Below are 55590 nucleotides of genomic sequence, written 5' to 3'. Positions count from 1 at the left end.
GGAGGGGTGGCGGTGATCGTTGACCAGCCGCCTCGATCGGCGACGTGCCGCTGACGGTGCCCGCGACGCGGGCTGTGAAGTGGCCTACCTGCCCGGCCTGGCGATGCGAAGAATCGCCGATCTCTACAGTGCGTTTCCCGGCGAGGATCGCGGCGGGATCATGGTGGGAATCGTCGAGGCGGAGCGGGAGGCATGGCTGGGCGAGGTCGACGGTCTGCATGTCTGCCTCGCCGGCGCCCACGACAACCTGGTTCAGCTCGACAGCGAAGCGGCGCGTCGATTTACTGCCGTCAGCCTCGGCATGCCGACGTTCGGCCGGATCGCCGTCCGCACCGCGGACGCCAAGACACCCCCGTCGGCAACGGATTAGGCTGCCTCCCATAGTTCAGCGACGGCCGACAGGATGCCAGGAGAGTGGGGATGGGCTCCGTCGTAGTAGGTGTCATTGGGACCCTGATGGGCGTCTTGATCGGCGGTGCTCTCCAGCAGGCGCAGGCATCGCGCAACCGCAAGTGGCAACGAGCGGATTCGCTCGGCGATGCGAAGCGACATGTATACGCCGAGTACCTGAGGTCGATCAGCGCAAGTTACGCCCAGGCGCTGTCCGGTCAAAGGAGCCGTTCGGAGGACGCCAACCTCCTTGCAGCGACAGCCGAGATCGAGATCCTCTCCGGAAGGGAAGTGTCCGGACCGGCTCGGGATCTTGTGAACGCCGTTATCGACACACACACCAGGATTGCCGCCGGCGCCGGCGTGACGGACGCGATGGTTGCCGACGTCGATCGCCGGCGATACGAAGTAATAGACCTGTTCAAATCCGATCTTGGACTATAAAGAGCTGTGTCGGGCCGCCGTACATCACGACATTCCACCCGAAGCGAACGCGTTCGAGACGCTACATGGACGGCGCCCTCACCCGGCTCCGTGCCGAGGGCTTCGCCGTGGCGGACCAGGACGTCGCCCGGCTTTCCCCGTTCGTACGCCACCACGTCGAATTGCTCGCACGGTACTCGTTCCTCCTGTCCGAGATGCCCGGCGGGCTTCGGCTTCTGCGGGACCCGGACCGGGTTGAGCAGGGCTGAGAACCGGCTCGGCCGGCGCGCACTCGAACCACGCCGATCCGACCGGCTGACGGGCTGCTGCGGCGAGAGCCCACGATGATGGCCCCTGCGTCGGTCTGCTCGTCGAGGGAGAAGAGGCAGACCGGCTCGGCTGTGCGCGCCATCCCGCCATTGGCCACGTTTCGCGCTTGAATGATCACTTCTGGTAGTCGTTCGGAGGAGATCCGCATGCGTTCCACCGTCCGTGCAGCCATGTGCGCCGGATTGTCAGCCCTGTTCCTGTGCTCGGGCGCACCCGGTGCATCCGCCGTGACCCACACGTTCGTCGCCCCGGCGACGGTCGCCGCCGACTGTGCGGTGCTCGGTCCCCAGGGGCCCGGCTGGGCCACCATCGAGAACGCGTGCGATTTCGGCATCAGCGCGTCGGTGACGCTGACCTACGGCCCCTCGCCCGCGTGCATCGACATCGAGGGGGGCGGCAGCCGCCTGATCTTCTGGGGCACCGAGGCAGAGGCGAGCAACGCCTCGCAGTGCTGAGCGGCCCATCCCGGCGGAATGCGTGCGGTGGTGGCCCCGAAACCGGTCGGGTAACGGGGCCGTCGCCGTCTCAGCGCCGGTCACTTCGGCCACGAGGCGGTGTCGTCGTGGGGATACGCCGTCGGCCGGTGGCGATGTCCTCCAGGACGTCGGCGGGCGTGACGTGGGGGTCGGCCGTTTTGCGGGTGGTGGTGGCGGGTGTGGTGCAGGTCCAGGCCCAGCGGATGGCCGCGCCGAGGGTGTAGGTCTCGGTGGCGTCGGTCAGGGTGAGGGGGATGTCGGGCGGGGTGTCCGGGAGTTGTCGGGCGATCTCGGGTGCGGTGGCCTGATCGCCGCCGCCCCGAAACGGGGCTTGCAGGGGCAACAGCCTTGAATGGTGGGCGAGGTCGCGGTCGATGAGGTCGATCGTGTTCGTGGTCCGCGGACTCCGGGCGATTGAGACCGCCCGGAGTCCGCGGATCCCGACGGCGGGCGTGCACGTGGAAGCCGTGACTCCGATACCGGGCGGAGTGACCCGGGTCACATATCGGGAGCGTGTCGGGTGACCGCGGACAGTTCAGGGGCGTGGAGATGAACTTGCGAGCGCGGGTCAGAGACGGTGACCCGTACGCCTTCGAAGAGTTGTTCGCCGAACACGCCAAATCCGTCTACAACCATGCCTTCCGGACCACCGGCGACTGGTCCGCGGCCGAGGACGTCGTCGCCCTCACCTTCCTGGAGGCATGGCGGCTGCGCGGCCGGGTCGACGCCGAAGGCGGTTCCCTGCGCCCGTGGCTGCTGGGCATCGCGGTGAACGTCGTGCGCAACGTTCGCCGCACCGGCCGCCGGCACGAGGCGGCGCTGGCCCGGATGCCGCACGACCGGTCGGTGCCGGACTTCGCCGATGACCTGGTGGGGCGGATCGACGACACCGAGACCATCGCGAAGGTCCGGCGGTCGCTGGCGACACTGCGCCGTTCGGAACGCGAGGTGTTCGCGCTGTGCGTGTGGGCGCGCCTGGACTCGGCGTCCGCCGCCGAGGCGCTCGGCATACCGGAGGGCACGGTGCGTTCCCGGCTCTCCCGGGGCCGCGCCAAGCTCAAGCGCATGCTCGGCCCGCAGGCGCAGGACGCCCCGCTCTCGCCCCGCGAAGCCGCACCGCACCCCGTCCCCGCATCGCGGCCCCCGGGCCGCCCGACCCCCGCGGCCGCCCGGCCCGGAAAGGACCTCCGATGACGAACAACCCGACCGACACCGACGCGCCGGTACGCGCAGAGCTCGGCGCCATGTTCCCGGCGCCCGCCGAGCGCAGCCTGCCGCACGACCGGGCGCGGGCGATGTCCGCGGCCCTCCTGCGCGAGTTCGAGGGCGCGGCCGTCGGCGGCCCGGCCACGGCGGCGAAGTCTCGGCGCAAGCGCCTGGCGTGGCGCGTCGGTGCGCCCGTCGCGGTGTTCGCGGTCGCGGGGGCGACCGCCGCCGCGGTGCTGATCGACGACTCGCCGGTGCGCCCCAAATTTCCGACGCAGGCCTCGTGTTCCTACGAGTACACGGCCAAGCCGAAGTTCGCTTACGCGGCACACATCGAGGCCGGCCAGACCCCGGAGGAGGCGTGCGCGCGGTACTGGCCGGACATGACCGAGACCGCGCGCCGGATGTCCCTGCCGGGCAGCGACGCGCCCGACGCGGCCACCGTGCCGGCCCTGGTCGCGTGCACCGCCAAGGGAAGCCGCGACCTGATGGTCGTGCCGCAGCCCACGGATCGCAGCCCGCAGGACGCGTGCATCGCATTGGAGATGGGTGTGCCCGACAACGACGCGACCTACCACGGCGCGACGATCGAGCAGGTGCGGCGCCTGGCCAGGCTGGTCGGCGATCACGAGGGAAGCCGCCTGTGCATGACCGTCGCCGACGCCCGCGCGCTCGCCGAGCGGTCCCTGGCCGAAGTCGGCATCGTCGGCTGGGACGTCGAGTACACCCGGGAACCGGGCGTGACGACCGGCCTGGCCTTCGCGGTGGCGGACCCGGACGCGGGCGCGGTCCTGATCCGCGACCTTGTTGCGCCGGGCTCGGCCTGCACGGGGACGCAGAACGCCAAGTAGCCCCGCCTGCGGACACCAACGTGTTCATCGATGCCCCGTGCGGCGCCCGAATCGGGTCGTCGACAACCTGCTGGACCCGGGAAAGGCGGGTTGGATCAGTCCCCGGCGCACGGACACGCCCGACACCGAGCGCATTGGCTCGGTCGCGGTCGTGGTCGCTTACCCCGGCGCCGGCGCCGGCGCCGTCGCCGTCGCCGACGACGAGGCGGTCGAGGTCGCGAACGCGACCGGCTGCGGCCTCGGCGGCTCGGTCTTGTGCGCCGACCTCGAATCGCGCAGATATCTCCTCCGGGTGAGTTTCACGGATCCGAACCGGGCCTGGCTCCCGACCGGTTGACGGCGATCGTCGCCTCACCGAGCCGGGACGCCTCCTGAGCCCGACGGACCCGGGTGGGCTCGTGATCACCACCTCCGGACCGGCCACGCGAGGGGCTTCCCTTCGCGTGGCCGGCCACCCGAACCTCCCGGCCACCCGAACCTCCCGGCCCCCCGAACCTCCCGGCCGGCCCGCGCTCCGCCGGAGCCCCGATTCCCTTATGTGAGCGCCCTGTTGCCCCCGCGCGTGTCGGCCAGGGCTCACTTCGTGCTGCCCGAAAACACCCGCCGGCCACGACACCGCATCGCGCGGCCTTGCGCAACACCGCCTCGCCTCGGGCGCTGCCTTGCGTCGTTGCGCACTCACCCGCCTTGCAGGCGCACCGGACGACCTGGTGCGGTGGTGGTTCCGGCGAACCCGGGACAACACAAGCCACACGGCGATGCATCCACGGCTGTGCTCGGCGCCCTGCCGAGCGACGTCGGGATCAGCCGCTTCGCCGAACGCGATCACAACGTCGTGCGCTGGACCGAGGTCGTGCGCGGCGGCAACTTCCTGTCGATGGAACACCCGACCGCGCTGGTCAGGACGTCCGCGCGTTCTTGCCGATGTGCGCGCCGGCCCGGCGGGTGGAAGGCTTTCGGCGGCTCGGCGGCTCGGCGGCTCGGCGGCTCGGCGGCTCGGCGGCTCGGCGTGGTCCGCCGGGTCAGCGGGGCAGGAGCCGAACAAAAGTCACTCCCGGGGGCAACGGCAGCTGCGGGTCGGACAGTAACAGGGGGACGGGCAATGGCTGCCCGGTGACTGGAGAAAACGATGCGTGTCCTGTCCCGCAGTGCACCTCTTGTTGTGCTGATCCTGAGCCTGAGCACGGTGACGGCCCCGGCGGCCCCGGCGGGGCCGCCGCTGACGCCGTGGCGGACGACCGAGATCAAGCCCGGTGACGTGATGGTGCACGGCCTGGCGTTCGACGATGCCGGCGGCGGCGTAGGGGCCGGCCGCGCCTACATCCGCGAGAATGGTCGTGTCGTCGACAGTGTTCCCGCGGTCCTGTCCCGCGACCGCGACACCGGCATGTGGCGGCAGTCGACGGTGAAGACGCCCGGGGCGGGGGTTTCGCTGCGGGACGTCGACCTGGCCTCCCCGGATTCCGCCCTGGCCGTCGGGACGTTCGACCCCGTCGCCGGCGGATTCCCGACCGCCGTCTCCCGCAAGGACTCCTGGGACGCGGTCACCGCACCGGCTCCGCCCGGGATCCGAAGCGGCCTGCTCGCGGACGTGGACGTGGTAAGCGCCACCGATGCGTGGGCGGTGGGGACCGTGGACTACGCGGAGGAGGGTCCGGGAGGGTCCCCGCCCCAGCAGCCGATCGTCGAGCACTGGAACGGCGAGGCATGGACGCGGACACCGCTTCCGGAGCCGAAGGTGGAGGGCTGGAGCGGCTTCGGCGCGGTGGCCGCCGTCGCACCGGACGATGTGTGGGTGGCCGGCCACGCATACGAGGGGCAGGCCCCGCCGCTGGCGCACTTCGACGGCGGAACGTGGCAGTACGTGCCGCTGCCGTTCGAGGGGAACAGTCTGTGGGCCGGGGTGACCTCGCTGCTTGCGCGGAGCCCCCAGGACATCTGGGCGCTCGGTTTCATGCAGGACCCAACCGCCGGCGAAGAGCGCCCCCTGCTTTGGCACTTCGACGGGCGGAAGTGGACGCAGGCCGCCGCACCTGTGGAAGACATGCGCGTCATCAAGGCAGTGGCGACCCCGACGGGCATAGCCGCGCTGACGATGCACCGCAGCGAGGGGTACGAGGTCTACACCATCACCGGAGACCGGTGGACCCGGCTGGCACTGCCGAAGGCCCCCAAGGGCGAGGCGCAGTGGCCCACCGCCATCGCGTACGACAACGGCCGGCTCACGGTCGCCGCAGCGGGCCTCGCGGAGTCCCCGGACGGTTCGGCGCCGATCCGGGCCCTGTTGTTCAGCACGCGCGTCCAGCCGGTCGCGGCGCCGTCGTCCCCCCTCGCATCGCCCGTTGGTGCGTGAGCACGTCGAACGAGTCGGCACCCGGGGCGGGTTGCCCCGGGTCGGCCGTGAACCAGCCCCGACACCGGCAGGCGAGTCCGGCCCTTCGGCTGTGTCGGCGTATTCATGCTGAACGCAGGATCTCGCACAACGCCCGCCGATCCGGAACACGAGGCCGCCCCGGCACCGACTCGGGCAGCAACGACTCGATCAGGAATCGGGATCGATCAGGCTGTGAACGAGGTTCCACCTTGCTGCCGCGGCGCGGTGGTCTGATGGCACTTGGCTGACGCGCCGGTTGAGACGGACCGGGACATGACCGTCGACTACACGCCGGTTGTGGGCATGGGGGTGGGCCGGGCCCACCCCCAAGCCCACAACCGGTATGCACCGCCGAGGGGTCAGCCGGCGATCTCGTCGAGCAGCGCCGCGAGTTCCGCGGGTCGCGAGAACATCGGCCAGTGGCCGGTGGGCAGCGCGCGCGTGTCGATGGACTCGGCCTTGACGAGTTCGGCGAAGAAGGGGTGCTCGGCCGCGATCATGGCCTGAACCTGGTCGAGGGGGAACGTGCACGTGATCAGGTGCGCCGGCACCTTCAGGCGAGCCTCGTTCGAGACGCGCACCGGGCTCGCGGCCACCGCGTACGGCTGCGGCACCGCGCGTGCCCGCAGCGCGGCGAGATCGGCGTCGGAGAGGCCGTCGAGCACCTCCGGGTCGGCCGTCGGGTCGAACGCGTTCGTGTATCGCCCGTCGCCGCGCTCGGCGGCCTCCGCCTCGGCGCGCGTGCGCTCGGCCGGATCGATCACATCGAGCAGGGCGGTGCCGTCCCCGACCGGGCCGGCGTCGACGTAGACGATCCGGGCGATCCGCTCCGGGATGGCGTCCAGCGTCTCGTACGCGGGGAACGAGCCGCCCGAGTGGGCGACCAGGACCACGTCGGTGAGATCCCGCGAGGTGATCTCCTCGATCAACGCGCGGGTCTGGGTGGCGAGATCGACGCCCGTGACGTCGGTGCGGTCCGCCTCCAGACCCGGCAGCGTCACCGCCGTGACGTCGTGCCCGGCTGCGCGCAGCAGACCGGCCACGTCGTCCCACGCCCACGCGCCGAGCCAGTAACCGGGGACAAGAACGATGTTCGCCATGGTGGTTCTCCTTCGATCGTCGTGCCGACAAGAACAATCTTGGAGCCCATACCTGACAAGTAATGTCATGTACGGGGACGGAGTCGTCAGATGGCGGGGTCGCCCTCCCCGAAATGTTTCGTGGAAGGTCCGGACAAGTTCGTCCGCAACGCGATCGCGGCCCGCCCGGACATTCCTCCGGGACTGCGGGAGCGGATCGTGGCCACCCCGCAGACCGACAATCCCGTCGCGGAGTGGGTCCTGGCGTACCGCCGCGACTCCAACGTGGGAGGCACACCGCCACCGGTCCCGCCGATACTCACCCGGGAACAGGCGGAAGCACTCCTGGCCCGAACCGACCTGTAGACCCTCGACACACGATTGCCGGTCGGTCACTCGACGGCGGACACGGCCGGGGTCGGGCAGGCGTGCGTGCTCGCTCCGAAGATTTTCGCGGGGCGAGGAGGCGCACTTCGACAATCGGGACGCATTGGCCGATTCCCGTCCGCCGTCGCCGTGGAACGGTCTGCCGGGCCCTTCCGGGAGGGGTCACCGGCACACCGGCGCGCTCCCGCGGGCCGGCGCAGCCCGCCGCGGATTGCCCCGGTCGCCACTCCTCCGCGCCGACGCCGTCTGCCGCCTCGACACCGGCCCGGGAAAAAATTTCGGCGGACCTTGAGAGATTCTGCTGCGCCTGGCCACGTCCTCTCCGAACGGGCCGCTTTCGGCGGCCCCTCGCCGAAGGGACGGCCGATGAACGAGCAACTACGGCGGAGGCGTCGCGTACCGCGCTCCGCTTGCCTGTGGGCGGCAGTGATGGCCATGCTCCTCGCCCTGATGACGACAGCGGGCGCACCCCCCGCCTCCGCGGCCGACCAGCCGCTCTGGCCCACCGCCGGCTATCTCGGTAGGCCAGGCTCCAGCGCGGTCGCGGAAGTGGAGAACTCGTCGGTGGCATCCGGCACCGGGGTGCGGCTCTGGCCCTTCCACGGCGGGCAGAACCAGCGCTGGCAGTTCCTCCCACGCCCCTCGAACCGCTACACGTGGCAGATCATGGCCTCGCACAGCCGCATGTGCATGGACGTCGAGGGCGGCAGCCGCGCCCCCGGCGCGCGCGTCCGGCAGACCCCGTGTCACAACGGCTCCAGCCAGGCATGGGAGCCGTTCGTCGTCCGCTACGACGGCTGGGGTCAGCCGCTTTACCGCCTCGTCAACGACAACAGCCACCTGTGCCTCGAAGCCGCCGCCCCGCTCCCGGAAGGCGCGTCCCTGCACCAGGCGCCGTGCGCCGCCGAGAACGCCCAGGAGTGGTCGATGACCCGCCCGGTGAGCAATCCGGTGAGCGGCAGGGTCATGGACGTGTGGTACGCATCCACCACCTCCGGAGTGCCGGTCTGGCTGTGGGACTTCGTGGCCGGCCCCCACCAGGAGTGGTATGCCCACACCCTGCCCGACGGCCACGCCTCCCAGTTGGTGGCCACCCACTCCCGCAAGTGCCTGGACCTCGAAGGCGGTTCGACGGCAGCTGGTGCCACGCTCGTCCAGCAGCCGTGCGACACCCGTCGCGCCGGCCAGCGCTGGGTCGTCGAGGTCACCTCCTGGGACATCCACCGCTACGCGATCTATCGCATCCGCAACACCACCGCAAACCGTTGTCTGACGGCACCCACCATCGGCAACGGGACACGCCTGGTCATCCTCGACTGCAACGGCACGTCGAGCCAGGAGTGGCGGATGTAGCCCCCACCGGGCCCGGCGTCGCGCACCCGGCGCGGGGGGCTCTCACAGGCCCTGACCGCCCATTCCGCGCCTCGCATGGTCGGCGGGTGGGGTCCTCCCCACCCGTCGACCGTGATTTCTCCGGCTGCCTCACGGCTCGGTCGGAGCGGCCGTCTCGCGGCGGTGTGCTTTCCTCGGCGCCGGCCCGGCAGGCCCGCGACTTGCGGTGAGGGCCGTGGAGGCCGCGCCTTCAGGGCCCGGCGCCGGCGCCGATGGTGGTCGGGGCTCGTGATCCTGTACCGCGCCACCTTCCCCTCGGTGGCCCACCGCTGGAAGCCAATTTCTCCCCGGCCCGGGCAAAGCCCCCCGTCTGCACCGGATTTGGCACCGGATTGGCATCGGACCCCGGATGGCGGGGCGGCCACCCGCGTGCCGAGGGGGCGACTTCATGGTGTTGCCGCGTCGAGTCGGCGCTCCGACCGGGAAGTCTCGGATCCATGGCTGTTCGGCCGTCGATGTCCGGCCGCTCGGGAGATGCGGCCACGGTCTTATGGGTCCGAACAAATACTGGGTCTGATGTGAGTATCGGCTTGTTCCGTCGTTGGGCATGGTGTGCGCAGAAGTGAGTCGCGTTCGTGCGTAGCTTCGGACGAACTATGTTTCCTGATCGGGCCGTTGCTGCCCGAGCCGGCGCCGAAGGCAGTGCCCGGAGGTCCACCGCCCAGTGCCCTCTACCTGTTTGCGAAAACCCCGGCAACGCCCCGCTCGGATCGCGCGGGACCAATACGCCTCGTCGACCGGCACCACATTCGGTGTCGACCGGCACCACATTCGATGGGCTCTGAGCCGGTCGATTGTTCGGGGCATTCGTAGCCGGACCGTGACCCGGGAGAATGCGGGCGTGTCACCGGCCCGGCCGGCACCAGGCGAGCCTGGTGCGCACCGGGGTCGTACCATTCCCGAGCGGAGAGTCCGGGTCGGCTTCGGGCGTGGCAACGGGGGTTGCGTGTGCGGGTGTTGGCGGGTCGGTACGAGCTGGTCCGGTTCGTCGGGCGGGGCGGCATGGGGGAGGTCCGGGAGGGGCGGGACCGGCTGATCGAGCGGCGGGTCGCGGTCAAGCTGCTCCCGCACGCGAAGGCCGACGCCTCCGGTGCCGCGTTGTTCTTCCGGGAGGCGCGTACGGCGGGGGCGCTGCACCACCTCGGTGTGGTCACCGTCTATGACCTCGGCCAGGACGAGGGGGACGGTTCGCTGTTCCTGGTGATGGAGTTCGTCGAGGGCCGCGACCTGGCCGCGGTGCTCGACAAGGAGGGGCCTCCTTCAGTGGGCACCGCCGTGGGGTGGGTGGCGCAGACCGCCGCGGCGCCGGCCCGGGCGCACACCGCAGGGATCGTCCACCGGGACCTGAAGCCGGCGAACCTGATGCCCACCGTCGAGGACCAGGTCAAGATCCTGGACTTCGGGATAGCCCGGTTCGTGGAGTCCACGAACCGGTCCAGCGCGGTGATGGGCACCCTCGCCTACATGCCGCCCGAGCGCTTCGACGAGCAGTCCGGGGATGCCCGATCGGACCTGTACTCGCTGGGCTGTGTCCTGCACGAACTCCTCACCGGCAGCGTGCCGTTCCACGCCACCGGCCCGGTCTCGATGATGAACGCCCACCTGCGGAGGACGCCCACGAGACCCGGCGAACACCGCCACGGCGTACCCACCGAACTCGACAACCTCGTCTTCGCGTTGCTCGCCAAGGACCCCCGGGACCGACCCGACACCGCCGACGAGGTACACCGACTCCTGCGGAATGGCAGACGGCCTTTGAGGCGGCCCGTCATGACGAGTACGACAACAGGCTCGGGATCACCGCGGAGTTGCCCGCTTCGGAGTGGGGGTTGCGATCCGGAGCAGCTGACGTCAGGCGAGTTCGAGGAGGTCTGGGACATCGCGCCTCGGCGGATAGCGACCCGGTCGTCACGGCCGCTGGAGCCGGTCTGAAGAATTGCCACCCGTGCTGGGACAAACGCGTCTGGCCACGGCGCGAGACAGCCAGAGAACCAGCTGGTCGGCGCGACGAGTGGCAGTCTCGTCCTACCTGGACCACCCGACCCACTCCACCCGTCCCTGTCGCGGATTCTCACTGCGTCACGCACTGAGCGACTGTCCTTTGACAGCGAACCCAGTCGCTGCTTTCCCGTCGCGGTCCGGTTGGCAGATTCGCAATGCTTCGCGTTCAGGGTGGCCGATTCGTACTGGCTGGATCTGCTTCGATCGGGGGGCGACCCCTGCTCGTGAGGTGCTCTGTGCCGGCTTGTGGGTGTGATCAGTCGTCGGCCGTGCGTTCCTGGCTGCGCTGGTTTGCGCGGTCGACCTCGGCCATGTGTTCCTCGGCCCACTCACGAAGCCTGGCCAGCGGTTCTTCCAGTGTGGTGCCGAGTGGGGTGAGCCCGTAGTACACGCGTGGTGGCACTGACGCTTCCACCCGACGGCTGACCAGGCCGTCACGGGCCAGCCCTTGAAGGGTGACCGACAACATCTTCTGCGAGACGCCGGCCATCCTGCGCTGTAGTTCCGCGAAGCGCACCTCCTGCGGAGACGCCTCGGCCAGCACTTTGATGGTCATGGACGTCCACTTCGTGCCGATCCGGTCAAGCAGACGGCGGGTCGGACACTGCGGATCGAACAGATCCCCACGATTCCCATGAGGGGGGCGCCGCGTCGAGGAGGTCACCTGGAACTCACCACCTGTGGCAGAAGTGCGGTCTTGGCCCCTTCACCATAGTTACCTATCGTTTTGTTGTCACCATTCGTAACCACACAGGGGGATCGCCGTGCCGGCTGCACCGCGCCACATACCCAATCGGCCGTCAGGCATCGAACTACGGCGGGTCACGGCCAACGGCGTCGACCTCAACGTGGCTCTCGCCGGCGAGGGACCGGCCGTGCTGCTGTTGCACGGCTTCCCGCACACCTGGCAACTGTGGACCCATGTCCTGGACGGCCTCGCCGGGCAATACCGAGTGATCGCACCGGACCTGCGAGGAACAGGCGCGAGCACGCACGCAAGGGACGGCTACGACGCCGGAACGCTTGCAACCGACGCCGAAGCGCTACTCGACGCTCTCGGGGAGAGTTCGGCGTCCGTGGTCGGCATCGACGCCGGAACCCCACCGGCCTTTCTTCTTGCCATGCGCCGCCCCGACCTCGTCCGACAACTCGTGGTCATGGAGTCACTTCTGGGCACACTTCTGCCGGGCGCCGAGGAATTCCTCGCCCACGGAGCACCGTGGTGGTTCGGCTTCCACGCGGTACCCGGCCTCGCGGAAACCGTACTCACCGGACACGAAGCCCAGTACATCGACTGGTTCCTGCGCACGGGCTCCAACGGAGAGGGCGTGGATCCCGCCGTCCGAAACGCCTTCGTCCACGCGTACACCGGGGCCGAGGCCCTGCGCTGCGCCTTCTCGTACTACCGCGCACTGCCCACGAGCAACGAACAGATCCGGGAAGCCGCCGATACCGGCCGGTTGACCGTACCCACCATGGCCATCGGGGCCCGCCCTGTGGGCAGAGCCCTCGAACAACAACTGCGGCCGCTCGCCGATCAACTCGTCGGCCACATCATCGACGACTGCGGCCACATCATCCCACTGCACCGCCCCGAGAGGCTGCTCAGCCTTCTGGAACCGTTCCTGGCCTCGCCGTTGCCAACCCTCGAGCCTCGCACGGACTCAGGAGCCGCTCTGCCCGCGCCTATGCCGCCATCGGGCACGTGACTTCCGTGGAAGCCAGGCCGTATGGGAAATCCGAAGGGCATCTTCTCAAAGGACCTGGAACCCGGCAGGTCAGCGGCCCATCATCCGCCGAATGCAATGCGACAGGGCACGAGGCGAGGCCATTGAGCCTTTGAAGTCACCACTGCAAGGACGCCGGAACCGAAGGACAAGTCGGATACTGGAGGCGCGAATTGGGGGGCACGGTCCTGGCTGAGCTCTCGGCGGCTGCGGTGAACGGGGACGACGTGCGGGGGTGGTCAGCGGCGGAGGGCTTCGACGGGTTCGACGCGGGCCGCGCGCCAGGAGGGATACAGGCCCGCGATCAGGCCGGTGACTCCAAGCCTGTCCACCCGTCGATTCCGGGACGGGTACAACCCGAACACGCGGACACCGCCCCACGAATCCCGGCGGGCCGGGGCATGCTCGCCGACGGCACCGGCGTCGAAGTCACCGACGACCTGTTCGACCGGCCCGACCCCCGGAGCGTCATGCCGGCCGTGCGGAGTGCGTTCGTCGCCGACGACCACGGCGCCGGCCGATGCCTCGCGGGCCGACAACAGGTCCCTCGGTGGCAGCGTCCTCCCACAGTCCGCCCGCGCGCACGTACTGCTGGAATACGGCGCTGTTCGCTGTGTCCAAGACGGCTCGCGCGGTTTGTCGGCGCGTCTACCTGATTTGGGACGGCCTCGGCGGCCCGGATCAGGCGAAAAGGGAGACACCGGACGCGGTGGGCGGCATCGGCCATGCGCCGGGTTCTCGGCGATCCTGGCCGTGGCCTTCGTGATCGACCGACCGTGGACGATGTCCTGGTGGTCGAATCGCCACGAGGTCGCGAACCTCGCACCCGCGTGCGAACCGATCCGGGGACCGGCGGCCCGCCTCGGGCTCTACCACGAATTGGTCTGGCGCCCCGGGGGGCCCAGAAGCTCGACCGGATGTGACGCGGAATCGGAGGACGGCCGCCGCCTCACGCTCGCTGTGCTTCACTTCGAGCCGACCTACGGCTGGGGCCCGTCCGCGACGGGATCCGCGCGCGAATGGTTCGACCGCGAGTCCGAAGCCGAAGCCCGGAAGAACGCCTCGCCGGTGCCCGGGCTGGGCGACGAGGCGTACTTGAAGCGCTCCAGCGACATGGTCACGGTGACCGTGCGTCGCGCGAACGTGATCCTGACAGTCACCTACCTCACCCCCGGGTACCGCCCGAACAGGCCGACCGAGTAGCCGCCGACGCCGAACGGCCGGCCCGGGAGGTCACCGCCGGTGTCCGAGTCGGCTGAAACCGGGACCGCACGGGCGGCTCTTCGGCGACCAAGCGACCACGAATCCGCAGCGGCTTGCCTCCGACCTGGTCGCGGCCGAACGCGGGGTGGGCGCCGACCATTCCCGTGGTCTGCGCCGGCAGCCCGCCCGGGTCGTCGGGCACCGCACTGCCTCTTCGTGGCACGGGGCGAATGCGGATCGACGCCGTGGTGACCTCGTCGTGGATGCGGCCGGGTTCGCGCGCGGCGGAAGGGCGTGCGTTGCCTGGGGATGTCGGGTGTTCGCCGGTCCCCTCGAGGTGCGCTCCGCGTCGGCACGGGAACCCGGAACGTGAGACCCCAGGATTGTGCGGTGGAGCACAGCAAGCCGGACCGGCCGTTGGACAAGGGCGACCGGCCGCCCGGGAACGGCGACGGCGGCGTACCGAAACCCGAGGCCCGCATTCGGGCGGGATCAGCACGTGGCGGAGCGCGGGGCGGTGGCCGCCGGGGCGTGCGGGTGGATGGTGAACACCCGGTCCAGACCGACCATGCGCAGGATGCGGGCGGTGTTGTCGGGGACCGCGGCCAGGGCTATGCCGCCGTCGTGTTCGATGGCCAGGTTCCGGGCGGCCAGCAGGGCGGTGATGCCGCTGGAGTCGCAGAATTCCAGACCGGCGAGATCCAGGACCAGAAGGTGCCCGGCGGCCAGGGTGAGGCCGTCCACGGCCAGGCGGAGTCGGGGTGCCGTGGCATGGTCGAGGTCACCGGTGATCTCCAGAACGGGACCGGTGGCGGCGTCGCGGGCGGTGATCGTCAGCGGGCTCATCTCGGGTCTTCACTTGCGGGGGGCGGGCACGCCGAGGGCGAGCAGGGCGGTGTCGTCGTCGAGTCCGTTACCGAAGCCGGCCAGGAGGGCGGTCAGGGCGCCGATCAGGGCGCGCGGGCCTGCGGGCGGCTGGGCGGCGGCGAAGGCGCGCAGGGCGTCCTCGCCGTAGAGTTCGCGCTCGGGTCCGATGCGGGCCTCGGTCAGGCCGTCGGTGTAGAGGAGCAGGGTGTCGCCGGGGAACAGCCGGGTGTGGGCGCTGGTGAACTGGACCTGGGGCAGGACGCCGATGAGCATCCCGCCGGGGGTGGGGAGATAGTCCGCGGTGCCGTCCGCGCGTTGGATCAGCGCCGGGGGGTGGCCGCCGGAGGCCAGGTGCACGCCGACGTGGTCGCTGCCGGGGTCCAGGACGCCGAAGATGGTGGTGCAGTAGCGGGTGTCCCCGCTGGTGTAGCGCTCGTGCAGCACCGTGTTCAAGGTGGTCAGCACGGTGACGGGATCGGGGTCGTGCAGGGCTGCGGCGCGCAGGGTGTAGCGGGTGAGCGAGGTGACCGCGGCGGCCTGGGGGCCTTTGCCGCACACATCGCCGAGGAAGAACGCCCACCGGTCGGCGCCCAGGGGAAACAGGTCGTAGAAGTCTCCGCCCAGCAGGTCCGGGGACGCCGTGTGGTAATGGGAGCCTGCCTCCAGGCCCGGAATCGCGGGCAGCGCGGCGGGCAGCAGGTTCTGTTGGAGGACGGCGAGGGCTTCCTGGAGCCGTATGCGGTCGGCCTCCGCCTGCCGACGGGCTTCTTCGGCCGCCTTGCGTCCGCGCAGCAGCTCGGCCTCGTAGGCGCGGCGGTCACGGGCGTCGAAGACGGTGGTGCGGATCAGCAGCGGCTCGCCGTCCTCGCTCACCTTCACCTTCGAGGTGACGAGCACGGGCATGCGCTGTTTGCCGGCGCCCCTGATGTCCAGGGCGATTCCGCTGACCTCGCCCTGCATCTGCAACATCGGCGCGAAGTGCGTCTCGTGATAGAGCCTGCCGCCCACGGTGAGCAGGTCGGCGAACCGCATGCGGCCCACGACCTGGGAGCGTTCCAGGTCCAGCCACTGCAGCAGCGTGGTGTTGATCTTCGCGATGGTGCCGTCCATCAGCGTCGACAGATATCCGCACGGCGCCTGCTCGTACAGCTCCTCGGCACTGTCCTCCAGCAGCGAGGTGAATACCGCGTCCGTGGCGTGCGCGTCCTGCTCCTCGCCTGGCTCGGATGCTTGGTCGGTGCGGCACATCACCGGCTCGCTCCGACGAAGTCGATGATCGACCCCGCGGTGGCCTGTGGTGCGCTCAGCTGCGGGCAGTGCCCGGTCGCCTCCAGCGTCACCAGACGGCTGCCGGGGATCGCGGCGTGGACGTAGGCGCCGACCTCCCGGGGAGCGATCACGTCCTGCTTGCATTCCAGCACCAGTGTCGGCAGGGAAACCGACTCGAGATCGGCGCGGCTGTCGGACAGGAAGGTCGTGCGGGCGAAGACCCGGGCCATGTCCGGATCGGTCGCGCAGAACGACGCCGTCAGCTCCTCGCCGAGTTCAGGGCGGTCCGCGTTCCCCATGATCACCGGGGCCATCGCCGCCGACCAGCCCAGGTAGTTCGACTCCAGCGACTCCAGCAGCTCATCGATGTCGTCGGCGCTGAAGCCGCCCCGGTACCCGTCCTCGTCGATGTAACGGGGCGAGGGGGCGACCATCACCAGACGGGAAAACCGCTGTGGTGCCTTTGCCGCCGCGAGAACCCCGACCATCGCGCTGACCGAATGCCCCACGAAGGTCACATCGTGGAGGTCCAACTCGTCACAGACCTCCAGCACATCCAGCGCATAGCCCTCCAGCGAGCTGTAGCGCCGCTCGTCCCAGGCCGACGGGTCCGCTCGCCCCGAGCCCACGTAGTCGAAGAGGACCACCCGGAAGTCCTCGGCCAGAGCGGGGAGCACCAGACGCCACATGTTCTGGTCACAGCCGAACCCGTGTGCCAGCAACAGCACCGGCCCGTCCGCACGGCCGGTGACGGTGATGTTGTTCCTGTGGCGGATATCCATACCCGCCAGTCTCGCATCACTCTCCCCACTCGACGCAGGGGCTCGGGCGTCTCGCCTCGCTGTGTGACGGTCGTGCCGACCGAGGTGGCAACGGGCGGCCCCGCCGGACGCAGGTGGTCCTGCGCAGTGTGGGCTTCGTAGCCGGGGATGTCCCGTGCGACAAGGGTCACGGTTCCCGAAAGATCCGCCCGTACCTGCGACGGCGAAGCATCCCGCTCGATTCCCGAGCGGCGTGACGGGAAGACGACCGTCTTTGCAAAGGAGAACGCGACGGATGCCCACCCCTGCTCGATCCCGGGGCTTACACACTCTCCGGCGTTGCCGTGCACCCTTGGCGCGCTTTCGACGCACGGTGGCGCCCGCCGCGCCCGCCGCGCCCGCCGCGCCCGCTCCCCGGGACGCGGGGTCGGTCGCGTCCGCCTGGCGGTGCCGGGGTCCTTGGGGTCGACGCCCGTACGGGGTTTCGCTGTGGTCGGACGTTCACCGTCGAAAGATGCCCGGCCGGCCGCGCGAAACTCGGCCGGGGGACTCGAACGCCTCGATACCCGTGTCCCGTTGGCCGGTTGGCGTTGGGCCGGGCGGTGCATGGTGGTGGTTGGTGAGGGGCGCGTGCCGAGTCTTTCTTCCCCGAGGACCCGGCCCGCGCCCGAGGGTTTCATACCCGGGCGTCGAGGGGTTCATGGGTCGCCCGTTCCGGTGAACTCCGGACGCGCCGCGTTCTCGCCGAACGGGAAGGGCGATCGGTGGACGTCACGATGGCGGCCCGAGCCCTGTGAGTTCGGGTGGACCGCTCGACCCGGTGGCTGTTGTTCGGGGGCGTCCGGTGCGGGGGCCGGGTACGGGGGTGGGTCCGCCCGCGCCGGGTGGGCGGGCGCGCGATCCGGGCCCGCTGCTCGCCTGCGCTTCGGTCGAGCGTGGTGCGTGGTGGGTTCGGCGCCGTCTCGCCCCCGGGCCGGGGAGAACGAAAGGACCGGAGGCTCACGTCGGACAAGGCCCCCCGGCCTGTTTCTCTTCCCGGGCCGGGGCAGCCCCGATCCGCAGTTTGGTGCGGAAGTCGGGGTCGTTCCTGTCTCGTGGGAAGTGGTGGGCCGGGGTGCAGGGAACGGCGTGCGGCGGCGCTTTTCCAAACGACTCAGCGGAGGCGGCGGCGACGCTGTTCTCGTCCTCGCGTTCGGTCAGGACCTGAAACAGCAACTCGTCCCCGCGCCAGTGCAGTTCCATGTAGTCGAGTTCGTCTTCGAGGGCACGGGATTGGCCTGCGTGGCCCGGACCGACGCGGCCGAGGCGATCCGCCGCCTTGAGGCGACACCCGCATCGGCCGACATCATCGACGCGGCGCCGGAGGATCCGCACGCCGTCGAACGGGACGAGATCCTGCGGATCGTCGGTGTGACGTCCGTGCCGGGCGGCTGCGCCGTGACCCAGCCGTGGGGTTACGCGCCGAAGATGCCGGGCGTGCCGACCCGGTTGTCGGTGGGAACCGTCTGTTACGGCCTCTACGCCAACCCCAAGAGCGGCAACCAGGGCGCGATCGCGCGCGACGGGGCCATCGAGGGCTGGGACCTGCATCCGGGCGGCGGACCGTACGAGGACGACACCCCCGAGGAGGTCTTGGCCTCCTACCTCCACCAGTACCACGCGGTGGCCTTCACCTGCGCCTTCGCGCGACTGCGCCCGACGGGACCGCGGGCGGTCGTCGGACCCCCCGACCGGTGGGTTCGATTGCCGGAACGCGACTTCTGGAAACATTGACACCGGTGAGGCCGAACAACCTCACCATCTGCGCGGATCGGCGTCACCGGTGGGGTCGACGCCGAAGTCTCGGGCGTCCGCGGTCCGTTGGACCCGGTCGCGCGTCGGCAGAGCCGCGATGTCGTCGCGTTGGCAGGCGTCGATCACGGCCAGAGCCTGAACCCTGGTCCAAGCCGCACACGCCTCGGCGAGTTCGGCGAACTCCGCGCCCCGGTCCAGTGAGGCTCGGCGGACCGCGTCGGCGAGCAGGCTACCGGGCCGTTCGGACCATGACCGGTCGATCCGAATGGTGCGTACGAGCACGCCCAACCACTCCCACCGGGCCCCGGGCAGCGGCGACACGCTCCGCAACTCGGCCGCCAGAAACGCTTGCAGAATGTCGCCCGGGACTATTCGGCCGGCCCTGCCGACTCGGAAGAGCAGCACCGCCGGCATCGAAACGCTGTCCTCATATCGCAGAAAGAGTCGACTGATGCCGGGCCCGCCGAACTCGGCCGGGCCGCTCGTGGGGCCGGGATCGGGCGCCATCGGACGTCTCCTCGAAGTGAAGGCCCCCGCGCCGAGGGCGTGTTCGGCCGGCTCACCCGGCCGGCTGCGCCGCACGGGTTCCGCGACCGTCTGCACGATGATCCCGCGTCCGTCGGACACATCGAGCCCCTGAACCGATCACGGTTCGGCCCGGCGCATCCCGGCGGCCGTCCGCGAGGCCGCTCACGGATGCGGGATATGGTCGAGGACGCGCAGCATGCCCTCGCGTCCTGTGTGTGGCTGTGGCCGGCTCCCGGCCGCGCCTGCCGGTTCCCGCCTCGGGCGCCCCCGTCCCTCGCCCGCAGGCGCACCGGTACCGGTGGGTTGTCTGTGGCCTGGCCGCGCGGAGAGGCGCATTCCGGCATCGTGATGTCTTCGCACGCAGTCGCCCTTCGCTTAGCCTGTGGCAGTTCGCCCATGCGGTGGCACCTGATGCGGCCGCGGCGCCGGTCCGTCGTTCGCGCCGTCGCTGATCGAGCAGGCACGGGACCGGAACCCGGGTTTCCTGGCGGTGCTGTGGGTGACGGGTGTGCTCAAGGTGACCGGCGGATTTCTGGGTTTGGCGCTGGTGCGCCGTCGCGCCTGGGGCGGCGGCATGGAGCGCCTCGTGCATTTCGCGGCGTGAGGCGCGGGCGCGGGAGTGCTCCTGGTCTGGCACGGCGCGGAGTTCGTGGTGCACGGGCTGCTCGATCGGGCCGACCTCGTCGACATCGATCCCGAACTGCGGTCGGTCAGCCGCTGCTACACGTTTTTGTGGGGGCCGTGGTTCGTGGCCGGCGGGGCCACCTTCGTCATCGCCGCACGCGCCCACCTGGACAACGTCACCGACCGCCGCGCTGCCCGTACCGCGGGCACGGTCGGCGGCGTAGGTGCGCTGGTTCTGTCCGCGCCTTTACCGTGGGAATCGGCTGAGCGTCGGAGCCGCCCGCAGGGTTGAGCCCCGCCGCGTCACCCTCGCCCAGGCGAGGAACGCGGGCTGGTCGCGCGCCACGGCCGCCCCGACGTGTGACACCCGACCCGCGCCCGCGCCGGACGGAACGCCGTCGCGGACCGGGTTGCCGGTGCCCGCGGGCCGAGCGGGGCGGGGCCCGTCAGTCTCGTTGTGCACGGTACGGGCGCGGTGGTCCGCAGTGCCCCACCTGGCGCGTCCCGCTCCGCCTTGGTCGGCCGCCGGACGGCAGGTGCGTGCTGCCGGATCCGGTTGAGGCCACAGGTCGCCCCGCGGGGCTTCAGTCGTGTGGTGGGCGAGCATGTCCGTGGGGCGCATTTCGAGTTCGTGCCGGCGCGGATGGCGTGCTTCACCGTTCGAACATGCCGAGCACGAACCGGAGTCACCCACCGTGGGCCCCGGCTGCCCGGCGAGTTCAACTGTGCCAACCCGCCGCGCTCCGACGGGGAGGCGACGACGTGCCATCCCGCCCTGGGATACGCGCTCCGGCCGTGATCTGCCCGAACGTCCCCAGGATGGGACATCGGCGGTGTGAGTGGCCATCAGCGACCGGAGTCGCGTATCGCCTGGCAGGCCCTGCCGTGAACGACGGGCGGGAGGCGGGACGGCGGAGCGGGCGGCGATGTCGGTCGTACCCGCTCAGCCGGCCTATGTGTGCTGTGTCGCCTCGCGTGCCTCGGTGAGGGCTCGCTGCCTGAGGTCGCCGCCGAACAGCTGAATCGTGGTGGCGGCAAGGATGTCATCCCTGCCGATGGTCCGCCCGTCCCCCCTGCGGGCGGAGTAGGCGTGGGGGGAGTCCTTGAGAAACGGGGGCGAGGCCGGTTCACCTGAAATCGCCAGGGTGACCGCGCCGAAGCGTTTGACCCCGCCCTCCCGGACGACCATGGCCGCGTCCCGGGCGAGGTCCGTCAGGAACACGCTTGCGATTCCGTCCAGGTCGCGGACCATCGCGGGGACGGCCGTCGCCCCTTGGCTCCGCAGCAGCTTCTTCACCCCGGCCTCGAACCTGTGGGCGCCGACCACAGCACTCGGTTTGCGCGACCTGCTGCGCTTACGAGAAGGCACGATGACACCCTCGGCGTCATATAGGACACCGGTCAGCCCTCGAAACGTCGGGCTGTGGTGGTACCACGTGTCGCCCACCTCGAGTTCGATGTTCCGGCCGATTGCCGAGACAAGGTCCCCGGGAACCAGCTTCTTCCGAGCTTCCTCCGCCGCTGCTCTCCTCGCGCCGTCGATGATCTCGCTCAGTACTGTCCACGTCACCGACGCGGCGGCCCACGCGGCCGACCGGGAGACGTGCATCGGCGTCACGTCCCTGAACACCGCTTTGACGAGAGAAGGCTTGAAGGGCGAGATACGCATGACCGAGGCGGTCTCGGGACCTCTGTGCTCGGGGCGTGCGGGCTGTGCGGTCATCGGAAGAAGTGCTCCCTGCCGTCGTAGTTGTCACAGGGCCACACTTCACCACGCAGACCCGACACCAGGACCACCGGTGCCGACCGGCCCGACCCGACCAGCCCGAACCCGGGAACAATCGCCATCAATTCCCATGGCCCGCCATGGGAGCAGACGGAACCCGCGGGATGGAACGCTCATGGAGAGCAGTTCTTCCACCATGAGCATGAAGAGTGGCACCGGGAACACTGTGTATCGGCGATCGGAACCGCTCCTCCGGCACAACACCGTTCGCATCCTTATCGATCACCTCGCCCCTCGACGGATCATCGGACCTGTCGAGGCGGGAGGCCTGGGAGTGCCGGTACTTCGCGGCATGCAGGGCACCACGGCCGTCGTCATTCGAGGGAATCGGGCCTATGTGACCAACGGACCAAACCTGGCCGGGAACGACCCGACATTGATGCTCGTGGAACTGCGCCGGCGCTGACACGTCTCTGCGGGATGGGCCACCCCGAGCGGTGCCCGGTCGACCAGGTTCGCGAAGGCCCGGGCGCGGTGCGGGACGTGGGGCGCGGAGACCGGTCCCGGGGTCGCGGCGGAGCGGGTGCCGCAGGTGCCGGCCCCCGACGACGGTGACCAGGTCTGTCCGCGGCTTCGGGCAGGTGCAGTCGGGCGGTGGTTGCCCCGCTCCATCGGTACACGACGAGCCATCCCCGCAGGCTCCAGAACGGGTCCGGGTACTCCACTCCACGAACTGCCGAAGTCCTGTGCGTGGGGCGGGATTCGCCCTAGGGTTTACCAGAGCACTGCCTGCCACCTCTCCGCCGGGCGCGCCCCGCACCTCGGGTGCCTCGGTCCATTCGAACGGTCGCGCCCCGAGCGGGACGCCGGCCTCGCCGAATCGTGCTTTGCCGCGCCCGGTGCCCGAGCCCTCGGCCGGACGGGTGCGTCACGGGAAAGGGGACGCCTACGCCATGAGCAACTCCGATAGCTCCGCCGTCCGGGTAGGCGCCTCCGTCGCAGCCTCCCTCTGGGGCGCGGCCGTCGTGGGTGAACTCGTCTACGCTCTGATCCGGGCCGAGGACACCTTGGTATGGGGCCTGTTGAACGTGTACTTCGGCGACGGCAGGACCGATATCGCGATATCCCTCGATGTGTCTGCGGTCCTGTTGTGGCTCGGTGGGACCCTCTTGTTCACCGTCGTCACGGCCATTGCCCGCAGCGGGGGTTCCGCCGGTGGACACGGGGAGTTCTGAGACACCGCCCGCGCATCGTCCCCGGTGCTCGCCTCCCTCGGCCGATCCCGGGTGGGGATCCGCTCGGCTCGTGTGCCACTGCGCCCGAGGCCGCCCGGACTGCCGGCACCGACTGCCGGACACCGAATGCCCCTTGCCCACGCACGGCCCCGCGTTCGCCCCCGACCAACCCGTCGCCCGATTCGATCCGGATCCGCCCGAAGCGGTCGACGTGCCCGTCGGCGGCGAACCGGTGCGGCGGGCACGTTCGAGCCTCTTGCATGGCTTCGCGCCGTTCGGTGCGGTTTGGGAGCCGGGTGTCCGGTCCGCAGTGTGGCGGGGAAGCGGGGCCGTTGCCTCTACGCCTTCCGCCAGGCGTCGTTGACGCAGCCCTCTTCGACGTGCCACCAGCCTTCCGCCCGACCTCGAACAAGCAGGGCTTGATGCCGCCCATTCCGCGTCGGCCCGCACATCGAACGCGACCAAGGGGAAGTCGTCGCCGAACGCCGCACCGCCCGGACCGAACGGCGCGAAGCGCTCATGGACGGCCTTCGCGCCGGGCCCGAGCGGGCCGCTCGGCACCGGCAGGATGCGCATGGTGCAGCCGCCGGACGCCTCGACCCGGCCGACGGCCCAGTGCAGACCTTCGTGATCGCTCACGAGCCGCACGACGTCGCCCTGGGCAACGCCGCCCTGAAGGAACGGCACGTTCTCGATACGCGCGGTGTCGTCGCCGACCCGGACGGCCCACAACACTTCCCGGTCATGAGGCAGCCACCCCTCCCGCGGCACGAACCGAAACCAGACCTTCATCCGCCCTTCCGCCGCGTCGACGTCGCCTTCGTTCACCTGTGCGACCCCGGCGTCGTTGCGCCCCTCGACGTCGCCCTCACGACTCTCGCCCCGGGGCCGGGCGCTCCCGGGGCCGGGTCCGATCTGCTGGAGGAGACCGCCGGGCCCTGCCCGACGACGCGAGCGACCGGCTCGTCGACGTCGCCCTGGAGGTGTGGCGCACTGCCCTCGACACCGACCTGCCCGCGGAAAGGCTCGCCGGCGCCGGGGCGTTCGCGCACGCCCGCGCGCTCGACCCGGCCACGTGGGTCGGCCTCGCCGCCCGCACCGCCGCCACAACGCTCCCCGACGCCTCGCCGGTCAACGCCGCCCGGGCCGCCGAAAACCCGGACAGTTCCGCCGCGTTCGCCCTGCTCACCGCGCTCCTCAAGGGCGTGCACGCCACCCACTGGCACACCGAACGCGTCCGCGACCATGCCCGCGCCCTCCTCGCCGCGGACACCCCCACGTGTCGGAACCGACCGGGCGCTGTTGCGGAACACGCTCATCGACAGCCGGCTTCGTTGATCTCCAGGAACAGCGTTTGTCGATTGGTTCCGGAGTCGGTTGGTGATCATGCGATTCATGAATGTCGAGCAGAAATGATGGCGTTGCCGTGGGGGCGGCGACAAAAGGGAAGGCGGAAGCCGCCGGGATGCCGGCAGGATGTCCGCGCTCAGCACCCAAGGGAAAGGCCCCACGACCGTGGCTCGTGCCATTACTTTGATCCGCTCCGCCTCCCTGTCCGACGTCGCCGAGTACGCCTACGCTGCCACGGCGCCCGCCGAGTCACGCCTGATCTTCCTGGCCGGGTCATGTCCGCTGAACGATGACGGTTCCACGGCAGCGATCGGGGACTACGCGGGCCAGGCAGCGAAAGCGATCGAGAACATGCAGGCCGCGCTTGCTGCCGCGGGTGCGTCGCTCCAGGACGTCATCAGCACAAGGGTTCTCGTCGCATCGGCCCGGCGGCAGGACCTGGTGGCCGCCTGGCAGGTGGTCCGGGACTCGTTCGCCGACCATGACGTCCCCAGCACCTTGATGGGCGTCACCGTGCTCGGTTATCAGGACCAACTCGTCGAGATCGAGGCCATCGCCGCCGTGCTCGATTCTTGAGACCCGTTCAAAGGACACCGCAAACGCGGGATGGCCGGCCGTCCGGCACGCCGTGCTTGCGCTCAAGCTCCCGCATCGACATACCCCCGCGATGGTCACGCCGGATCGCGCGCGTGCAGCTCGGCCTTCGACATCTGCGGCATGACCAGCACCTTTCGCCAAGAGCATCTCGATGCTGCGCCGGCAAGACATGCCATGTCTCCCAAACTCATCAACATCACCCGACCGTGGTTCCGGGCGCCTCCCAAACCCATCGACAAGTGACGTCACTACTGCTCGATAAAGCCACGAGGGCGTACTCTCGCCGCCGGCGAGCGTGATGGAGGCGCGGCCCTTCGTTGCCTCCCGCCCCTGTGGACGTTTGTTTGTGGCAGTCGTCGGATGTCGGGCCGTGGCCCGTTTCGCGCCCGGGGGAGGCGTTGATCGGCCACCAGCCCTCCGTTCGAACCCGGGGGTCCCGATGACCGGTTCCGGATCAAGTCCCGACGGCCGGCATGATGCGCAAATGGATGCTCCTACCCCGATCGACCTGGACATTTGGCCGCGCCGCCAGCACTTCGAGCATTACCGTCGGGTCGTTCCGTGCACGTATTCGATGACGGTGGAGCTCGACGTGACCGCGTTCGCGGCGGCGCTGCGTCAATCGCCGCGCAAGTCCTACGTCGCGCAGGTCTGGGCGCTCGCCACGGTCGTGAACCGGCACGACGAGTTCAAGATGTGCCTCACCGGGGCGGGCGAGCCGGCCGTCTGGCCTGTCGTGCACCCGGCCTTCACGGTCTTCAATGCGGAACGCGAGACGTTCGCTTGCGTGTGGGCCCCCTACGATTGCGACTTCGGTGCGTTCCACGACGTCGCCGCTCCCCTTCTCTCGGAGCACAGTCTCGCCACCGAGTTATTTCCGCAGGGGGCGCCGCCGACCAACACATTCGATGTGTCGAGCCTGCCGTGGGCATCCTTCACGGGGTTCAACCTCAACATCGGCAACGGCTGGGACCACCTCGCGCCGATTTTCACGCTCGGCCGCTACACCGAGCGAGCAGGTCGGGTTCTTCTCCCTCTGGCAGTGCAGGTGCACCACGCCGCCGCAGACGGGTTCCACTCGACACGCCTCGTCAACGAGCTACAGGCCCTGGTCACAGATCCCACCTGGCTGGAGAGCCCGAAGCCCTGAATCCGAACGACACAGCCCCGAGACGGGGCCCGATGGCAACCACGCGTGACCGGGGGCATGAGAGGTTGCCGCCCGGAGTACGGCGCGGGCCGACTACCGGGTACGCGAGGGCGTTCCACCGATCTCGTCGAGCCGGACCGTGCGCTACGCGACGGCACCGCCGCGCCGGAACCCCGGCCGAAGCAGAGGCCACCGACTTCAATCCGGCGTGAGCTCGGGTCACCGTACGCCCGCGCTCCACCGCCGCGTGGAGCGCCCGGTGGTGGACGCGTGGTACGTACACCGGCAGCACCGGCAGCACCGGCAGCACCGGCAGCACCGACAGCACCGACAGCACCGGCAGCACCGGCAATCCGGCCCGTGCGTGTTCGGGGGCGTCGACCGCGTGACGTACCTGCAGGGCGAACGGCTCCGTGAACTCCCGGACCGGCAGACCCACGAACCCCGTGTCGACGGCCAGGGGTTTGCCGACGCGGGGTGTGTGGGGTCGTCCGGCGAGGCGGCGTTCGCGCGTGGCCTCGTCCCGCAGGCGCTCCCACGCCGTGGCCGGTTTCGCCACGTACGTGTAGCCGAGGCGGGCGGCCTCGTGCTCCAACCACGTCACCAGAAACGCGAACCGCAGCGGGTCGGCCGGTACACCGCGTCCGTTGAACCAGTCGCTGAGCACGGTGGCCCTCAACGCCACCGGCGGCTGCTGCCCGGCTCCCCGTCGGACCGATCTCGCGTACGTGGGTGATCCGGCCCGTACGTACAACTCCCTCAGCAAACAGGCCGGTTCCGCCTTCGCTCTGCCGCCCGCATCGCCCGCCACGAACGCCCACCTTCGACTCGTCCGGTCCGGATCCGGTCCTGACAACCGCCGGAAAACGCGCACTCCGCAACCCAGCAGCCCGGAGACGGTTACCCGGTCTGGGGGCGGTTGCCGGAAAAACCTCCGTGGGAGCCCGAGGGGAGGACACGAACGCGCCCGGGGGTTCGCACCCACTCGGGGAGACCACCATGAGCGCAGACCAGCCCACCACCGGCCCTGCCATCGCGACCCGACGCCGCCTGATGCGACCCGCCGCTTCCTCGCCGCAAGCGCGATCCGCGGCCTCGCCACCGATGCCGGCAGCGCCGCCGGCGGCAGAATCGTCATCGCCGAGGTTCGTGTCGAGAGCGGGAGGAACCTCGGTGATGAGGCCGCCGGGTAAACCTGGACCGACGTCAGCTCGTGGAACCCTAGGTGCCGCAGCTTGTGCCCTGGAGGGGCGGGGACCGGGTTGGGTAGGTCAGCGCGGTCGATCACCAGGACCGTTTGCACCCTGACCGCGTTCGGAGGTCGACGGCTGGGACCGGCCGGCGTCACCCTGCGGTCCGATACCCGGACGCCGCGCCACGAACGGCGCTGCGTCCGGGGGAACTCGAGGGACGACGCGATGTCGCGATCCCGGGGCGCGAACCCCTCCGGCATGTTCGCCCCCTTCGACCCGGTGCCGATGCATGCCGGCCCCGCGCCCTCAGATCCCCACAGCCGGTGTCAACGCATGCTCCATGGTCACCACGGTGCCTTCTCGGCGGGCTTGTTCGGCGGCCCACACGACGAGGTGGGACATCAACGTCTCGTACGGCCCCGAGCTGATCAGTGTCCGGTCGCCGGTCGCCACCGCGCCGAGGAAGGCGCGCATCAGCTCCGTGTCCGCGCCCCCGTGCCCGTCCGCGGCCGAGGCGCCGCCGTCGGGTTCGGTCGCGAACTTCTCGACCTCGTCGGTCAGGAAGTCGTGGAGGGTGATGGCGCGGCCGTCGCCGTCGAGTGAGCCGCGGGTGCCGAAGACGCGGGTCTTACGGAAGTCGAGCGCGGTGAACGCGGTCATGGTGAACGAGGCGGTGGCGCCGCCGGCGTACTCCAGGTTCACCACCTGGTGGTCGACGACGTCGTTGCGGCCGGCGTAGACACAGGCGCCGTACGGTCCTTCGGCGAGAGCCTTGCGCAGCCCCGCGGTGCTGACGTCGTCGGTCAACACGCGGAGCGGCCACTGCTCGTGGACCGGGTCGCCGAGGAAGCGCTCGTAGATGCGTGGTGCGGAGTAGGCGCAGGTGCGTTCGACCGGGCACGTCACGCAGCGATCGCCGGCTCCCGCCGGCTTGTTCTCGGCGCGGAAGTGATGCAGTCCGCCGAACGACGACACGCGTGCGACAGGCCGCCCGACGAGGTGGCCGAGCCAGTCGATGTCGTGGCAGGACTTGGCGAGCAGCATCGAGGACGACTCGGCCTCGACGGCCCACTGGCCGCGCACGTACGAGTGGGCCTGGTGCCACCAGCCCACCGGTTCGAGATGCTCGACGCTGACCACGTCGCCGATCCGACCGGTGTCGATCAGTTGCTTCAGGGTGGCCGAGTAGGGCGTGTAGCGCAGGACGTGGCACACCGCGAGCAGGACGTCGTTGCGCACGGCCGCGTCGACGATCCGCCGGGCTTCGTGCTCGGTGGGCGCCATCGGTTTCTCCAGCAGCAGCGCGTAGCCGAGATCGGCGAACGCGACGGCCGGGTCTGCGTGCAGGCGGTCGGGCGTGGCGACGATCACGGCGTCGGCGAGTCGGGGCAGGGCGGCCAGGTCGCGCCAGTCGGCGAACACCCGGTCGTCGGGGATGCCGAACTCGGCGGCCAGGGCCCCGCGTCGGGCGGGATCGGGATCGGCGACGGCGGCGAGGGCGGCGAGTCCCTCTGCGGCGGCGATCCGGGCATAGCCGGCGCCCCGGGCGCCGGCGCCGACGATCGCCAGTGTGACGGTCACGTCGAGGTCCCCCTATTTCACGGCACCCTGGAGGATGCCCTTGATGAAGTGGCGCTGGAAGAACAGGTAGAGCAGGACGATCGGGGTGATCACGATGAGCGTCCCGGCGGACAGTAGCGGGATGTTCTTACCGAACTGTTGGACGAACTTGCCCAGTCCTGCGGGGGCGGTGCGCTTGTCCGGGTCCTGGATGAGTACCAGGGCGAGGAGGAACTGGTTCCACGCCCACATGAAGTACAACAGCCCGAGGGTGGTGAGCGCGGGACGCGCGGTGGGCAGCAACACGCGGGTGAGCGTGCGCCAACTCCCCGCCCCGTCCACGGCTGCGGCCTCCATCAGTTCGCGGGGCAGCGACTCGAAGTGGGCGCGCATCCAAAAGACGCCGAACGGCATGAACAGTCCGATGAGCGGGAGGATTACCGCCCAATAGCTGTTGAGCAGGCCCAGCGACCGCAGGTCGTAGTAGAGCGGGATGACGATCGCTTCGTACGGCAGTGCCATGCCGACCATGAACAAGGCGAACAGGGGGCCCTTCGCCTTGATGCGCATCGTGGCGAGGCCGTAGCCGGCCAGCGTCGCGAGCACGAGGGCGATCGGGACCACGCCCAGGGCGATCACCGCGCTGGACTTGAGCAGCGACCCGAAGCCGGCTGTGGTCCACGCGGTCCTGAAGTTCTCCCAGTGCGGGTCGGTGGGGAAGTCCAGCCCGGGGGCGAGGTTGCTCTGCGGTTGGAGCGCGGCGGACATCAGCGCGAGGAAGGGAAACAGGACGGTTGCGGCGGCGAGCAGCAGGATCAGTCGCGGAAGGTGTTTGGACATGCGCTATCGCTCCCGCGTGAGCCGGTTCACCGTGAACATGACCGCACAGGTGAGCAGGGACAGGACAGTTGCCAGTGCGCACGCCGTGCCTACGCGGCCCGCGGTGAACACCAGCTGGTAGATCTCGACGCCGGGGACGGTGGTGGAGGTGCCGGGTCCGCCCCCGGTCATCACGTAGACCACGTCGAACCCGGCGAGCGCCGCGATGACGGTGACCGTGCACGCGACGCCGATCTCGCTGCGCAGCCCCGGCACGGTGATGTGCCGGAACTCGCGCAGGCGGCTTGCGCCGTCGAGGCGGGCGGCCTCGTACAACGAGGGGTCGATCCGCCCGATGCCCGACAGCAGCAGGAGGAAGCACAGGCCGGTGGAGACCCAGCTGCCGATGAACCCGACGGCGGGGAAGGCCCAGGTGAAGTCGCCGAGCCAGACTCGGGCGACGCTGCCGAGGCCGACAGCGCGCAGCAGTTCGTTCAGCGGGCCGTCCTCGCTGTAGATCCACTTCCACACGACGCCGACGGCGACCAGAGGGAGGATCTGCGGCAGGAAGATGATCGTGCGGATCACCGGCATCGCGCGCCACGGGGTGGCGGCGACGAGCGCGGCGAGGACGAGTCCGAGCGCCACGGGGATCACCGTGTAGAAGAGGATGAATCCGAACGCGTGGACAAGTGCGCTGCGCAGTTCGGGCTCTTCCAGGACCTCGCGGTAGTTGGCGAGCCCGGCCCAGGTGGCGGTGCCGACGCCGTCCCAGGTCCAGAACGAGATCCAGATGCTGTGTAGCCACGGTGCGATGACGAACGCCCCGTAGAAGAGCAGGGCGGGGAGCACGTACACCAGGGGGATGGCGCGGCGGCGCCTTCCGGCACCGGTGCGGACCCCGCCACCAGACCGGGCGGCGACGGCGGGGGCCGCCGCGCGGTCGGGGCGGACGAGCGTCTCAGCCATGCGTCTTGGCCCATTCGCCCTGGACGGCGGAGATAAATCCGGCGGTGTCCTTCCTGCCGGCGATCAGCTCCTGGGCGGCGGAGGTGAGCCTGTCGTTCATCGTGGCGGTCGCGTTGTTGTTGAACCCGACCAGGCCGTTGTCGGCGTCGACCTTGGTCCAGGCGGCGACGATGTCGGCCATCAGGGTGCCGGGCTCGGGCTTGGCCGCGGACAGATCGGCCGGCATGAATCCGGCCTTGAACTCCTCGGCCGAGGCCTCCGGGGAGCGCAGGAAGTCCAGGAACGCCGCGGCGGCGTCGGGGTGCTTGGTCTTGGCCGAGACGGCGTAGGCGACCGACGTGCCGATCGTGGTGGCCCTGGGGGCGGGGAAGGCGAAGAAGCCGGCGTCCTTGCCGAGCTTGTCCGCGATCTTCTTGGCGTCCCAGTTGCCGTCGATGAAGAACAGGCCCTCGCCCTTGGTGAACTTGTCGACGGCGCCCTGCAGGTCGGTGCCGTTGACGCCCTTGGGCAGGTAGCCGTTCCTGCTCCAGTCGGCGACCTTGTCGACCGCGGCGCGGTTGCCCGGCGTGTCGAAGGTCGCGCCCTTCTGCCCGAAGACCCACTTCGCCGCCGCTTCGGCACCGTCCGCCGACTGCCCCATGAGCTGGATGGCGAAGGATGCGTGGCCTTCGGCGTTGCCCAGTTGCAGCGGCACTTCGCCGGCCTGCTTGGCCTTGCCGAGATCGGCTTCGAACTCGGCGAGGGAGGTGGGCGGGGCAGTGATGCCGAGTTTCGCGGCGACCGCCTTGTTGTAGTAGACGCCGACCAGGGAGAAACCCGCGGGCGCGGCGTACAGCCCGCCCCGGCCGAGTGTGCTGCCGTCGATGTCGACCCGCCACTGGTCGAGCTGCGAGCTGGGGTAGGTCTTGTCCCAGCCGTAACTCCTGGCGTACGGGGTCAGGTCGCGGACCAGCTTGTCCTTGACCGTCGCGCCGACGGAGTTGAGCAGCGCGATGTCGGGCGCCTGGTCGGAGGCGAGGGACAGGTTCAGGCTCTTGTTGTAGTCGTCGTAGTTCGTGTCCTGGTAGTCGATCCTGACGTTGGGGTGCTTGGCCTGGAACGCCTGGATGACGGCCTTGATCGCGGCGCCCGACTCGGGGGTCGAGACCAGCTTCAGCCTCGCCTGGCCCTCCGGCACGCCGGTTTGCGCGGGCCCGGTCGGCTGGGGGGCGCCGGCGGTGTTCGAGGAGCCGGGCGCACATGCCGTCGCGGCCACCGCGACGACGGCCGCGCAGACCAGAATCTTGCCGATTTTCATGGCGGGGGCCTCCAACGAGAAGCGAGAGAATGGGTGCGGGCGCGGGCGCGTCCGACGGGAAGAGACGACGACTCTAAGCCACTGGTTTGAAAAGAAACTTTCTTTCGCTAGAGAATGGGACCCTGGCAACACCACGTCAAGAGGGGACGCACGAGAAATTCATGAAGGACACCGAGGCCCTGCCCGGCGGCGACCAGAGCGCGCTGCGCCGGCTGAACACAAGTCGCGTACTGCGACTGCTCTACGAGGGCGGCCCGCTCGCGATCAACGCGATCGCCCGGGTGACCGGGCTCTCCCGGCCGACGGCGCGGGGCATCGTGGCCGCGCTGCTGGAGGCGGGCACCGTGCGCTCCGACGGTCTGGAGTCCGTGCCCACCGGCGGCCGTCCCGCCCAGCGCTATGCCTTCGACCTGGACGCGGGCCGCCTGGCAGGCGTCCACATCGACGCGGCCACGGTGTCCGTACGCCTGACCGACCTCGGTGGCCGCCATCGCGCGTCGCGGACCCTTCCGCTGCCCGCCGACTCCGCCCCCCAGGCGCGCATTGCGGTGGCTGCGGAGTTGGTGCACGAGCTGCTCGACGACGATCCGGCGCCCCTGTGGGCGGTCGGCGCCGGGACCCCCGGCATCATCGACGCCGCAGGAGCGGTGCGACTGAGCGTCGCCATCCCGCGGTGGAGCGGGGTGCGCCTGGCCGAAAACCTCGGCGCGCGGCTCGGCTGCCGGGTCACGGCGATGAAGGACACCAACCTCGCCGCGCTGGCCGAGCACCGCGTCGGCGCGGCGCAGGGCACCGCGGACGTGCTCTACGTGCAGATCGGGCGCCGCTTGGGCGTGGGCGTACTCGTGGACGGCAGGCCGTTCACCGGCCGCACCGGCGCGGCCGGGGAGATCGGCCGGCACCCGGGTCTGGGCTGGAACGACGCCCCCGCGCGGCTGTTGGCCGCGGCGGGGGAGCGCGAGGACGGCGGGGCGCAGCAGGCCGCCCTGGTCCTGACCCGCGCCCGACACGGCGACGCCGCCGCGCGAGCCGCGGTCGCCGCGTACGCCCGGGCGTTGGCCGCCGGTGTCGGCGCGATGGTGCTCGCGATGGACCCCCGCCTCATCGTTCTCGGCGGGACGTTGCCGGGCGCCGGAGCGGCGGTTGTCGACGACGTGCGCGAGCACCTCGCGGACATCTGCTACGACGTACCGCCGGTGGTTTTGAGCGCGTTGACCGACGAGGCCGTCGTGGTCGGCGGCGTGGAGGCGGCGCGCGATCTCCTGCGCGACGGGCTGCCGGCCCCTGCGGAGGGGGTCACCGCGGCCGATCGCTGACGAGAGGGCGGGCGAGTCGGCTACACCACCGCCTGGGCACAGGCGGGTACGACCGTTCCTGCGGGGCCACTCGCGCTGCGGACGCGACTCCCGCGCGCGCCCGGGCGGATACGGCCCCGGTGCGTCGTGGGACGGGTGGGCCGCCCGGGTCGGACGGCGGCAGAGGTGCCCTTCTGTAGGCGCAACCTCTTGCGTAGGTAACTTTCTTTCTTAAGTATGTGCGCTCCGTCTCCGCCCGCGCCCCTGAGGAGCCAGATTGAGACAGTGCCGCTTCCACCTGCCCGCCGCAACCCTGCTCGTTGTCGGCCTGACCGTGTTCGGCACGACTTCCGGCGCGCCGCCCGCCGTCGCCGCGGACTTCCCCGCGAACCCCACCTCGAAGACCGGCCACACGCTGGACTTCCAGGAGGAGTTCGACGGAACGACACTGGACCTGGGCAAGTGGCCGTCAGGATCACGATCACGATCGACGCTCGTGTACCCGCCGCCGGGCACGGCCCACGTGCGCGGGCAGGAACAGGTGCCGCGGGATCGCTTCGCACGCGCCCCGCCACTGCGGCGTCAGCGAGCAGGCCCGCGCCACCGCGCCTAGCGGAGCTGCCGGGTTACGGACAGGCGATCCGATGAGAGGGCCCCTCAAACGGTCCACGCCAAGGACTGCGCGCGTCCGCCACCCCGACCAGCACCGTCCAGACCCGGGTCCTGCTCGGCGATCACAGCGGCAGTTGGTCCGCGACCGCTCGGGCCCAGCGACGGTATCCGGGGGCGGCGGGATGGAAGCCGTCGCGGGCGAAGAACCCGGGGCCGACCGGGATGTCGTCGGAACGGACCCAGGTCGCGTGCGGGCGCTCGGCGCATATCCGGCGGGAGACTTCGTCGAGGACGCCGGCGCGCCGGGTGAGGTGGCGGGCCAGGGTGTTGGGGAGGGACGGGAAGGTGCTGAAGGGCGGGATGCCCGTGACCGCGACCCGTTCCGCGCGCTTGCAGAGGTCGTCCACGATGGCTGTGAGGTCGTCCCGCCAATCGGTCGGTGAGCGCCTTGCGAGCACGTCGTTGACGCCGGCGAGGAGGACGGCGACGTGCAGGCCGTCCCCGAGCTCCGGTACGACCCGGTGGCGGATGCGCCGGGCGGTCGCGCCGTACTGCCCGACCGCTTCCCACTCGACGAACGAGTCTGTCCGGGCTGCGAGTTCGCGGGCGAACGCGCCGGGAAAGCCGTCGTCGTGGGTCTCCACCCCGTAGCCCGCCGCGGTGGACTCGCCGACGACGGCTACCCGTAGCGGACTGCGATGCTCGGCTCCCGCGCTCCCCGTGACGGCGCCTGCGGGGGGAGGCAGGTACTCGGCCCGGGCACGCACCCACAGTGCTTGGGCCGCAATGACCGGAAACAGCACGGGGTTCATCGCGCTGCCTTCTTGTCCGGCCCGGAGCTTACGGTCGTCGCTGGGTCGGGCACCGGCGTCGCAGCGCTCCCCTCCGCGCGCAGCGCTTCGATGGCTCCCCGGCTTCCCTCGGTCAGATCCGCGCCCACCGCCTGCAGCATCATGACCAGCGCGCCCCTCGCGAGGAACTGCGCCAAGTCCTCCGACCTTGCTTCGGTGGCCCGTTCGACTTCCTCCAACGTGCGGGCGAGGAATGTCCGGCACCGTGCCGCGATCGTTTCGTCGGCGCGTGCCGCGGCGCACGACTGCATCCACAGCCCGCTGAGGACGCCGTCGGCGATGAGGCCGCGGAAGCGGGCGCCCATCACCTCGAAGGGCTCGTCCGGAGCGGCTGCGGCCGTCTGCCGGAAGACCGCAAGAACGCGGGCCTCCATCTCATCCATGCAGGCCAGGAAGAACGCTCGTTTACTTCCGAAGAGCCGGAACACGTACGGCTGCGACACGCCGATCTCGTCCGCGATCCGCTGTACCGCCGTCGTCGTCAACCCGTTGTCGGCGAACACTCGCATGCCTGCCTCGATGGCCTCGACGCGTCGTTGTGCTGCCGTGCTGCGTGGTCCCATGACGACATCTTGACAGAAGTAACTACTTACTTACAACATCCTCCTGTGATCATCTCCGGCCCCGCCTATGGAGCTGGTGCGTCGGCATCTCGTCACGGCGGCGCTGTGCAGAGTGATCTGCCTCACACACTGTCACAACGCTCGACGATGCGTCGCCTTGTTGCCGAACCCCTGAAACGAAGGAGACACCATGACTGGGAACACCGATGTGGTTGTGATCGGCGGCGGGTACGCCGGGGTGATGGCGGCCAATCGCCTGACTCAGTGCGACGACGTGAGAGTGACACTGATCAACCCGCGCCGGACCTTCGTCGAGCGGATCCGTCTGCACCAGCTGGTGGGCGGGTCCGACGACGCGGTCGTCGAGTACCGGGAGGTCCTGGGCGAGCGCGTCCGGCTGGTGGTCGACACCGTAGCCCGGATCGACCCGGCCGGGCGCTGGGTGACGCTTGCGGCCGGTGGCACGGTCGGCTACGACTACCTGGTCTATGCGGTGGGCAGTGGCAGCGCCGACCCGCAGGTGCCCGGGGCGGCGGAGTTCGCCTATCCGATTGCCACCTTCGAGGAGGCGGGGCGGCTGCGGCCGGTTCTCGATGCCGTGCCCGCGACGGCTGCTGTGACGGTGGTCGGTGCCGGTCCGACCGGCATCGAGACCGCCGCCGAACTGGCGGAGGCGGGCCGGGCCGTGACCCTGGTGTGCGGTGGGGTGCTCGGCCCGTACCTGCACGCCCGGGGTCGGCGCTCTGTGGCCGGGCGGCTGGCCAAGCTCGGTGTGACCGTGCTGGAGGGCCCCGACGCGAAGGTGACGGCGGTGACCCGTGATGGCGTGCGGCTCGACGGCGGCCGCGAGCTGCCGAGTGCGGTGACCATCTGGACCGCCGGCTTCGGGGTGCCGGACCTGGCCGCGCGCAGCGGGCTGAGCACCGACGCCCTGGGCCGCCTGCTCACGGACGAGACGTTGACCAGCGTGGACGACGGGCGCATCGTCGCGGCCGGGGATTCGGCGGCGCCGTCGGACCTGCCGTTCCGGATGAGCTGCCAGGCCGCGATTCCGCTGGGTGCGCAGGCTGCCGACACGGTGCTCAGCCGGATCGCGGGTGAGCAACCCGAGCCGATCAGCCTGGGGTTCGCCGGCCAGTGCATCAGCCTGGGCCGACGCGCCGGCATCTTCCAGTTCGCCGACAAGGACGACACCGCGAAGAAGCTCCACCTCGGCGGACGCCCCGGCGCCAAGCTCAAGGAGTTCGTGTGCAAGATCACCGTCAAGCACCTGGCCGCCGAGGCAGCCAAGCCCGGCTCGCACACCTGGGCGAAGGATGACAAGCGCCGGCACCTACTGCAGGCCAAGCGCGGCGAGGCGTCGGCCACCGCTGGACGGTAGGACTGGCTGCCGAAGCCGCGCACGACCGGCACCGGTACACCCGGATCGGCCAACCAGGAACTGAACTTCCGCCGCAGGGAGTCTTTTTCCGCCGCGACGTACACGGCGACCTCCCGGCCGCGGCTGCGGGCCAGCCGGAACCGGTCGGGCGCCCGCTCCAGGAACGCCGCGTTGTCGGTCCGGGCCGGAGGGACGTGGACCTCGCGCAGGGTGTCCACCAGGTCGGGGAAGCGCCCCTCGCGCCGGGCCCCGGCCGGACGGGAGGACAGCCGGCGGTACATCGACGGCGTGTTCGGCACCAGTTGCTCGGAGATCGCCCGATGCCAGAACTGTCCCAAGGTCACGCCGGCGTCGTCTCGGCGACGATCTCCCGGGCCCGGTCGATCACGACCGGCGAGTGGACGCGCCCATGCGGTACATGTACCCCGGGGTTCGCCCGAGCGGGCGAGACCGGAGACCGGACCCATATGAGTACGGGTACTCAGGCGGATACGACCGGCCGGCTTCACCATATAGAGGACGACACCGGTTCCGGGGGGAAGACCAAGGCGACTGCGCTCACCGGCAGCACCACCGAACTCGGGCGATCTCGCCTCGCGGATCTCTCCGTCCAGGTCGCCCCCCACAACCGAGGGCACTACGACGCATTGGCATTCCTGATGGGCTGCCCGGTGCGCCCGGCGCCACGGCCTGGCTGGGTCGGCCCCGGCCCGACTGGCATTCACCGAGATCAATTCAATCGCAAGGATCACAATGACTGCAGGCGCTCCGCAGAACCCCGTTACGGTAAACGACAGGCATTCTGCGCTGAACCTTACGCACGTTGCCGAGATCGTCCCCGTCAGGTCTATCGAGGATATCTGCGCCGCCGTCAAGGAGGCGACGCGCACAGAACGAGGGGTGGCTATATGCGGAGGCCGCCACGCCATGGGAGGGCAGCAATTTTCCAGCAACGACATACTTGTCGATACCGCAGAATTCAACAGTGTTGTCTCTCTGGACGCCGAACGTGGCCTGGTCGAGGTAAATTCCGGAATTCAGTGGCAGGAGCTGCACGAATGGCTCCTGGCGAACCAGGCCGGAGTCGAAAAAGTGTGGACGTTCCGACAGAAGCAGACAGGCGCCAATCGACTGAGCATCGGTGGTTGCCTCGCAGCGAACGTACACGGCCGCGGCTTGACTCTGCCCCCGTTTGTCAGCGATGTGGAGAGCTTCACCATTATCGGTTCGCAAGGTGAGCCAAAGCTGTGCAGCCGGGAGGAAAACGCAGACCTGTTCGCGCTCGCCATCGGCGGGTACGGCCTTTTCGGCGTCATAGGGAACGTGACGCTGCGCCTCACGGAGCGGTACAAAGTGCGCCGAGTGGTGGAAATCGGTCGAATCGACGATCTACAAGAATCGTTTGATCGACGCATCGCCGAGGGCTTCCTGTACGGCGACTTCCAGTTCGAAATCGACCCGGTCGCAGATACATTTCTGCAGCGCGGCGTGTTCTCGTGCTACCAGCCAGTCGGCAGTGATGCGTCCATTCCCGAGGATCAGCGCATTCTAGCCCCTGATGACTGGCGCGGCCTGTTGATGCTTGCCCATACAGACAAGTCGGCGGCATTCGATCGCTATGCCGAGCACTACCTGGCCACTTCGGGTCAGGTTTATTGGTCCGACAGTCATCAATTCGCCACGTACATTGACGACTACCATCTCGCGGTCGATGAGGTGCTTGGCCATCAGGGCTCTGAGGTCATCACCGAAATCTTCGTGCCCCGCTCGCGACTCACCGAGTACATGGCCGCAGCCGCGGACTACCTGCGCGGCAACGACATCGATCTCATTTATGGCACGATACGGCTTGTCCGGCGCGATGATGAAACCTTCCTCGCCTGGGCCCGCCGCGACTACGCGTGCATCATCTTCAATCTCCACGTGCGCCATGACGCCACGGGGCACGAGGAAGCCGGCACGGCGTTCCGTGGCCTGATCGACCTGGCCATCACCCACAACGGCAGCTTCTATCTCACCTATCATCGGCACGCGACTCGCGAGCAAATAGAAGTTTGCCACCCGAAGTTCAGCGAATTCCTGACCCTCAAACGCGCCCACGACCCGCAGGAACGCTTCACCAGCGACTGGTACCGTCACCACAGGGACCTGTTCGAAATGGCACAAGCATGGTGACCGTTTCCGCGACAGCTCTGGTTGTAGCAGGAGGGCAGCTACTCGTCGGGCAGGATCCGACATGGCGTCCGCTGGTGGGTCCACAGGCCCAAGCATTCCTGCGGACTGCCCTGGGCGGTGCCACATTCCCATGGTCTTTGCTTGCCGCCGCGACGCGATGGAGAATGGCACGGGGTCTTTTGCGCGGGCTGGAACGTATCTTTCTACCCGGGCTCTTTGCACACCAAGCGCTGCGCAAGCAGTTGCTGCGGGAATGGGCGCGCCAATCCATTTCCGAAGGGGTGGAGCAAGTCGTGGTTCTGGGTTCAGGGCTCGATACGCTGGCACTGGAATTGTCCGGAGTATTTCCCGGCACCCGCTTTATCGAATTCGACCGTGCCCCGTCTTTGAATCTCAAGCGGTCAGCGTATGAGCGTTACGGTGGCCTGAAGAATAATCATGCGCTGGTCGAGGGCGACCTCGCGCGCGGCGGGGTCGAGGATCAGTTGGCACGTTCCCCGCTGTATGTTCGGCAAGCGCGGACATTGTTCGTTGTCGAAGGTGTTTTGATGTACCTGGAAGCAGAAGAGGTCACCGTACTGCTCGGTGAGCTGGGTGCCCGCCCGGCGGGTACGACGTGGTGCGCGTTTTCTTTTATGGGCCTCGATGTCTCGGGTCGACCGTCGTTTGTAGACGAACGTAGTCCCGTGCAAGGCTGGCTTCGTCGACGCGACGAGGTATTTCGCTGGGGCAGCACCCACGAGCAGCTCGCCGACATGCTCACCACGGCGGGTTTCACGGTACGCGCAATGACAGAGCGGGACACCCTCGCAGGCCGCGCTCCAGACAAAAACGCCAAAGTGGCCCGTGGTGAATATCTGTGTCTTTCGAGGAACTCCTGAGCTTCGATTCGTGAACGGGCAGGGACTGTCGCCACGTCTGGGCGGCACCCATGCCGGCCGCCACGAAGGCGAGCCGAGGCACGCGGTCGCCGTCGCCTCGATGCTCGCCCTCACCGTGGTCAACCCATTGCTGGGGATGGCCCGGGCGAGGGCGCCCAGGTCTCGAATTGCCCGGTGGGCGGGGCGGGTTCGCGACTCGCGGACGTCGTCGGTGGTGTGGGTGGTCGGGGTTCGGATGCGAACGTAACGGCACTCGTCCTGCGCGTGTGTACGGAGCCGGGGTTCGCCGGAGCCGGGGTTCGCCGGTGCCGGGCGCGCACCCCGGTCGTGGGAGGAGGGCGTGTACCCGCCTCGAAAACCACTCAGTCACGGCGGGTGGAGCCCCGGGGCGCGCTACGGCGGGGACGGGGATTTCGCGGCGGGGGAGAGGGTCCTGGCCGTGGTGGGGAACGGGGCGGCGTGCCCGGGGACATTCGCACTGCCATGTGGATGCAGTGGGGGTTGGCTGGTGCCGACCGAGCCTGGTGACGGGCGGCGGAGGGTCGAAGTTGTGGTGCGCCGCCGCGGCGGTGATGGCCACGACCGGCGGCCGGCCCGGGCGTCTCTCGGTCGCGGCGGGGTCGTCCGCGCTGGCGCCTGCGCAGGTGGCGTCGAACGGCCTGTGCAGGCGTGTGGTCGACCTGTTCGCCTTCGGGAGTCCGTGGCCGGAGCCGTCGCCCGTTCCCGGTCGCGGGCCGGAACACCGTCCGATCCGAAGGCGAGTTCTCAAGCCGGCCTTTCCTCGCGGCGGGTGTGGAGCGGGAGCGGCGGGGCAGGCGTGCGCCGAACCATTGCTCGGACGACTCCCGGGCGGCGGCTGCTGTCTGCCGCGTGGGGGTCGTCGATAGTCGACATCCGAGGAGGATTTCCGTGAGCACCGGCGACAACGTGTGGGGTCACCGTCCCGAGTCCGGCTACACCGCGGGAACGAGCCTGGCCGGCTACAAGGTCGATGCCACCGACGGCAACATCGGCAAGGTCGACAAGCACAACGACGACGTCGACGCGTCCTACCTGGTGGTCGACACGGGTGTGTGGATCTTCGGCAAGCACGTCCTGCTCCCCGCGGGCACGATCGCGAGCATCGACACCGAGAACAAGGTCGTCCACGTCTCGCGCACCAAGGAAGAGATCAAGAACTCCCCCGAGTTCGACAAGGACAAGCACCTCGACGACCACGACCATCGCACACGGACCGGCGACTACTACGGCAACACCGCACCGGGCACCCCGGGGGCCGGCCCCGCCGGCACGCCGTAACCGGCGAACGGATCCGGTTTCGACGCCGACCCGCGAGGCTGTCCGCCGGCGGCGTCGTCCGGAATTCCGTCCGTGATCGACGGTCGGCGAGGCCGACGTGCTCCGCGTCCGCCCTTGTGACCCACGTCCGCGGGTACCGACACCATCGGTCCGGTGCCCGCACGAACCGAGAGGCCGGGTGAATCCCATGGCAGGCAAGTTCGAGGTGTACACCGACAAGAACGGCAAGTTCAGGTTCCGACTCAAGGCGGGCAACGGCGAGATCGTCGCCACCGGCGAGGCCTACGAGACCAAGGCCGCCTGCCTCAAGGGCGTCGAATCGGTGAGGACCAACGCGGCCGACGCCAAGGTCGAGACCCTCGATTCGTGACTCCCGCCGGGTCCGCCGCGCCGACGAGCGCGGCGGGCCCGGGTCCCGTCGTCGGCAGCGCCCCGGCGCGCGCCGACTGCGCGTTCTCCACGTGCCGGCCCGCCGGCGCGGGTCGGCGGTGCTTCACCGAAATCAACACGGGTGGGAGCCCGGATATGACCATTCCGCCACGCAACCCGCCCACAGGGGAACTGAGTTGGACCCTGACGCACAGTGTTGGTGTCTTGGGCCGGGTCCGCGCCACGGTCCGCGACGCCCTCGGCGGCTGGGGCCGGCCCCCGGACCGCGCGGACGACGTCGTCCAGGTCGTCTCGGAACTCGTCGGCAATGTTCTTCGCCACACCCACGGCGAAGCCGAATTGACCTTGAGCCCCACCCCCGACGGAGTCGAGATCGCGGTGGGCGACCACGCCCGCGATCTCCTCGTCCTCCAGCGTCCCGCGAACGGCGACGGCGGATACGGCCTACGCCTGCTCGACATGCTCACCACGACGTGGAGCGTCGAACAACACGAGGCGGGCAAACACGTCCGCGCCCGCATACGACGTTGAAGCCGCGCGACACAGCCGTGCGAACGAATGCGACGATGTGGACATCCCCGACGAGCAAGGCGGCGATCCGATGAGCGTGGCCGAACCCGACCTCGTTCTCACCACACGCACCCCACGTCCGGGCGTCGCGGTCGTCGACGTTCGCGGCCACCTCGACCACCACACCGCGCCCCGACTGCGCAGGCGCGGCTTCGAGCTGATCGACCAAGGGCACCGCCATGTGGTCCTGAACCTGGCCGGCCTGGGGTTCTCCGACTCCACCGGCCTGGCCGTCCTGGTCGCCCTCCACCACCGCACGCGCGCCCATCGGGGCACCGTCGCCGTCGCGGCCCCACCCGAGCGCCTCCGCAGGATGCTGCGCGTGACCGGCCTGTCCCTCGTCGTCGCCGAACACCACGACGTCGACCACGCCTTGGCCGCGATCGAACCCGACGACACTTTGTCTCCTGGGGCGCGCCACGACGCCTAGGACCGGCGTGTGCACTCCGTACGCTTGCCGCGTGTGTCGCCGAGGCGGGCGTCGAAATCCACTCCTGCGAGCGCTTACAGGCCCACCGCGACGACAAGGTTCCTGGCGGAAGACACGGTTCGTTATTCGGCTCGCTACTGCATACGGGTGTATCCCGTGGCCCCCTGGGCAGGCCGGCCCTGCGCCCGTCCGACGATCGAAGGGGATGCCCATATGAGCCCGAGCACCGCGAACATCACCGAGACGACCGCCACCGTATGCCACCCGCGCCCCGTCGACCTCCCGACAGACGACGACCACGGCGACCTCCTCGCGGGCCATCACTGCACCAGCCTCGCCGGTTCCTGGCCGACTCGCAGCTGCCCTGGGGCCTGGACGCGGCCGGCGGCGCGGTGTCCACCCCGGCGTGGCGCACCAAGCCGTCCTGGTACCTGGTCGCCACCGAGGACCACATGATCCCGCCACCCGTGCAGCGCGCGATGGCCGAGCGAATCGGCGCCCGCGTCGCCGAGACGGCCGGCAGCCACGCCGTCTACGTCTCGCAGCCCGCCGCCGTCGCCGACCTGATCAAGCAGGCCGCCGGCAGCTGAACCCGCCCGACCGGCACTCCGGCGCCCGCCGGCCCACCCCCACAAGGGGCGGGCCGGCGGGCGCCGCTCCGTCACAGCCACCCCTCCGGCAGCCCCAACACCCCACGCCCGGACGGGACTTCACCGACCCCCGAACACAGAGGAGCCCGACATGGCATCACACCGGAGATCCCGGAAGCTCGGCCTCGGCGCCGCCGCGTTCACCCTCGCCGGAGCCGCGGCCTTCGCCACGTTCACCACCTCGGCGTCCGCCTCCGCCGGCGACCGCCACCCCCGCCCGCCCAAGCCGACCGTCGTCCTCGTGCACGGCGGGTTCGCCGACGCGTCCAACCGGGAACGGGGTGCGGTCCCACTCGGGGAACAGGTCCCGGGCCAGGGCCTCGTCGAGGAACAGGAAGCGGGCGCTGTGCGGCCGTCCGGGCAGGTCGAACACGGGTGCCAGGAGTGCGCGCCCCAGGGTACGCCGAGGCCGTGCAGGCCGGACCGCCGTCCCCTGGCGGGCTGCCGCAGCAGCCGCCGGCACGGCGTGGGCCCGGTCGACACCACCGAGGAGATCGAGGCCGCCTTGCTGGAACAGTTCGGCCACAGCCGCTACGCGACCGCGATCCTGGCCGAACTCGACCTGCTCACCGGCGCGTTGACCCGGGTCAACCGCGGCCACCACCCGCCGATCGTGATCCGCAACGGTCAATGGGTCGCCACCCTGGAACACCCGCCCGCGCACCCGATGGGCACCGCCATGGGCCTGCCCGTCGAGTTGTACGACGAGCAGCCCGAACCCGGCGACCGGGTCCTGTTGTACACCGACGGCATCACCGAGGCCCGCAACCCCGAAGGCGAGATTCTTCGGCCTCGACCGGTTCGTCGACTTCGTCATCCGCCACGTGGCGGACGGCCTGCCCGCGCCGGAGACCCTGCGCCGACTCATCCGAGCGTTCCGCGAGTACCACCACGACCGGCTCGCGACGACGCCACCCTCCTGCTCCAGCCGTGGCACGGCACCGGCATCGGAACACCCCTGACCGACGACCACCCCGCTTTCGGCCGGCATGCCCGCTGCGCGGGATCAGACCGCGGCGAGGACGTCCACCAACATCAGGCGTGAACTCTCGTGCCGCATCCGCCGGATCGCCGCCGGCACCCACCCGCGCGCCGACGAGCCGATCTGCCGCCGCACCCACGCCGCCGAGCGACGCGGCACTGCCGTTCGGCGGGCCACCGCCGGACCCGCCCGACGAATCGAGCCAAGGGCCGCCCGGATCGGGGCGGCCCCGGGTCCGGCGCGCACCGGACGCGGGTGCCGGCGTGCGTCGGGGCGGGGGGCGTCCAGGTCTGCCCAGACGGTCTTGCCGCCCCGGTGCTTGCGGACGCCCCAGTCGGTGGTGAGGGTGTCGAGGATGTGCAGGCCGAAGCCGCCCTCGTGCTCGGGGCCGGTATCGCGGCGCGTCGGCATCCGCGAGCCGGTGTCGGTGACGGACAACCGCACCCCGCGCCCGGTCCGGCGCACGGCCAGGACCACGTCCCCGGTGGTGTGCACCTGGGCGTTGGTCAACATCTCCGACAGGACCAGAACGGCCGCGGCCACGCGGTCCTCGCCCCACCCCCAGTCGGCGAGGGCAGCTCCCACGGCCGTGCGGGCGCGGGCGGCAGCCCCGGTCCGGTGTGGCACGCGCCACCGGACGAGACAACGACGATGTCGAGGCATGACCTTCCTCACGGACACGTGGGCGGACGGCGGACGGTGTTCCGGGGCGACCTCGGCATACGGGCCCAGGCGCGGAACGACGCGCTCGCGTCCTCGTCCGGCCGGTCGTCGAGCGCGGGATCGGAGCGGGAGACCTCGACTCCACCGTAGGGGCCGTGACCTGGCCGTTCGTGCACCATGGGCGATCCTTTCCCGAGGCCGATGCCGCCGTGCCCGCACGCCTGCCCGGCGGCCCGCGCCTTACGCGTCGCCCGATCGAGTGGATCGACACTCGACGCCGCGAACGCCGCGTTTCGGATGACGACCCCGGCAGGACGTCACTGTCGTCGGCGCGGAATCTCACCCCCGATCGGGTGTACTTCCCTCGATGTGGGGCACAATGCTGCGGCCCACAGCCGGCCCGAAAGCAGGAGGACGCCGAGATGAACCCCACCGCCGCCGCGACCGCCTTCCCGGCGGCCGACGCGACCGCGACCGCCGCAGCCGGGGACGGCGCGCTCGCCGATCTGCCGATCATCGACGACCCGGGCAGTGTCTCGGCGACCGACGCGCGGGCGATGTCGAAGGTGCTGTTCGACCGGCTGCGGGTGTTGGAGGAGGGCACGCACGAGTACCAGTACGTGCGCAACACCCTGATCGAGCTCAACATCCCCCTGGTCCGGTTCGTGGCGGGCCGCTTCCGCTCGCGCCCGGAGACCACGGAGGAGATGGTCCAGGTCGGCACGATAGGCCTGATCAAGGCCATCGATCGTTTCGACCCCTCCTTCGACGTCGAGTTTCCCACCTTCGCCGTCCCCACCATCTCCGGCGAGATCAAGCGCTTCTTCCGCGACACCTCCTGGGCGGTGCACGTCCCGCGCCGCCTGCAGGAGTTGCGCCTGGAACTGGCCAAGGCGCGCGACGCGTTCACCATCGAACACGACCGTGAACCCACCCCCGCCGAACTCGCCCACAGGCTCGGTATCGGCGTCGAGGAAGTCGTCGAGGGCCTCGCCGCCGCCGCGGGCTACACGGCCGCCTCGCTCGACGCCCCGGCCACGGACGACGGCCCCACCGAGGTCCACGCCTCGCGCGCCTCGTTCGTCGACCCCGGCTACGACCTCGCCGAGAACCTGCACGCCCTCAAGCCGCTGATCGCGGCCCTGCCGCAGCGCGAGCGGGACATCCTGTCCATGCGCTTCGGCCAGGACCTGACCCAGTCCCAGATCGGCGAGCGCCTGGGCATCTCACAGATGCACGTCTCCCGCCTCCTGGCCCGAACCCTGACCGGACTGCGCACCCAACTCCTCGCCGACTGAAACCCGATCGAGGTACGTATTGCCCGGGGAACGACCGCGTCGCCTCGTTCGCGACCGCGCGTGGCGGACCCTCCCACGCACCGCATCGGCCGAGTCGTTGCGATGAACACGGGCACCACCGCCCCGCTGCTGATCTGTCCGCGGATGACCGACGCGCTCGCCATCCCAACCGTCGGAAGGTGCCGCATGAGCACTCGGGAGAACAGGGAACACGCCGACGGCACCGACGTGACGGCCCGGCACGATGTACCGGCCCGCAAGCAGCGCCTGCGTCGGCGACTGGAGCGCCTGCTGGGAATGGCGGCCACCGAAGGCAACGAACTCGTCCCCTTGCGCAACGGCGATGCGATCTTCCCCGCCATGCTCGACGCGATACGCGGCGCCGAGCACACCATCGACATGATGACCTTCGTCTACTGGCGAGGTCGCATCGCCCGCGACTTCGCCGCCGCACTCGCCGACCGGGCCAGGGCCGGCGTGCGGGTGAGACTGCTCCTCGACGGCTTCGGCGCGAAGGAGATCGAGCAGGACCTCCTCGACGTCATGGACGACGCCGGTGTCCAAGTGGCCTGGTTCCGCAAACCGTTGTGGCTGTCGCCGTTCAAACAGAACCATCGCTGCCACCGCAAGGCCCTCGTCATCGACGAGCACACCGCCTTCACCGGCGGCGTCGGCATCGCCCAGGAATGGTGCGGCGACGCCCGCAACCCCGACGAGTGGCGCGACACCCACGTCAAGGTCCGGGGCCCGGCCGTGGACGGGATCGCCGCCGCATTCGCCCAGAACTGGGCCGAATGCCACGACGAACTCTTCGACGACCGCGACCGCTTCACCGAACACGACCAGGTCGGGACCTCGATCGTCCAGGTCGTGCGCGGCTCGGCCGGAGTCGGATGGCAGGACATGCAGACCCTCATCCGCGTCATGCTCACCTCCGCCGAACAACGTTTCCGCCTGGCCACCGCCTACTTCGCCCCGGACACCTACTTCGTCGACCTGCTGTGCGCCACCGCCCGCCGCGGCGTCACGGTGGAAATCCTGCTCCCCGGCCCCCACACCGACCAACGTGCCTGCCAACTCGCCGGCCAGCACCACTACACCCGACTCCTCGACGCGGGCGTGCGCATCCGCCAGTACCAGCCGACCATGATGCACGCCAAGATCATGACCGTGGACGGGGTGGCTTCGCTGATCGGCTCGACCAACTTCAACCGCCGCTCCATGGACCACGACGAGGAAGTCATGCTCGCCGTCCTGGACGAGGCGTTCACCGCGGAACTCGACCGGGACTACGACGCGGACCTCGAACGTAGCGTGACCATCGACCCCGACCGCTGGCGGCGTCGGGCCACCGGGCAACGCCTGCGAGAGGCAGCGGTCCTCCCCATCAGACGCTTCCTGTAGCCACCGGACACGATTGCCGGGGCCGCGCAGCGACTGCGCCTGCGAGATTCGCTCAAGACGGACGCGGCCGCGCCCCGGCACCCCTACGTCGTCTCCGCGCCGTTCACCACCACCGAGCCGAATCATCGGGCCGATCCTCCCGGGCAGTCCGGGAAGAGCGCGGCCCGACAGTCGGACGGGGGTGAGCGGGTGCCGGACCGCGCGAGCGTCGACCAGGGGGAAACCGGCGCCGACGGACAACTTCCCCAGCCAAGGCAACACGTCTGGGGCCCTGGGTAATCACGGCCGTCACCGAGCGGTCGAGTGGCGAACCACGCGCAGAGAAGCCTGATCCGTCGCCGTCGACGGATCAGCCATGGCCGTACGAGAACCGGGCCGAGTCCGGGTGCCGGATTTCGGGGCCGGGGCCGGGTCGGGGGCCGTGCCAGTCCAGGCACAGGACGGTGGCGTCGTCTTTGGGCGGTCTGCCGTCGTAGGCGTCGGCGACGGCGGCGACCAGGGTGCGTACGACCTCGCGCGGGTGCTCGGCGGCCGTCTTGCGGACGAGGCCGGGCAGGTCGACGGTATGCGCTTCGCGGTCCTGCATGCCGTCGGTGTGGAGCAGGAGGCGGTCGCCGGGGTGCAGGTCGAGGTCTTGCACGCGGTAGGCGCCCTGTCCGACGACGCCGAAGGGCAGATTCACCGCCAGGCGCAGTTCTTCGACCGTTCCGTCGCGCAGTCGTAGGGGCCAGGGGTGGCCGGCGTTGACGAGTTGGGCGCTGCTTCCGTCGAGGCCGATGCGCAGGAGTTGGCCGGTGGCGAAGGTCTGCCGGCCGTGGTCGAGGAGGGCCTGGTGGGTCTGGCGGGCCTGTTCGGCGAGGTCGGCTCCGGCACGGCGGGCGCCTCGGGAGGCGTTGACGAGGAGGGTGGCCATGAGGGAGGCGTCGACGTCGTGACCCATGGCGTCGGTGACGGATAGGTGCAGGGTGTCGTGGTCGAGGGCGTAGTCGTAGGTGTCGCCGGCGATGTCGGAGGCGGGGACCAGGGCGCCGGCGAGGGTGAATTCGGGGGCTTCGCAGGTGGGAGCGGAGGGCAGGAGTTGGCGTTGGATCTCCGCGGCCAGGCTGACGGTGGTGGTGCGGTTGCCCCAGTGGTAGAGGTCGGTGAAGCGGCGGTCGGTGACGATGATGTACGCCAGTGCGTGCGCGGCCTCCTCGACCTGGGCCAGCACGTCCGCGGTGACGTGGGTGAGGAACAGTTCCAGGACACCGATGGTGTCGCCGCGGTTGGTGACGGGGGTGAGTACCCGCTGACCCTGGTCGCCCTGTGGTGTCACGACCGGCTTCTGGGCGCGCAGGACCTCGTCGTAGACGCTGCTGCCGGCGAGAGGGACCTGTTCGGCGTGGTGTTCGTGGTCGGTACGGGGGGTGTCGTTGACGCGCAGCAGCCTTCGTCCGACGACGTCGACGAACAGGAAGGACACGTATCGCGCGTCGAAACGCTCGCGCAGATTGTGTGCCACGACATCGAGGGAACGCACCGGCGCGGTACCCTCCGCAGCCGCCAACACCTCGGCCAGTCCAATTCGTTCACGCACCAGATCACTCCCCAGGCCACCGGCACTCCTCCGTGCCGACACGACAACAGCCACAACCGCGACGCATCGCGGGCGGGAACGCGCCGCCACCGACCCCGGGAAGTCGGGATCGAGCCAGGACGGCGAGTGGGTCTCGCCTGCCTGCGGGACGGTGTGGTGCATTTCCCGGGGTGAGTGTGCCCCGGTCAAGGTCATGTATTGCCAGGACTCGACGACGGCGGATCGACGGCGGCGCCCGCCGCGGACCTCCGACACGGGGCCGATGGCGGCCTCGAGAGGTGATCGCCGGTGCTCTCATGTCCGGTGGTGGGAGTATCAGGACCTTTTTACAGTCCCGTCGCAACGGCCGTGTCCTGTGCGGCCGGTTGGCGTGGGGCGGGCGGCACGTGGTGGCTGCAAGTTCGGCGGCGACTTCGACGAAGCGGCCCGACAACCGGGTCGCCGTCGCGGCCCCCGGCGCGCCGGCGCGTGCGGGTCGGGTGTGCTCGGTGACCCGGGCGGAATGTGCTTGGATGTCGATCGAACAGGCGTGCTAACTTTCGAGAATGCAACAGCTGACACGTGCGCTTCTTGCCGCGATCGACGAGAAGAACCCCGACGCGCTGAGTCGCCTGTTCGCCCAGGGTGTCGATCCGGCAGTCGAGTACGACGATCACGGTTTGGTGGATCTGGTCGCCTTCCGGGCTGTCGACACCGGTGCGGTGGAGTTGGTTCGGCCGTTCGTCGTCGCGGGACTGCCGGTCGACGCGCAGGTGGCAGGCGTCTTCGTCGGCGGCTCGACGATGTTGGGTACGGCAGCCCGGGATGGCTGCCTTCCGATCGTCGAGTACCTCATCAGCGCGGGCGCCGACGTCAACCACAGCGATCCGTGCGATCCGAACGACCCGGACGATCCGAATTTCGGGACAGTCCTGACCCACGCGCTGGGGTGTGCCGAGCCTTTGCCGGTCGTGTCCGCGCTGCTGCGTGCCGGAGCCGACCCGAACGTGCCCCGCCCGGACGGCTGGACCCCGCTGATGTTGGCCGCACACGGCGGGGACATCGAAGTCGTGGAAGCGCTGTTGGCGGCCGGGGCGGACGTGCTCGCCGTGAAGGGTACCGGGAATCGCAGAACCCACGCGCTGCACATCGCCGGCGTCCGCCATCACCGCGACATTGAAGCCCTGTTGCGGAAGCACGGTGCGGTCGATCTGATCGACGGCGCATCCGAGGTCGCCCAATGGCGTGCCGAACATGCCGCCACGGCCTTGTCGCTCGTGCGTCATGAGGTGCCGAATTCCGTCGACATCGACGCCTGCACCGAGCGACTGACCACGACCGTGTCCGACATCGCCGACTGGCTCGCCGCGCATGACGCCGGTGCCGCCGAAAGGTTGAGCAGCAGACGGGGCGCGGCGGATCCGGCCGCGATCGCCGAACTCGAGGCCGCGGTCGGTGAACCGCTGCCGGCCGAATTCCGGGCGTACCTACGGCTGTTCGGCGGCTCGGCCGGTCTGGACGTGTTCGAGTACGACGGGATGTCCGTCTCGGAGATGATCAGCACCCGCCGCGGGCTCACCGACCTTCTCGCCGAGGGCACCTTCGACAGCGCGGAGCCACACCAACTGGATCCGGACGACAAGTCCGTCCGATACCGATGGTGGCATCCCGGCTGGGTCCCGTTCGCACGGGACGGTGGCGGCAATCTGCACTGCATCGACCTTGCCCCCGAGGCCGACGGCGTCCGCGGACAGGTCTTCTCCTGGGAGATCCAAGGCGGCCCGCTGCCCGTGCGGGCCTCGTCGTTCGAGCGGTTCCTGACGGCGTACCGGAACAGCCTGTTCCGCAGCCGCGAGGGTTGGTAGGCACGGTTCGAAGCGGTGGGGGCCGGAAACGGGGTGTTGGCCACCGAGCCGGCCCCGACGCTACTCGCTGGTTTCAGGGGGCAGGTGGGATGTCCCTTTCGAAATCGCCGGGGCATCGCGGGCGTCGCCCGGGGATGGACGATCGGTTCGGGGGGTGAGCCGGTCGGCTTCGTCGAGCAGGTAGCGGCGCTCGACCCGGTTGTCGGTCAGCGCGGCGGCCTCGCGGTACAGGGTCCTCGCAGCCGCCGTGTCGCCGGTGGCATGTGCGAGATGGGCCCGCACCGCGCGTTCGCGTCGGTGAGTGAGCGGATCCTGATCCAATGCGTGGCGCCGGTTGAGGTCGTCGAGCAGCGCCAGTCCCCGAACCGGGCCGTACGCGCGCGCGACGGCGACCACTCGGGCCAGTCGCACCGGCGCGGTCGGGGCGAGTCGTTCCAGCCACAGGTAGAGCATCGCGATCTGCGGCCAGTCCGTCGCCTCCGGCGTGGCGGCCGCGGCGTGCAGCGCCGCGATCGCCGCCTGGAGGCGGTAGGGGCCCGGCTCACGGCGGTGCCAGACGCCGTCGATCAGGCGGGTGCCCTCGCGGATCAGATCGCGGTTCCAGCGGGAGCGGTCCTGCCGGTCCAGCGGTATCAACGCGCCGTCGTCGCCGGTGCGGGCCGGCCGTCGCGACTCGGTGAGCAGCATCAGCGCCAGCAGGCCGGTCGCCTCGGCGTCGTCCGGCACCGCGTCGACGAGCATCCGGGTCAGCCGAATTGCCTCGCTCGTCAGCCGGGTGCGAGCGAGTTCGTCTCCCGCGGAGGCGGTGTAGCCCTCGTTGAAAACGAGGTAGAGCACCCGCATGACGGCGCTCATCCGGGAGGCCTGGTCCGTGTCGGTGGGCAGGGTGAAGCGGGCTCCGGCGTCGGCCAGTCGTCGTTTGGCGCGGCTGATCCGCGTCGCCATCGTGGCCTCGGTCGTTCCGTGGGCGTGCGCGATTTCGGCGGTCGTGAGGCCGGCGACCGCGCGCAGCGTGAGTGCCACCTGGGAGTCGGGGCTCAGCACGGGGTGGCAGCACAGCAGTAGCAGGATGAGGCCGTCGTCGGTCTCCCGCGCGGGGGCCGCCTGGCGGGTCGGCTCGCGCAGGATCAGTTCGGCCATGCCCGCTTTCTGCTCGCGCCGGTGCCGTGCCTGCTCGGAGCGCAGGAGATCGACCATCCGCCGGTGGGCGATCCGGATCAACCAGCTCCGCGGTTCGTCCGGCACGCCGTCGACGGGCCACGTCCGGCTCGCCGTCAACAGCGCCTCCTGTACGGCGTCCTCGGCGATGTCGAAGCGGCCGAAACGGCGCGTCAACGCGCCAAGCACCTGTGGCGCTTCGGTGCGAAGCAGGAGTTCGACATCCGCGGTCGCGCCCGGCCCGTCGTTCATCGCGGGATGTGGCGCGCCGTCCGCGCCGGGTCGTGCGACAGCCTGTTGCTCATGACGCGAAGTCCTCGCCCATGATGGGCCGGATCTCGATCGGCTCGCCCAGGACCTCCACGATCCGAGAGGCGATTTCCAGGGCACGTTCCCGGCCGGTCACGTCGATGACGGCGAAGCTGGCGAGGACCTCCTTGAGTTCGGCGAACGGTCCGTCGGTCGCTGTCACACCCGTCGGGGTCCGGCGCACGGTGGTGCTGACCGCGGGGTGGCCCAGGCCCTCGGTGCCGACGAGTTCGCCGGTCGCGCGGAGTTCCTTCTCGAACGCCTGGTAGGCGGCGAACGCGGCCAGCGCGTCCTCCGTCGGGGCATCGGCGGTCGCGGCGTCCCAGGCGGCGGCCGAGGTGTAGCCGAGAAGCAGGTATTTCATGACGCTTCCTTTCCGATCATCCCTGCCGATGGTAGGTCGAATCGGGCCGGTGGACACGGCGGAGCGTCAGCGCAAGGGCGGTCGTCCAGCCGAAGGCGACCAGGCCGTTCACGGCGATCCGGATGCTCATGTGGTCCTCCGACATCGGCAGCAGCAGGACCGTCGCGACCACGCCGTTCAGCACAGCCGCGCCGATCGCCCGGCGGCGCGCGCAGCGCACGGTCAACACGATCGCGGCGACGGCCAGGGCGATGTAGGCGCCGACGGCCGAGGCCGAGTGGACGATGCCGTGCCAGGACATGCGTTCGACCGGCCGGTCGGGGGTGCCGACCGGGAAGCCGTTCTCCGCGTCCATGGTGAACAGTCCGGCGGAGATCATCCCGACGCCGAAGACCGCGACGAGGACCGGTACCGTCCGTCGTCCGACACCTTCGGTCAGGGCGCGCGCGATTCCGGCGGCCAGGGCGAGAGCGCCGAGACCCGCGAGTACGAACGTGGTGATCTGGATCCAGCCGGCCCCACCGGTGGAGAGTTGGCTGATCGGGTGCCGGGTGATGTCGAAGCCCTCGCGGGTGGCCATCTGGACGCCCGCCGAGGCGAAGAACACCGGCCCGGCCAGCGCCCCGGCGATGAACAGGTGATCCGAGCGGCGCATCGCGGGGGCGGCGTCGGTGGTGACGGTGTTCGTCATGACTCCTCCTTGGTGGGTCCTGCCGGATACGTCGGTACCGAATCCCGGGTCTCGACACCTTCCAGGCGTGATCCACGCCACACGCGCCGGATGTCGAGGTCGGGTCGACGGCTTCGAGGTATCGGCGACCATCGACAAGAAGGAGGACGACATGTCCGAAAGCAACCAGCCGAGCGTCGAGCTCAAGGCCTTGGATCGCCTGGTCGGCACCTGGGCGGTGACCGGCGGGGCCGAGGGAAGCGTGCGATACGAGTGGATGCCCGGCGGGTTCTTCCTGAGCCAGCAGGTCGAGCTCACGCAGTTCGGTGAGCCGGTCAGTGGCCTGGAAGTGATCGGGAACCTCCGTCCGTTCGGCGAGCCCGCCGGCGCGGACGTGGTGTCGCGGTACTACGACTCGAACGGCAACACATTCGACTACGTCTACGAACTCGCCGGCGACACACTCACCATCTGGGCGGGGGCGAAAGGCAGCCCGGCGTATTTCCGGGGCACCTTCAACGCCGACGATACGGTGATGACCGGTGACTGGGTCTACCCCGGTGGGGGCGGATACACGTCGACCATGACCAGGGTCTGAGCCCGGAGGCTACCCGGGGTCGTACGCGGCGGCGCCCGCGTCGTGGGCGGCGGGCGCCGCGGCGGACCACCACCGCCGGACACACTCCTTCGTGGGAGACGGACGGACCGTCTCTGATCGGGGCGGCGTACTTCGGTTCGGCGCGGTAACGCCTGCGTGGTCCACTTCGACGACGAGGAACGGTGACGGCGCGGGCCGGGAGTGACCGGTCCTCGCGTTCGCGGCCCGTCACGTGGGCGTCGGCGCGCGTCGATTGGTGCACCAGCCCCCCGACAGCACTTCGCCCCGCCGCGTCATGGCCGGCGAGGCATCCAGGCCCGGGTCGGCCGACAGCATCCTCGACGAGGGGCCGGGCGCCGGTCGTTCACCCCGTGTCCGGCCGGGGTCGCAGGCCGAGCAGGACGTCCTGGACGAGATCGGCGCTGCGCCTGACGGCGTCTTCGCCGAAGCCCAGGAAGTGCCGGTAGTGGATCGGCGCGTAGAAGAGGTCGACCATCACGTCGGTGGGTACGTCGGAGCGGAGTTGCCCGGCGGCGACGGCGGAATCCAGGCGGGCCCGGCACTGCGCGATGCTGGGCTCGAGGATCGTTTCGCGGAACGCCTTCATCAGTGCGGGGTCGTTCTGGGCCTCGCCCACGACGCCCTTGAAGGCCTCGCTGATCCGGCCGGTGATCAGCCGCCGGCTCACCGCGGTGATCTGGGTCGTGAGGTCGGCGGCGATGTCACCGGTGTCGGGGAAGGCGAAGTCGTCGCCGAGTTCCTCGTTCATCGCCTCCAGCACCACCGCGCCCTTGGAGCGCCACCAACGGTAGATCGTGGGCTTGCCCACGCCGGCCTGGGCGGCGATGGCCTCGATGGTCACCTTCGCGAAGCCCTTGCGGCTCACCAGGTCGAACGCCGCGTCGAGGATCGCCCGGCGGGCGCGCTCGCTGCGCCGTTCACTGTTCGGGTCGGGGGTCATGGTTCCCACTCTACCGCTGGCGTGACGTTACGTTTCGTTTTGACAAGTCGCTCGGGAGGATCTAACTTCCTTGGCGTTACGGAACGTTTCGTAACGTGATCGAGCGGGGCCCGGTACCGGATGCCGCCGAGACAAGGGGAGAGGTATGTCCAGCAACGAGAGCGCGACCACCGTGGGGCGCGTCGAGAAGATCGCGACCACGCCGGACTGGTACGCGCCGTATCGGATATCGCAGGCCGTCCGGGCCGGGGGCTTCGTGTACGTGTCCGGTCAGGCGGGGTTCGAGGAGGACGGGACGACCGTCGAGGGCGGGTTCCTGGCGCAGGGACGGCAGGCGTTCAGGAATGTCGCGCGGGTGTTGGATGCGACCGGTCTGGCCTTCGCGGACGTGATCAAGGTCGGCATCTTCGTGCGGGACATGGCAACGAATCTCCCGCACGTGATCACACTGCGCGGTGAGTTCCTGGCCGAGCCCTACCCGGCCGACACCATCGTCGAGGTCGTCTCGCTGGCCCGGCCCGACTGGCAGATCGAGGTCGAGGTCGTCGCGCTGGACCGGAGTGCCGCATGAGCGCCGGGGGCGTGAGGGGAGTGGCGCGGGACACGGACACGGCAAACGAGGGTGGAGAAATGCGGGAGTTGCTGGAGCCGTACCGGGCGGGGCGGCTGGAACTGGCCAACCGTGTGGCGATGGCCCCGATGACGCGCGGCCGGGCCGACGACGTGACGGGGGTGCCGAGCCGGCACGCGGCGACGTACTACCGGCAGCGCGCCGGAGCCGGGCTGCTGATCACGGAGGGCGTGTACGTCAACGCGCTCGCCAAGGGCGGCCCCGGCATCCCGGGTCTGGTGACCGACGCGCAGGCGCGTGGCTGGCGGGAGGTGACGGACGCGGTGCACGCCGGGGGCGGCACGGTCTTCGCCCAGTTGTGGCACGTGGGCCGGATGACCCACCCGCTGACGCTGCCGGACGGCGAGCTGCCGGTGGCCCCGTCGGCCGTCGCCATCGAGGGGAAGCAGATCTTCACCCGGGACGGGATGCTCGACCACGTGACCCCGCGTGAGCTGACGGTCGGTGAAATCGCCCG

At 70.0% G+C, this 55590-nt stretch carries 53 protein-coding genes and 5 pseudogenes (1 of these 58 running past the window's edge); 35 read left to right on the top strand and 23 right to left on the bottom strand.

Translation table 11 applies throughout. The features are described 5' to 3' along the window. From ACIRL2_RS39410 to ACIRL2_RS39395, 4 genes and pseudogenes are all read left to right on the top strand, one after another. A pseudogene (locus ACIRL2_RS39410) lies at positions 1-145 on the top strand (IS110 family transposase); the annotation flags it as partial. Between the two features lie 275 nt (positions 146-420). Further along, positions 421-834 carry a hypothetical protein gene (locus ACIRL2_RS39405; RefSeq protein ID WP_395870768.1) on the top strand — a complete coding sequence of 138 codons (414 nt, stop codon included), beginning with the start codon at positions 421-423 and terminating at the stop codon, positions 832-834. Between the two features lie 59 nt (positions 835-893). Continuing rightward, positions 894-1082: pseudogene (locus tag ACIRL2_RS39400) on the top strand (hypothetical protein); the annotation flags it as partial. A 207-nt stretch (positions 1083-1289) separates the two neighbouring features. Next, positions 1290-1598: a hypothetical protein gene (locus ACIRL2_RS39395; RefSeq protein ID WP_402238883.1), complete on the top strand. Its 309-nt coding sequence runs from the start codon at positions 1290-1292 to the stop codon at positions 1596-1598. Positions 1599-1668: 70 nt separating this feature from the next. Here the strand turns inward: ACIRL2_RS39395 and ACIRL2_RS39390 are convergent, their stop codons facing one another. Further along, the gene (locus tag ACIRL2_RS39390) at positions 1669-1962 is read right to left on the bottom strand and encodes a hypothetical protein (RefSeq protein ID WP_402238880.1); all 294 of its coding nucleotides are present in this window, start codon (positions 1960-1962) and stop codon (positions 1669-1671) included. 206 nt (positions 1963-2168) lie between these two features. On the opposite strand from ACIRL2_RS39390, the gene ACIRL2_RS39385 reads away from it, so the two are divergent. From ACIRL2_RS39385 to ACIRL2_RS39370, 4 genes are all read left to right on the top strand, one after another. After that, complete coding sequence (locus tag ACIRL2_RS39385; protein WP_402238878.1) at positions 2169-2813, top strand: RNA polymerase sigma factor; 645 nt, start codon at positions 2169-2171, stop codon at positions 2811-2813. Further along, positions 2810-3676 (top strand): hypothetical protein, encoded by an 867-nt coding sequence (locus ACIRL2_RS39380; protein ID WP_402238876.1) that lies wholly within the window; start codon positions 2810-2812, stop codon positions 3674-3676. The genes ACIRL2_RS39385 and ACIRL2_RS39380 overlap by 4 nt, the downstream gene beginning before the upstream one ends. Positions 3677-3713: 37 nt before the next feature. Continuing rightward, entirely contained in the window at positions 3714-4013 is a 300-nt protein-coding gene (locus ACIRL2_RS39375; RefSeq protein WP_402238874.1) for a hypothetical protein, read from the top strand. 792 nt (positions 4014-4805) lie between these two features. Next, entirely contained in the window at positions 4806-6029 is a 1224-nt protein-coding gene (locus tag ACIRL2_RS39370; RefSeq protein WP_402238873.1) for a hypothetical protein, read from the top strand. Positions 6030-6409: 380 nt separating this feature from the next. On the opposite strand, the gene ACIRL2_RS39365 is transcribed toward ACIRL2_RS39370, so the two are convergent. Beyond that, positions 6410-7150, bottom strand: a complete 741-nt coding sequence (locus tag ACIRL2_RS39365; protein ID WP_402238870.1) for an alpha/beta fold hydrolase — start codon at positions 7148-7150, stop codon at positions 6410-6412. Positions 7151-7270: 120 nt separating this feature from the next. Between ACIRL2_RS39365 and ACIRL2_RS39360 the strand changes: the two genes are divergently transcribed. From ACIRL2_RS39360 to ACIRL2_RS39350, 3 genes are all read left to right on the top strand, one after another. Further along, positions 7271-7495, top strand: a complete 225-nt coding sequence (locus ACIRL2_RS39360; RefSeq protein ID WP_402238867.1) for a hypothetical protein — start codon at positions 7271-7273, stop codon at positions 7493-7495. Positions 7496-7882: 387 nt separating this feature from the next. Next, on the top strand, positions 7883-8869 hold the full coding sequence (locus ACIRL2_RS39355) for an RICIN domain-containing protein (RefSeq protein WP_402238865.1): 987 nt from the start codon (positions 7883-7885) through the stop codon (positions 8867-8869). Between the two features lie 993 nt (positions 8870-9862). Next, positions 9863-10840 (top strand): serine/threonine-protein kinase, encoded by a 978-nt coding sequence (locus ACIRL2_RS39350; protein ID WP_402238862.1) that lies wholly within the window; start codon positions 9863-9865, stop codon positions 10838-10840. A gap of 325 nt (positions 10841-11165) precedes the next feature. Here ACIRL2_RS39350 and ACIRL2_RS39345 read toward each other — a convergent pair whose 3' ends face one another. After that, entirely contained in the window at positions 11166-11573 is a 408-nt protein-coding gene (locus ACIRL2_RS39345; protein ID WP_026219708.1) for a helix-turn-helix domain-containing protein, read from the bottom strand. Positions 11574-11673: 100 nt separating this feature from the next. On the opposite strand from ACIRL2_RS39345, the gene ACIRL2_RS39340 reads away from it, so the two are divergent. Together ACIRL2_RS39340 and ACIRL2_RS39335 are read left to right on the top strand one after the other, a co-directional pair. Continuing rightward, entirely contained in the window at positions 11674-12618 is a 945-nt protein-coding gene (locus tag ACIRL2_RS39340; protein ID WP_402238860.1) for an alpha/beta fold hydrolase, read from the top strand. Positions 12619-13596: 978 nt separating this feature from the next. Continuing rightward, complete coding sequence (locus ACIRL2_RS39335) at positions 13597-13839, top strand: hypothetical protein (protein WP_402238857.1); 243 nt, start codon at positions 13597-13599, stop codon at positions 13837-13839. Positions 13840-14331: 492 nt separating this feature from the next. Here ACIRL2_RS39335 and ACIRL2_RS39330 read toward each other — a convergent pair whose 3' ends face one another. The 4 genes and pseudogenes from ACIRL2_RS39330 to ACIRL2_RS39315 all read right to left on the bottom strand — a co-directional run. Further along, positions 14332-14685: an STAS domain-containing protein gene (locus ACIRL2_RS39330; RefSeq protein ID WP_402238856.1), complete on the bottom strand. Its 354-nt coding sequence runs from the start codon at positions 14683-14685 to the stop codon at positions 14332-14334. 9 nt (positions 14686-14694) lie between these two features. Continuing rightward, positions 14695-15954, bottom strand: coding sequence for a PP2C family protein-serine/threonine phosphatase (locus ACIRL2_RS39325; protein WP_402238853.1), 1260 nt, complete (start codon positions 15952-15954; stop codon positions 14695-14697). Then, positions 15954-16757 carry an alpha/beta fold hydrolase gene (locus tag ACIRL2_RS39320; RefSeq protein ID WP_402238850.1) on the bottom strand — a complete coding sequence of 268 codons (804 nt, stop codon included), beginning with the start codon at positions 16755-16757 and terminating at the stop codon, positions 15954-15956. The genes ACIRL2_RS39325 and ACIRL2_RS39320 overlap by 1 nt, the downstream gene beginning before the upstream one ends. 1122 nt (positions 16758-17879) lie before the next feature. Further along, positions 17880-17993: pseudogene (locus ACIRL2_RS39315) on the bottom strand (AAA family ATPase); the annotation flags it as partial. On the opposite strand from ACIRL2_RS39315, the gene ACIRL2_RS39310 reads away from it, so the two are divergent. After that, positions 17967-18509 carry a hypothetical protein gene (locus ACIRL2_RS39310; RefSeq protein WP_395870790.1) on the top strand — a complete coding sequence of 181 codons (543 nt, stop codon included), beginning with the start codon at positions 17967-17969 and terminating at the stop codon, positions 18507-18509. The pseudogene ACIRL2_RS39315 and the gene ACIRL2_RS39310 sit on opposite strands and share 27 nt — an antisense overlap. Before the next feature lie 21 nt (positions 18510-18530). On the opposite strand, the gene ACIRL2_RS39305 is transcribed toward ACIRL2_RS39310, so the two are convergent. Continuing rightward, positions 18531-19037 carry a hypothetical protein gene (locus ACIRL2_RS39305; RefSeq protein WP_402238847.1) on the bottom strand — a complete coding sequence of 169 codons (507 nt, stop codon included), beginning with the start codon at positions 19035-19037 and terminating at the stop codon, positions 18531-18533. Positions 19038-19677: 640 nt separating this feature from the next. Here ACIRL2_RS39305 and ACIRL2_RS39300 point away from each other — a divergent pair. Next, positions 19678-19974, top strand: coding sequence for a hypothetical protein (locus ACIRL2_RS39300; protein WP_402238844.1), 297 nt, complete (start codon positions 19678-19680; stop codon positions 19972-19974). A 660-nt stretch (positions 19975-20634) separates the two neighbouring features. Here ACIRL2_RS39300 and ACIRL2_RS39295 read toward each other — a convergent pair. After that, positions 20635-21405: a hypothetical protein gene (locus tag ACIRL2_RS39295; RefSeq protein ID WP_402238843.1), complete on the bottom strand. Its 771-nt coding sequence runs from the start codon at positions 21403-21405 to the stop codon at positions 20635-20637. A 956-nt stretch (positions 21406-22361) separates the two neighbouring features. Between ACIRL2_RS39295 and ACIRL2_RS39290 the strand changes: the two genes are divergently transcribed. Next, complete coding sequence (locus ACIRL2_RS39290; protein WP_402238840.1) at positions 22362-22643, top strand: hypothetical protein; 282 nt, start codon at positions 22362-22364, stop codon at positions 22641-22643. 338 nt (positions 22644-22981) lie between these two features. On the opposite strand, the pseudogene ACIRL2_RS39285 reads toward ACIRL2_RS39290, so the two are convergent. Then, positions 22982-23435, bottom strand: a pseudogene (locus ACIRL2_RS39285) (DUF4265 domain-containing protein). A 723-nt stretch (positions 23436-24158) separates the two neighbouring features. Here ACIRL2_RS39285 and ACIRL2_RS39280 point away from each other — a divergent pair. Together ACIRL2_RS39280 and catA are read left to right on the top strand one after the other, a co-directional pair. Further along, on the top strand, positions 24159-24569 hold the full coding sequence (locus ACIRL2_RS39280) for a RidA family protein (RefSeq protein WP_402238913.1): 411 nt from the start codon (positions 24159-24161) through the stop codon (positions 24567-24569). A gap of 505 nt (positions 24570-25074) precedes the next feature. Further along, the gene (gene catA, locus ACIRL2_RS39275) at positions 25075-25740 is read left to right on the top strand and encodes a type A chloramphenicol O-acetyltransferase (RefSeq protein WP_402238837.1); all 666 of its coding nucleotides are present in this window, start codon (positions 25075-25077) and stop codon (positions 25738-25740) included. On the opposite strand, the gene ACIRL2_RS39270 is transcribed toward catA, so the two are convergent. The 5 genes from ACIRL2_RS39270 to ACIRL2_RS39250 form a co-directional block, all read right to left on the bottom strand. Continuing rightward, the gene (locus ACIRL2_RS39270) at positions 25703-26425 is read right to left on the bottom strand and encodes a hypothetical protein (protein WP_402238836.1); all 723 of its coding nucleotides are present in this window, start codon (positions 26423-26425) and stop codon (positions 25703-25705) included. The genes catA and ACIRL2_RS39270 overlap by 38 nt on opposite strands. A gap of 814 nt (positions 26426-27239) precedes the next feature. Further along, on the bottom strand, positions 27240-28514 hold the full coding sequence (locus tag ACIRL2_RS39265; protein WP_402238833.1) for a Gfo/Idh/MocA family protein: 1275 nt from the start codon (positions 28512-28514) through the stop codon (positions 27240-27242). A gap of 12 nt (positions 28515-28526) precedes the next feature. Then, entirely contained in the window at positions 28527-29333 is an 807-nt protein-coding gene (locus tag ACIRL2_RS39260) for a carbohydrate ABC transporter permease (protein ID WP_402238831.1), read from the bottom strand. A 3-nt stretch (positions 29334-29336) separates the two neighbouring features. Continuing rightward, positions 29337-30281 carry a carbohydrate ABC transporter permease gene (locus tag ACIRL2_RS39255; protein ID WP_402238828.1) on the bottom strand — a complete coding sequence of 315 codons (945 nt, stop codon included), beginning with the start codon at positions 30279-30281 and terminating at the stop codon, positions 29337-29339. Beyond that, complete coding sequence (locus tag ACIRL2_RS39250; RefSeq protein ID WP_402238827.1) at positions 30274-31578, bottom strand: ABC transporter substrate-binding protein; 1305 nt, start codon at positions 31576-31578, stop codon at positions 30274-30276. Before ACIRL2_RS39250 ends, ACIRL2_RS39255 begins: the two co-directional genes overlap by 8 nt. Positions 31579-31739: 161 nt before the next feature. Between ACIRL2_RS39250 and ACIRL2_RS39245 the strand changes: the two genes are divergently transcribed. After that, entirely contained in the window at positions 31740-32894 is a 1155-nt protein-coding gene (locus ACIRL2_RS39245) for an ROK family protein (RefSeq protein WP_402238824.1), read from the top strand. A 256-nt stretch (positions 32895-33150) separates the two neighbouring features. Continuing rightward, complete coding sequence (locus ACIRL2_RS39240; RefSeq protein ID WP_402238823.1) at positions 33151-33486, top strand: hypothetical protein; 336 nt, start codon at positions 33151-33153, stop codon at positions 33484-33486. Between the two features lie 121 nt (positions 33487-33607). Here the strand turns inward: ACIRL2_RS39240 and ACIRL2_RS39235 are convergent, their stop codons facing one another. After that, positions 33608-34297: an SGNH/GDSL hydrolase family protein gene (locus tag ACIRL2_RS39235; RefSeq protein ID WP_402238821.1), complete on the bottom strand. Its 690-nt coding sequence runs from the start codon at positions 34295-34297 to the stop codon at positions 33608-33610. Beyond that, a complete protein-coding gene (locus ACIRL2_RS39230) occupies positions 34294-34899 on the bottom strand; it encodes a TetR/AcrR family transcriptional regulator (RefSeq protein WP_402238818.1) in 606 nt (201 codons plus the stop codon). The genes ACIRL2_RS39235 and ACIRL2_RS39230 overlap by 4 nt, the downstream gene beginning before the upstream one ends. A gap of 190 nt (positions 34900-35089) precedes the next feature. Between ACIRL2_RS39230 and ACIRL2_RS39225 the strand changes: the two genes are divergently transcribed. From ACIRL2_RS39225 to ACIRL2_RS39185, 9 genes and pseudogenes are all read left to right on the top strand, one after another. After that, complete coding sequence (locus ACIRL2_RS39225; RefSeq protein WP_402238816.1) at positions 35090-36280, top strand: NAD(P)/FAD-dependent oxidoreductase; 1191 nt, start codon at positions 35090-35092, stop codon at positions 36278-36280. A 753-nt stretch (positions 36281-37033) separates the two neighbouring features. Next, positions 37034-38455: an FAD-binding oxidoreductase gene (locus ACIRL2_RS39220; RefSeq protein ID WP_402238814.1), complete on the top strand. Its 1422-nt coding sequence runs from the start codon at positions 37034-37036 to the stop codon at positions 38453-38455. Continuing rightward, positions 38449-39336, top strand: a complete 888-nt coding sequence (locus ACIRL2_RS39215) for a class I SAM-dependent methyltransferase (RefSeq protein WP_402238812.1) — start codon at positions 38449-38451, stop codon at positions 39334-39336. The genes ACIRL2_RS39220 and ACIRL2_RS39215 overlap by 7 nt, the downstream gene beginning before the upstream one ends. A 909-nt stretch (positions 39337-40245) precedes the next feature. Next, positions 40246-40635, top strand: coding sequence for a PRC-barrel domain-containing protein (locus ACIRL2_RS39210; RefSeq protein WP_402238810.1), 390 nt, complete (start codon positions 40246-40248; stop codon positions 40633-40635). 187 nt (positions 40636-40822) lie between these two features. Then, a complete protein-coding gene (locus tag ACIRL2_RS39205; RefSeq protein WP_395870812.1) occupies positions 40823-41005 on the top strand; it encodes a YegP family protein in 183 nt (60 codons plus the stop codon). A gap of 155 nt (positions 41006-41160) precedes the next feature. Further along, positions 41161-41556 carry an ATP-binding protein gene (locus ACIRL2_RS39200; RefSeq protein ID WP_402238807.1) on the top strand — a complete coding sequence of 132 codons (396 nt, stop codon included), beginning with the start codon at positions 41161-41163 and terminating at the stop codon, positions 41554-41556. Between the two features lie 70 nt (positions 41557-41626). Then, the gene (locus tag ACIRL2_RS39195; protein WP_402238804.1) at positions 41627-42025 is read left to right on the top strand and encodes an STAS domain-containing protein; all 399 of its coding nucleotides are present in this window, start codon (positions 41627-41629) and stop codon (positions 42023-42025) included. A 341-nt stretch (positions 42026-42366) separates the two neighbouring features. Then, positions 42367-42615 (top strand): annotated as a pseudogene (locus tag ACIRL2_RS39190) (alpha/beta fold hydrolase); the annotation flags it as partial. A 151-nt stretch (positions 42616-42766) separates the two neighbouring features. Further along, entirely contained in the window at positions 42767-43720 is a 954-nt protein-coding gene (locus ACIRL2_RS39185; protein ID WP_402238801.1) for a PP2C family protein-serine/threonine phosphatase, read from the top strand. Here ACIRL2_RS39185 and ACIRL2_RS39180 read toward each other — a convergent pair. Beyond that, positions 43682-44320 carry an ATP-binding protein gene (locus ACIRL2_RS39180; RefSeq protein ID WP_402238800.1) on the bottom strand — a complete coding sequence of 213 codons (639 nt, stop codon included), beginning with the start codon at positions 44318-44320 and terminating at the stop codon, positions 43682-43684. The two genes, ACIRL2_RS39185 and ACIRL2_RS39180, sit on opposite strands and share 39 nt — an antisense overlap. A 422-nt stretch (positions 44321-44742) precedes the next feature. On the opposite strand from ACIRL2_RS39180, the gene ACIRL2_RS39175 reads away from it, so the two are divergent. Both ACIRL2_RS39175 and ACIRL2_RS39170 read left to right on the top strand, forming a co-directional pair. Beyond that, positions 44743-45618, top strand: coding sequence for a SigB/SigF/SigG family RNA polymerase sigma factor (locus tag ACIRL2_RS39175; protein WP_402238797.1), 876 nt, complete (start codon positions 44743-44745; stop codon positions 45616-45618). A 186-nt stretch (positions 45619-45804) separates the two neighbouring features. Then, positions 45805-47022: a phosphatidylserine/phosphatidylglycerophosphate/cardiolipin synthase family protein gene (locus tag ACIRL2_RS39170; protein ID WP_402238794.1), complete on the top strand. Its 1218-nt coding sequence runs from the start codon at positions 45805-45807 to the stop codon at positions 47020-47022. Between the two features lie 349 nt (positions 47023-47371). Here the strand turns inward: ACIRL2_RS39170 and ACIRL2_RS39165 are convergent, their stop codons facing one another. Then, positions 47372-48601 (bottom strand): PP2C family protein-serine/threonine phosphatase, encoded by a 1230-nt coding sequence (locus ACIRL2_RS39165; protein ID WP_402238910.1) that lies wholly within the window; start codon positions 48599-48601, stop codon positions 47372-47374. A gap of 542 nt (positions 48602-49143) precedes the next feature. Here ACIRL2_RS39165 and ACIRL2_RS39160 point away from each other — a divergent pair. Continuing rightward, positions 49144-50442 carry an SMI1/KNR4 family protein gene (locus tag ACIRL2_RS39160; RefSeq protein WP_402238792.1) on the top strand — a complete coding sequence of 433 codons (1299 nt, stop codon included), beginning with the start codon at positions 49144-49146 and terminating at the stop codon, positions 50440-50442. Positions 50443-50502: 60 nt separating this feature from the next. On the opposite strand, the gene ACIRL2_RS39155 is transcribed toward ACIRL2_RS39160, so the two are convergent. Genes ACIRL2_RS39155 through ACIRL2_RS39145 form a run of 3 tightly spaced genes read right to left on the bottom strand, consistent with a single transcriptional unit; the run spans position 50503 to position 52964 of the window. Then, positions 50503-51852 carry an RNA polymerase sigma factor gene (locus tag ACIRL2_RS39155; protein WP_402238789.1) on the bottom strand — a complete coding sequence of 450 codons (1350 nt, stop codon included), beginning with the start codon at positions 51850-51852 and terminating at the stop codon, positions 50503-50505. 49 nt (positions 51853-51901) lie between these two features. After that, positions 51902-52273: a YciI family protein gene (locus ACIRL2_RS39150; protein WP_395870828.1), complete on the bottom strand. Its 372-nt coding sequence runs from the start codon at positions 52271-52273 to the stop codon at positions 51902-51904. 16 nt (positions 52274-52289) lie between these two features. Continuing rightward, the gene (locus ACIRL2_RS39145) at positions 52290-52964 is read right to left on the bottom strand and encodes a DUF998 domain-containing protein (RefSeq protein ID WP_395870830.1); all 675 of its coding nucleotides are present in this window, start codon (positions 52962-52964) and stop codon (positions 52290-52292) included. Between the two features lie 151 nt (positions 52965-53115). Here ACIRL2_RS39145 and ACIRL2_RS39140 point away from each other — a divergent pair, with 151 nt between their 5' ends. Then, entirely contained in the window at positions 53116-53541 is a 426-nt protein-coding gene (locus ACIRL2_RS39140) for a hypothetical protein (RefSeq protein WP_395870832.1), read from the top strand. A gap of 364 nt (positions 53542-53905) precedes the next feature. Here ACIRL2_RS39140 and ACIRL2_RS39135 read toward each other — a convergent pair whose 3' ends face one another. After that, positions 53906-54502, bottom strand: coding sequence for a TetR/AcrR family transcriptional regulator (locus tag ACIRL2_RS39135; RefSeq protein WP_395870834.1), 597 nt, complete (start codon positions 54500-54502; stop codon positions 53906-53908). A 145-nt stretch (positions 54503-54647) separates the two neighbouring features. Between ACIRL2_RS39135 and ACIRL2_RS39130 the strand changes: the two genes are divergently transcribed. Then, the gene (locus ACIRL2_RS39130; protein ID WP_395870836.1) at positions 54648-55073 is read left to right on the top strand and encodes a RidA family protein; all 426 of its coding nucleotides are present in this window, start codon (positions 54648-54650) and stop codon (positions 55071-55073) included. 59 nt (positions 55074-55132) lie between these two features. Continuing rightward, a protein-coding gene (locus ACIRL2_RS39125) for an alkene reductase (protein WP_402238785.1) crosses the window boundary here: on the top strand, positions 55133-55590 show its start. Its footprint extends 640 nt past the window's final position; only the first 458 of its 1098 coding nucleotides appear in the window; it begins with the start codon at positions 55133-55135; its stop codon lies beyond the right edge, outside the window.

This window comes from Embleya sp. NPDC127516 (assembly GCF_044765325.1).
GTDB lineage: Bacteria > Actinomycetota > Actinomycetes > Streptomycetales > Streptomycetaceae > Embleya.
Note: the sequence above shows the minus strand (reverse complement) of the source record. Positions and strands in the feature narration are given on the sequence as shown.

Bases quoted from the DNA above. Each gene is read 5' to 3' on its own strand.
- ACIRL2_RS39405 (WP_395870768.1), top strand. From the start codon at position 421: ATGGGCTCCGTCGTAGTAGGTGTCATTGGGACCCTGATGGGCGTCTTG.
- ACIRL2_RS39395 (WP_402238883.1), top strand. From the start codon at position 1,290: ATGCGTTCCACCGTCCGTGCAGCCATGTGCGCCGGATTGTCAGCCCTG.
- ACIRL2_RS39385 (WP_402238878.1), top strand. From the start codon at position 2,169: ATGAACTTGCGAGCGCGGGTCAGAGACGGTGACCCGTACGCCTTCGAA.
- ACIRL2_RS39380 (WP_402238876.1), top strand. From the start codon at position 2,810: ATGACGAACAACCCGACCGACACCGACGCGCCGGTACGCGCAGAGCTC.
- ACIRL2_RS39370 (WP_402238873.1), top strand. From the start codon at position 4,806: ATGCGTGTCCTGTCCCGCAGTGCACCTCTTGTTGTGCTGATCCTGAGC.
- ACIRL2_RS39365 (WP_402238870.1), bottom strand. From the start codon at position 7,150: ATGGCGAACATCGTTCTTGTCCCCGGTTACTGGCTCGGCGCGTGGGCG.
- ACIRL2_RS39355 (WP_402238865.1), top strand. From the start codon at position 7,883: ATGAACGAGCAACTACGGCGGAGGCGTCGCGTACCGCGCTCCGCTTGC.
- ACIRL2_RS39330 (WP_402238856.1), bottom strand. From the start codon at position 14,685: ATGAGCCCGCTGACGATCACCGCCCGCGACGCCGCCACCGGTCCCGTT.
- ACIRL2_RS39325 (WP_402238853.1), bottom strand. From the start codon at position 15,954: ATGTGCCGCACCGACCAAGCATCCGAGCCAGGCGAGGAGCAGGACGCG.
- ACIRL2_RS39320 (WP_402238850.1), bottom strand. From the start codon at position 16,757: ATGGATATCCGCCACAGGAACAACATCACCGTCACCGGCCGTGCGGAC.
- ACIRL2_RS39305 (WP_402238847.1), bottom strand. From the start codon at position 19,037: ATGGCGCCCGATCCCGGCCCCACGAGCGGCCCGGCCGAGTTCGGCGGG.
- ACIRL2_RS39295 (WP_402238843.1), bottom strand. From the start codon at position 21,405: ATGACCGCACAGCCCGCACGCCCCGAGCACAGAGGTCCCGAGACCGCC.
- ACIRL2_RS39290 (WP_402238840.1), top strand. From the start codon at position 22,362: ATGAGCAACTCCGATAGCTCCGCCGTCCGGGTAGGCGCCTCCGTCGCA.
- catA (WP_402238837.1), top strand. From the start codon at position 25,075: ATGGATGCTCCTACCCCGATCGACCTGGACATTTGGCCGCGCCGCCAG.
- ACIRL2_RS39260 (WP_402238831.1), bottom strand. From the start codon at position 29,333: ATGTCCAAACACCTTCCGCGACTGATCCTGCTGCTCGCCGCCGCAACC.
- ACIRL2_RS39255 (WP_402238828.1), bottom strand. From the start codon at position 30,281: ATGGCTGAGACGCTCGTCCGCCCCGACCGCGCGGCGGCCCCCGCCGTC.
- ACIRL2_RS39250 (WP_402238827.1), bottom strand. From the start codon at position 31,578: ATGAAAATCGGCAAGATTCTGGTCTGCGCGGCCGTCGTCGCGGTGGCC.
- ACIRL2_RS39245 (WP_402238824.1), top strand. From the start codon at position 31,740: ATGAAGGACACCGAGGCCCTGCCCGGCGGCGACCAGAGCGCGCTGCGC.
- ACIRL2_RS39235 (WP_402238821.1), bottom strand. From the start codon at position 34,297: ATGAACCCCGTGCTGTTTCCGGTCATTGCGGCCCAAGCACTGTGGGTG.
- ACIRL2_RS39230 (WP_402238818.1), bottom strand. From the start codon at position 34,899: ATGGGACCACGCAGCACGGCAGCACAACGACGCGTCGAGGCCATCGAG.
- ACIRL2_RS39225 (WP_402238816.1), top strand. From the start codon at position 35,090: ATGACTGGGAACACCGATGTGGTTGTGATCGGCGGCGGGTACGCCGGG.
- ACIRL2_RS39220 (WP_402238814.1), top strand. From the start codon at position 37,034: ATGACTGCAGGCGCTCCGCAGAACCCCGTTACGGTAAACGACAGGCAT.
- ACIRL2_RS39215 (WP_402238812.1), top strand. From the start codon at position 38,449: ATGGTGACCGTTTCCGCGACAGCTCTGGTTGTAGCAGGAGGGCAGCTA.
- ACIRL2_RS39205 (WP_395870812.1), top strand. From the start codon at position 40,823: ATGGCAGGCAAGTTCGAGGTGTACACCGACAAGAACGGCAAGTTCAGG.
- ACIRL2_RS39200 (WP_402238807.1), top strand. From the start codon at position 41,161: ATGACCATTCCGCCACGCAACCCGCCCACAGGGGAACTGAGTTGGACC.
- ACIRL2_RS39195 (WP_402238804.1), top strand. From the start codon at position 41,627: ATGAGCGTGGCCGAACCCGACCTCGTTCTCACCACACGCACCCCACGT.
- ACIRL2_RS39185 (WP_402238801.1), top strand. From the start codon at position 42,767: ATGGCATCACACCGGAGATCCCGGAAGCTCGGCCTCGGCGCCGCCGCG.
- ACIRL2_RS39180 (WP_402238800.1), bottom strand. From the start codon at position 44,320: ATGCCTCGACATCGTCGTTGTCTCGTCCGGTGGCGCGTGCCACACCGG.
- ACIRL2_RS39175 (WP_402238797.1), top strand. From the start codon at position 44,743: ATGAACCCCACCGCCGCCGCGACCGCCTTCCCGGCGGCCGACGCGACC.
- ACIRL2_RS39170 (WP_402238794.1), top strand. From the start codon at position 45,805: ATGAGCACTCGGGAGAACAGGGAACACGCCGACGGCACCGACGTGACG.
- ACIRL2_RS39160 (WP_402238792.1), top strand. From the start codon at position 49,144: ATGCAACAGCTGACACGTGCGCTTCTTGCCGCGATCGACGAGAAGAAC.
- ACIRL2_RS39155 (WP_402238789.1), bottom strand. From the start codon at position 51,852: ATGAACGACGGGCCGGGCGCGACCGCGGATGTCGAACTCCTGCTTCGC.
- ACIRL2_RS39150 (WP_395870828.1), bottom strand. From the start codon at position 52,273: ATGAAATACCTGCTTCTCGGCTACACCTCGGCCGCCGCCTGGGACGCC.
- ACIRL2_RS39145 (WP_395870830.1), bottom strand. From the start codon at position 52,964: ATGACGAACACCGTCACCACCGACGCCGCCCCCGCGATGCGCCGCTCG.
- ACIRL2_RS39140 (WP_395870832.1), top strand. From the start codon at position 53,116: ATGTCCGAAAGCAACCAGCCGAGCGTCGAGCTCAAGGCCTTGGATCGC.
- ACIRL2_RS39135 (WP_395870834.1), bottom strand. From the start codon at position 54,502: ATGACCCCCGACCCGAACAGTGAACGGCGCAGCGAGCGCGCCCGCCGG.
- ACIRL2_RS39130 (WP_395870836.1), top strand. From the start codon at position 54,648: ATGTCCAGCAACGAGAGCGCGACCACCGTGGGGCGCGTCGAGAAGATC.